The 55,280-nt window shown below is 62.7% G+C and carries 57 protein-coding genes (2 of these 57 only partly in view); 28 read left to right on the forward strand and 29 right to left on the reverse strand.

The features are described from left to right. Positions 1 to 69: the 5' portion of a DUF2975 domain-containing protein gene (locus DEJ54_RS04265; RefSeq protein ID WP_113153476.1), read on the reverse strand. It extends 477 nt beyond the left edge of the window; 69 of the gene's 546 nt are visible here — the first part of the coding sequence; its start codon is at positions 67 to 69; the stop codon falls past the left edge of the window. Positions 70 to 152: 83 nt separating this feature from the next. Between DEJ54_RS04265 and DEJ54_RS04270 the strand changes: the two genes are divergently transcribed. The 4 genes from DEJ54_RS04270 to DEJ54_RS04285 all read left to right on the forward strand — a co-directional run bounded on the left by DEJ54_RS04270 (position 153) and on the right by DEJ54_RS04285 (position 4,819). After that, entirely contained in the window at positions 153 to 770 is a 618-nt protein-coding gene (locus DEJ54_RS04270; RefSeq protein WP_113153477.1) for a hypothetical protein, read from the forward strand. Between the two features lie 223 nt (positions 771 to 993). Further along, complete coding sequence (locus DEJ54_RS04275; RefSeq protein WP_113156071.1) at positions 994 to 1,695, forward strand: gluconate 2-dehydrogenase subunit 3 family protein; 702 nt, start codon at positions 994 to 996, stop codon at positions 1,693 to 1,695. A 2-nt stretch (positions 1,696 to 1,697) separates the two neighbouring features. Next, positions 1,698 to 3,467 carry a GMC family oxidoreductase gene (locus DEJ54_RS04280; RefSeq protein ID WP_113153478.1) on the forward strand — a complete coding sequence of 590 codons (1,770 nt, stop codon included), beginning with the start codon at positions 1,698 to 1,700 and terminating at the stop codon, positions 3,465 to 3,467. Between the two features lie 11 nt (positions 3,468 to 3,478). Next, complete coding sequence (locus tag DEJ54_RS04285; RefSeq protein ID WP_113153479.1) at positions 3,479 to 4,819, forward strand: cytochrome c; 1,341 nt, start codon at positions 3,479 to 3,481, stop codon at positions 4,817 to 4,819. Positions 4,820 to 4,904: 85 nt separating this feature from the next. On the opposite strand, the gene leuC is transcribed toward DEJ54_RS04285, so the two are convergent. The 9 genes from leuC to DEJ54_RS04335 all read right to left on the reverse strand — a co-directional run bounded on the left by leuC (position 4,905) and on the right by DEJ54_RS04335 (position 11,669). Beyond that, a complete protein-coding gene (gene leuC / locus DEJ54_RS04290; protein ID WP_113153480.1) occupies positions 4,905 to 6,320 on the reverse strand; it encodes a 3-isopropylmalate dehydratase large subunit in 1,416 nt (471 codons plus the stop codon). 395 nt (positions 6,321 to 6,715) lie between these two features. Further along, positions 6,716 to 7,537, reverse strand: coding sequence for an amino acid ABC transporter permease (locus DEJ54_RS04300; RefSeq protein WP_113153482.1), 822 nt, complete (start codon positions 7,535 to 7,537; stop codon positions 6,716 to 6,718). A 62-nt stretch (positions 7,538 to 7,599) separates the two neighbouring features. Next, positions 7,600 to 8,406 (reverse strand): transporter substrate-binding domain-containing protein, encoded by an 807-nt coding sequence (locus DEJ54_RS04305; protein ID WP_113153483.1) that lies wholly within the window; start codon positions 8,404 to 8,406, stop codon positions 7,600 to 7,602. Between the two features lie 173 nt (positions 8,407 to 8,579). Further along, on the reverse strand, positions 8,580 to 9,104 hold the full coding sequence (gene rplS / locus DEJ54_RS04310) for a 50S ribosomal protein L19 (RefSeq protein WP_113153484.1): 525 nt from the start codon (positions 9,102 to 9,104) through the stop codon (positions 8,580 to 8,582). Between the two features lie 212 nt (positions 9,105 to 9,316). Beyond that, entirely contained in the window at positions 9,317 to 9,670 is a 354-nt protein-coding gene (locus DEJ54_RS04315) for a DUF4260 domain-containing protein (protein ID WP_113153485.1), read from the reverse strand. Then, positions 9,667 to 10,368 (reverse strand): tRNA (guanosine(37)-N1)-methyltransferase TrmD, encoded by a 702-nt coding sequence (trmD, locus tag DEJ54_RS04320; RefSeq protein WP_113153486.1) that lies wholly within the window; start codon positions 10,366 to 10,368, stop codon positions 9,667 to 9,669. The genes DEJ54_RS04315 and trmD overlap by 4 nt, the downstream gene beginning before the upstream one ends. Next, on the reverse strand, positions 10,365 to 10,973 hold the full coding sequence (gene rimM / locus DEJ54_RS04325; protein WP_113153487.1) for a ribosome maturation factor RimM: 609 nt from the start codon (positions 10,971 to 10,973) through the stop codon (positions 10,365 to 10,367). Before rimM ends, trmD begins: the two co-directional genes overlap by 4 nt. A 51-nt stretch (positions 10,974 to 11,024) precedes the next feature. Then, the gene (locus tag DEJ54_RS04330) at positions 11,025 to 11,387 is read right to left on the reverse strand and encodes a cell division protein ZapA (protein ID WP_113153488.1); all 363 of its coding nucleotides are present in this window, start codon (positions 11,385 to 11,387) and stop codon (positions 11,025 to 11,027) included. Positions 11,388 to 11,396: 9 nt separating this feature from the next. Beyond that, a complete protein-coding gene (locus DEJ54_RS04335) occupies positions 11,397 to 11,669 on the reverse strand; it encodes a DUF4164 domain-containing protein (RefSeq protein WP_113156072.1) in 273 nt (90 codons plus the stop codon). A gap of 444 nt (positions 11,670 to 12,113) precedes the next feature. Here DEJ54_RS04335 and tkt point away from each other — a divergent pair, with 444 nt between their 5' ends. The 5 genes from tkt to DEJ54_RS04360 all read left to right on the forward strand — a co-directional run bounded on the left by tkt (position 12,114) and on the right by DEJ54_RS04360 (position 19,731). Continuing rightward, positions 12,114 to 14,108, forward strand: a complete 1,995-nt coding sequence (gene tkt / locus DEJ54_RS04340) for a transketolase (protein WP_113153489.1) — start codon at positions 12,114 to 12,116, stop codon at positions 14,106 to 14,108. Positions 14,109 to 14,244: 136 nt separating this feature from the next. Beyond that, positions 14,245 to 15,252, forward strand: a complete 1,008-nt coding sequence (gene gap, locus DEJ54_RS04345) for a type I glyceraldehyde-3-phosphate dehydrogenase (protein WP_113153490.1) — start codon at positions 14,245 to 14,247, stop codon at positions 15,250 to 15,252. Between the two features lie 139 nt (positions 15,253 to 15,391). Next, positions 15,392 to 17,203 (forward strand): potassium/proton antiporter, encoded by a 1,812-nt coding sequence (locus tag DEJ54_RS04350; RefSeq protein ID WP_113153491.1) that lies wholly within the window; start codon positions 15,392 to 15,394, stop codon positions 17,201 to 17,203. Between the two features lie 135 nt (positions 17,204 to 17,338). Then, a complete protein-coding gene (gene pgk / locus DEJ54_RS04355) occupies positions 17,339 to 18,541 on the forward strand; it encodes a phosphoglycerate kinase (protein WP_113153492.1) in 1,203 nt (400 codons plus the stop codon). Positions 18,542 to 18,708: 167 nt separating this feature from the next. Next, positions 18,709 to 19,731 (forward strand): class I fructose-bisphosphate aldolase, encoded by a 1,023-nt coding sequence (locus tag DEJ54_RS04360; protein WP_113153493.1) that lies wholly within the window; start codon positions 18,709 to 18,711, stop codon positions 19,729 to 19,731. Positions 19,732 to 19,979: 248 nt separating this feature from the next. Here DEJ54_RS04360 and DEJ54_RS23325 read toward each other — a convergent pair whose 3' ends face one another. Then, positions 19,980 to 20,141, reverse strand: a complete 162-nt coding sequence (locus DEJ54_RS23325; protein WP_204360853.1) for a hypothetical protein — start codon at positions 20,139 to 20,141, stop codon at positions 19,980 to 19,982. 152 nt (positions 20,142 to 20,293) lie between these two features. On the opposite strand from DEJ54_RS23325, the gene DEJ54_RS04370 reads away from it, so the two are divergent. The 4 genes from DEJ54_RS04370 to DEJ54_RS04385 all read left to right on the forward strand — a co-directional run bounded on the left by DEJ54_RS04370 (position 20,294) and on the right by DEJ54_RS04385 (position 24,289). Continuing rightward, on the forward strand, positions 20,294 to 22,195 hold the full coding sequence (locus DEJ54_RS04370; RefSeq protein WP_113156073.1) for a propionyl-CoA synthetase: 1,902 nt from the start codon (positions 20,294 to 20,296) through the stop codon (positions 22,193 to 22,195). Between the two features lie 70 nt (positions 22,196 to 22,265). Next, a complete protein-coding gene (locus DEJ54_RS04375; RefSeq protein ID WP_113153494.1) occupies positions 22,266 to 23,060 on the forward strand; it encodes an SDR family NAD(P)-dependent oxidoreductase in 795 nt (264 codons plus the stop codon). 131 nt (positions 23,061 to 23,191) lie between these two features. Then, positions 23,192 to 23,566, forward strand: a complete 375-nt coding sequence (locus DEJ54_RS04380; RefSeq protein WP_113153495.1) for a VOC family protein — start codon at positions 23,192 to 23,194, stop codon at positions 23,564 to 23,566. 12 nt (positions 23,567 to 23,578) lie between these two features. Continuing rightward, positions 23,579 to 24,289, forward strand: coding sequence for a YafY family protein (locus DEJ54_RS04385; RefSeq protein WP_113153496.1), 711 nt, complete (start codon positions 23,579 to 23,581; stop codon positions 24,287 to 24,289). Between the two features lie 126 nt (positions 24,290 to 24,415). Here DEJ54_RS04385 and DEJ54_RS04390 read toward each other — a convergent pair whose 3' ends face one another. Beyond that, positions 24,416 to 25,123 carry a DUF1013 domain-containing protein gene (locus tag DEJ54_RS04390; protein WP_113153497.1) on the reverse strand — a complete coding sequence of 236 codons (708 nt, stop codon included), beginning with the start codon at positions 25,121 to 25,123 and terminating at the stop codon, positions 24,416 to 24,418. 227 nt (positions 25,124 to 25,350) lie between these two features. Between DEJ54_RS04390 and DEJ54_RS04395 the strand changes: the two genes are divergently transcribed. Continuing rightward, positions 25,351 to 27,549 carry an esterase-like activity of phytase family protein gene (locus tag DEJ54_RS04395; RefSeq protein ID WP_113156074.1) on the forward strand — a complete coding sequence of 733 codons (2,199 nt, stop codon included), beginning with the start codon at positions 25,351 to 25,353 and terminating at the stop codon, positions 27,547 to 27,549. 147 nt (positions 27,550 to 27,696) lie between these two features. On the opposite strand, the gene DEJ54_RS04400 is transcribed toward DEJ54_RS04395, so the two are convergent. Further along, positions 27,697 to 28,677, reverse strand: a complete 981-nt coding sequence (locus tag DEJ54_RS04400) for an NAD(P)H-quinone oxidoreductase (RefSeq protein WP_113156075.1) — start codon at positions 28,675 to 28,677, stop codon at positions 27,697 to 27,699. A gap of 149 nt (positions 28,678 to 28,826) precedes the next feature. On the opposite strand from DEJ54_RS04400, the gene DEJ54_RS04405 reads away from it, so the two are divergent. Together DEJ54_RS04405 and DEJ54_RS04410 are read left to right on the forward strand one after the other, a co-directional pair. After that, a complete protein-coding gene (locus DEJ54_RS04405; protein WP_113153498.1) occupies positions 28,827 to 29,021 on the forward strand; it encodes a DUF1192 domain-containing protein in 195 nt (64 codons plus the stop codon). Between the two features lie 214 nt (positions 29,022 to 29,235). Beyond that, the gene (locus DEJ54_RS04410) at positions 29,236 to 30,510 is read left to right on the forward strand and encodes an MFS transporter (protein ID WP_113153499.1); all 1,275 of its coding nucleotides are present in this window, start codon (positions 29,236 to 29,238) and stop codon (positions 30,508 to 30,510) included. Positions 30,511 to 30,882: 372 nt separating this feature from the next. On the opposite strand, the gene DEJ54_RS04415 is transcribed toward DEJ54_RS04410, so the two are convergent. After that, complete coding sequence (locus DEJ54_RS04415; protein ID WP_113153500.1) at positions 30,883 to 31,062, reverse strand: YdcH family protein; 180 nt, start codon at positions 31,060 to 31,062, stop codon at positions 30,883 to 30,885. 227 nt (positions 31,063 to 31,289) lie between these two features. Between DEJ54_RS04415 and DEJ54_RS04420 the strand changes: the two genes are divergently transcribed. The 3 genes from DEJ54_RS04420 to DEJ54_RS04430 all read left to right on the forward strand — a co-directional run bounded on the left by DEJ54_RS04420 (position 31,290) and on the right by DEJ54_RS04430 (position 33,198). Continuing rightward, positions 31,290 to 31,514: a YdcH family protein gene (locus DEJ54_RS04420; protein ID WP_222474041.1), complete on the forward strand. Its 225-nt coding sequence runs from the start codon at positions 31,290 to 31,292 to the stop codon at positions 31,512 to 31,514. Positions 31,515 to 31,624: 110 nt separating this feature from the next. After that, positions 31,625 to 32,116 (forward strand): 5-(carboxyamino)imidazole ribonucleotide mutase, encoded by a 492-nt coding sequence (purE, locus tag DEJ54_RS04425; RefSeq protein ID WP_113153501.1) that lies wholly within the window; start codon positions 31,625 to 31,627, stop codon positions 32,114 to 32,116. A 2-nt stretch (positions 32,117 to 32,118) separates the two neighbouring features. Beyond that, positions 32,119 to 33,198 (forward strand): 5-(carboxyamino)imidazole ribonucleotide synthase, encoded by a 1,080-nt coding sequence (locus DEJ54_RS04430; protein WP_113153502.1) that lies wholly within the window; start codon positions 32,119 to 32,121, stop codon positions 33,196 to 33,198. On the opposite strand, the gene DEJ54_RS04435 is transcribed toward DEJ54_RS04430, so the two are convergent. Beyond that, complete coding sequence (locus DEJ54_RS04435; protein ID WP_113156076.1) at positions 33,185 to 33,598, reverse strand: lysozyme inhibitor LprI family protein; 414 nt, start codon at positions 33,596 to 33,598, stop codon at positions 33,185 to 33,187. The genes DEJ54_RS04430 and DEJ54_RS04435 overlap by 14 nt on opposite strands. Positions 33,599 to 33,791: 193 nt before the next feature. On the opposite strand from DEJ54_RS04435, the gene ykgO reads away from it, so the two are divergent. Together ykgO and DEJ54_RS04445 are read left to right on the forward strand one after the other, a co-directional pair. After that, positions 33,792 to 33,917, forward strand: coding sequence for a type B 50S ribosomal protein L36 (gene ykgO / locus DEJ54_RS04440; RefSeq protein ID WP_007008283.1), 126 nt, complete (start codon positions 33,792 to 33,794; stop codon positions 33,915 to 33,917). A gap of 70 nt (positions 33,918 to 33,987) precedes the next feature. After that, positions 33,988 to 34,581 (forward strand): tetratricopeptide repeat protein, encoded by a 594-nt coding sequence (locus tag DEJ54_RS04445; protein ID WP_113153503.1) that lies wholly within the window; start codon positions 33,988 to 33,990, stop codon positions 34,579 to 34,581. A 222-nt stretch (positions 34,582 to 34,803) separates the two neighbouring features. Here DEJ54_RS04445 and pyk read toward each other — a convergent pair whose 3' ends face one another. Both pyk and DEJ54_RS04455 read right to left on the reverse strand, forming a co-directional pair. Next, complete coding sequence (gene pyk, locus DEJ54_RS04450) at positions 34,804 to 36,240, reverse strand: pyruvate kinase (RefSeq protein ID WP_113153504.1); 1,437 nt, start codon at positions 36,238 to 36,240, stop codon at positions 34,804 to 34,806. Then, positions 36,237 to 36,749, reverse strand: coding sequence for a DUF1036 domain-containing protein (locus tag DEJ54_RS04455; RefSeq protein ID WP_113156077.1), 513 nt, complete (start codon positions 36,747 to 36,749; stop codon positions 36,237 to 36,239). The genes pyk and DEJ54_RS04455 overlap by 4 nt, the downstream gene beginning before the upstream one ends. A 164-nt stretch (positions 36,750 to 36,913) precedes the next feature. Between DEJ54_RS04455 and DEJ54_RS04460 the strand changes: the two genes are divergently transcribed. From DEJ54_RS04460 to DEJ54_RS04470, 3 genes are all read left to right on the forward strand, one after another. Next, positions 36,914 to 37,723: an N-formylglutamate amidohydrolase gene (locus DEJ54_RS04460; protein ID WP_113156078.1), complete on the forward strand. Its 810-nt coding sequence runs from the start codon at positions 36,914 to 36,916 to the stop codon at positions 37,721 to 37,723. Between the two features lie 11 nt (positions 37,724 to 37,734). Beyond that, positions 37,735 to 38,043, forward strand: coding sequence for a DUF1244 domain-containing protein (locus DEJ54_RS04465; RefSeq protein WP_162742213.1), 309 nt, complete (start codon positions 37,735 to 37,737; stop codon positions 38,041 to 38,043). Positions 38,044 to 38,179: 136 nt separating this feature from the next. Then, positions 38,180 to 38,443: a DUF2312 domain-containing protein gene (locus DEJ54_RS04470; protein WP_113153506.1), complete on the forward strand. Its 264-nt coding sequence runs from the start codon at positions 38,180 to 38,182 to the stop codon at positions 38,441 to 38,443. A gap of 81 nt (positions 38,444 to 38,524) precedes the next feature. Here the strand turns inward: DEJ54_RS04470 and DEJ54_RS04475 are convergent, their stop codons facing one another. From DEJ54_RS04475 to DEJ54_RS04485, 3 genes are all read right to left on the reverse strand, one after another. Further along, entirely contained in the window at positions 38,525 to 40,039 is a 1,515-nt protein-coding gene (locus DEJ54_RS04475; protein WP_113153507.1) for an aldehyde dehydrogenase family protein, read from the reverse strand. A gap of 227 nt (positions 40,040 to 40,266) precedes the next feature. After that, positions 40,267 to 41,172 (reverse strand): LysR substrate-binding domain-containing protein, encoded by a 906-nt coding sequence (locus tag DEJ54_RS04480; protein ID WP_224873547.1) that lies wholly within the window; start codon positions 41,170 to 41,172, stop codon positions 40,267 to 40,269. A 274-nt stretch (positions 41,173 to 41,446) separates the two neighbouring features. After that, on the reverse strand, positions 41,447 to 42,406 hold the full coding sequence (locus DEJ54_RS04485; protein ID WP_224924899.1) for a sugar-binding transcriptional regulator: 960 nt from the start codon (positions 42,404 to 42,406) through the stop codon (positions 41,447 to 41,449). 215 nt (positions 42,407 to 42,621) lie between these two features. On the opposite strand from DEJ54_RS04485, the gene DEJ54_RS04490 reads away from it, so the two are divergent. After that, a complete protein-coding gene (locus tag DEJ54_RS04490) occupies positions 42,622 to 43,359 on the forward strand; it encodes a hypothetical protein (protein WP_113156080.1) in 738 nt (245 codons plus the stop codon). 149 nt (positions 43,360 to 43,508) lie between these two features. Here the strand turns inward: DEJ54_RS04490 and ptsP are convergent, their stop codons facing one another. The 5 genes from ptsP to DEJ54_RS04515 all read right to left on the reverse strand — a co-directional run bounded on the left by ptsP (position 43,509) and on the right by DEJ54_RS04515 (position 48,253). Next, complete coding sequence (ptsP, locus tag DEJ54_RS04495) at positions 43,509 to 45,491, reverse strand: phosphoenolpyruvate--protein phosphotransferase (RefSeq protein ID WP_113153509.1); 1,983 nt, start codon at positions 45,489 to 45,491, stop codon at positions 43,509 to 43,511. Between the two features lie 36 nt (positions 45,492 to 45,527). Continuing rightward, the gene (locus tag DEJ54_RS04500) at positions 45,528 to 45,908 is read right to left on the reverse strand and encodes a PTS glucitol/sorbitol transporter subunit IIA (RefSeq protein ID WP_113153510.1); all 381 of its coding nucleotides are present in this window, start codon (positions 45,906 to 45,908) and stop codon (positions 45,528 to 45,530) included. Between the two features lie 71 nt (positions 45,909 to 45,979). Continuing rightward, a complete protein-coding gene (locus tag DEJ54_RS04505; RefSeq protein ID WP_113153511.1) occupies positions 45,980 to 46,978 on the reverse strand; it encodes a PTS glucitol/sorbitol transporter subunit IIB in 999 nt (332 codons plus the stop codon). 14 nt (positions 46,979 to 46,992) lie between these two features. Next, positions 46,993 to 47,751 carry a PTS glucitol/sorbitol transporter subunit IIC gene (locus tag DEJ54_RS04510; protein ID WP_113153512.1) on the reverse strand — a complete coding sequence of 253 codons (759 nt, stop codon included), beginning with the start codon at positions 47,749 to 47,751 and terminating at the stop codon, positions 46,993 to 46,995. A gap of 64 nt (positions 47,752 to 47,815) precedes the next feature. Further along, on the reverse strand, positions 47,816 to 48,253 hold the full coding sequence (locus tag DEJ54_RS04515; RefSeq protein WP_113153513.1) for a transcriptional regulator GutM: 438 nt from the start codon (positions 48,251 to 48,253) through the stop codon (positions 47,816 to 47,818). Between the two features lie 185 nt (positions 48,254 to 48,438). Here DEJ54_RS04515 and DEJ54_RS04520 point away from each other — a divergent pair, with 185 nt between their 5' ends. Then, positions 48,439 to 49,086, forward strand: a complete 648-nt coding sequence (locus tag DEJ54_RS04520) for a hypothetical protein (protein ID WP_113153514.1) — start codon at positions 48,439 to 48,441, stop codon at positions 49,084 to 49,086. 115 nt (positions 49,087 to 49,201) lie between these two features. Then, the gene (locus DEJ54_RS04525) at positions 49,202 to 49,888 is read left to right on the forward strand and encodes an HAD family phosphatase (RefSeq protein ID WP_113153515.1); all 687 of its coding nucleotides are present in this window, start codon (positions 49,202 to 49,204) and stop codon (positions 49,886 to 49,888) included. Positions 49,889 to 50,099: 211 nt separating this feature from the next. Here DEJ54_RS04525 and DEJ54_RS04530 read toward each other — a convergent pair whose 3' ends face one another. From DEJ54_RS04530 to DEJ54_RS04545, 4 genes are all read right to left on the reverse strand, one after another. Further along, positions 50,100 to 51,416: a pyruvate dehydrogenase complex dihydrolipoamide acetyltransferase gene (locus DEJ54_RS04530; RefSeq protein WP_113153516.1), complete on the reverse strand. Its 1,317-nt coding sequence runs from the start codon at positions 51,414 to 51,416 to the stop codon at positions 50,100 to 50,102. A 1-nt stretch (position 51,417) separates the two neighbouring features. Then, entirely contained in the window at positions 51,418 to 52,428 is a 1,011-nt protein-coding gene (locus DEJ54_RS04535; protein WP_113153517.1) for an alpha-ketoacid dehydrogenase subunit beta, read from the reverse strand. Beyond that, complete coding sequence (locus DEJ54_RS04540; RefSeq protein WP_113153518.1) at positions 52,428 to 53,462, reverse strand: thiamine pyrophosphate-dependent dehydrogenase E1 component subunit alpha; 1,035 nt, start codon at positions 53,460 to 53,462, stop codon at positions 52,428 to 52,430. Before DEJ54_RS04540 ends, DEJ54_RS04535 begins: the two co-directional genes overlap by 1 nt. A 111-nt stretch (positions 53,463 to 53,573) precedes the next feature. After that, a complete protein-coding gene (locus DEJ54_RS04545) occupies positions 53,574 to 54,890 on the reverse strand; it encodes an NAD(P)H-dependent oxidoreductase (RefSeq protein WP_113153519.1) in 1,317 nt (438 codons plus the stop codon). 339 nt (positions 54,891 to 55,229) lie between these two features. On the opposite strand from DEJ54_RS04545, the gene DEJ54_RS04550 reads away from it, so the two are divergent. Continuing rightward, a protein-coding gene (locus DEJ54_RS04550) for a hypothetical protein (protein WP_113153520.1) crosses the window boundary here: on the forward strand, positions 55,230 to 55,280 show its beginning. It continues 195 nt past the right edge of the window; the window shows 51 of its 246 coding nt (coding positions 1-51); it begins with the start codon at positions 55,230 to 55,232; the stop codon falls past the right edge of the window.

Here is a 55,280-nt window from a genome sequence, read left to right on the forward strand (position 1 = left end):
AGCCCCGCACACCAGAACAATGCCCTGCATCAGCCGGCTGAGCCGCCGCAGGCGCGTCACGTCTTGCATACCAATCTCCGTTTGATTGAATTAATTAATGTATTACGATAATTAATTATCTCGATTCGTTTCTCATGAAAAGGGCCACACCGATGTTTTTTCGCAAACGCACCGTGACAAGCCTTGCCGGCGTCCTCTGCGCTGCCGCGCTTTCCGCCTGTGTTTCGGGCAATCCCCGCACGCTTTACGAACTGTCAAAGTTCGATCCGCTCAGCGCCGACCCGGCAGGCATCGCCGTGGCGGTCAAAACGGACAGGAAGCTTCATCTGAGGCAGGGAGACGTGATGCTGCGCATGGCACTCGCGAGCGAGGACAAGAACAGGGCTTTCGATGAACGCTTCGTGTTGACGGTGATCGAAGACAAGGAGCCTGCGGGCTTCGGTCAGGCGTTGAAGCCCAATGAGCATGTCCTCTCCGCCGCCATCGCGGCAGAAGACCGGCAGCGCTTCAGGGCTGCACAGGCCAGAGCCCGCGCGGCGCGGGCCGAAGATGCAACGGAAGGCAAGGGCTCGATCAGCGTCTCGATCAATGGCGGCTGCACAAGCGGCCCGCTGGACCTGAAGGAAACAACGGTGCGCAGCTATATGCGCACACAGGCCGGCGGGCGCTTCTTTCCGCTGACGGGAGAGATGAAAATCACAGAAGTTCTGGGAAATAAAAAATCGTCAGCGATTCGAATCCCCTCCTGCGAAATAAAATTATCGAAATAAAAAACAAAACAATCCTATGAAGAATAAAATTACGCCCACAACCAAGGATTTAAAAAACGAAGTTTAAATCGATACAATTCACTGAATGAAAAAACATTACGTCGCGTTATGTTTTCTGGAGCAATAAATTGAAGTTGTTTGTCGAGCGGGCTCGTCCTAGGAGAGGAACATGCTGCCTTTCCCAGGCAGATTGATGTTCAACCCGCTGGCAGGACACCTTCCCATGACTGACATTCCCGGTCTGCCCAGCCGCAGAAGCTTTCTCAAAGGCTCTGCAGCTGGCGTGGCCCTTTCCGCGCTCGCGACCAGTGCAAGCGCCGAGAAGGCCGAAGCCCCGGTTTCCCTCGAAGACTACAAGCGTGAATTTCTGAACGACGCCGAATGGGCGTTCGTGATGGCCGCGACCGCGCGGCTCATCCCGTCCGAAGGCGACGGTCCCGGCGCGATCGAGGCGCGCGTTCCCGTGTTCATCGACCGCCAGCTCGCAGGCGACTATGGCAGCGCCGAAGACTGGTACATGGAAGGCCCGCACGATGCGTCCGCTTCGCCTCAACTGGGCTGGCAGACGCCGCTGACGCCTGCCGAAGTCTACCGTCAGGCCATTCCAGCCTTCGACGCCTGGTGCTCAAAAACCCATGGCGACGTCTTCGCCGGGCTTGAAGCCAGCCAGCAGGACGAGGCGCTGACTGCGCTGCAGAACGGCGATGTGGAACTGCAGCCGGAGGTGCGCGACTTCTTCTCCATTCTGCTTGCCAACACGAAGGAAGGCTATTTCGCAGACCCGATGTATGGCGGCAATCACGGCATGCAGTCGTGGGTCTATATCGGCTTTCCCGGCGCGCGCGCCGCATTCCGCGAATGGCCCGAGCGCCACAACATCAAATATCCGCTCGGACCGGTTTCCATCAGCGGCGAGAGGGCTTGATCATGGCGCGTCAGGAAAAGAAGAAAGACGTCGTCATCGTCGGCCTGGGCTGGACCGGCGCCATCGCCGGCATCGAGCTGGCGCAGGACGGCCTTGAGATCGTCGCGCTGGAGCGCGGCCCGGACCAGTCGACCGTGCCGAACTTCAAGTATCCCAACCAGATTGATGAGCTGAAATACGGCGTGCGTCTGAAAATGATGCAGAAGCTGAGCCAGCAGACGGTGACGGTGCGTCGCAATGAAGACGAGACCGCCCGCCCCTACCGCAAGCTCGGCTCCTTCCTGCCGGGCAATGGCGTTGGCGGCGCAGGCACCCACTGGAACGGCCTCAACTGGCGTCCGATGCCGGAAGAGCTGAAGCTGAAATCCTACGTCATCGAAAACTGGGGCGAGGATATCATTGCCGAAGACATGACCATCGGCGACTACCCGGTGAGCTATGACGAACTCGAGCCGTATTTCACGCAGTTCGAGAAAGTGGCGGGCATTTCCGGCTATGCGGGCAATCTCAACGGCGAGATCCGCGAAGGCGGCAACCCGTTCGAGGGCTGGCGCTCCGAGGACTTCCCGATGCCGCCGCTGCCGCGCACATGGGACAGCCAGAAGTTCCACGATGCCTGTATCGCATCGGGCTACCATCCCTTCCCTGCGCCGGCGGGCATCGCCTCCACCGCCTATGTGAACCCCTATGGCATGCAGATGGGGCCGTGCAATTTCTGCGGCTTCTGCGAGCGCTATGGCTGTTACCAGTATTCGAAATCCTCGCCGCAGACGACGATCCTCGATGCGCTGAAGCGCAAGCCGAACTTCTCCTACCGCACCCATTGCGAGGTGCTGCGGGTGGAAATGGCCGAAGACGGCAAGACGGCGACGGGCGTGACCTATTTCGATGAGGAAGCGCAGGAAGAGGTGTTCCAGCCGGCGGATCTGGTGATCCTGTCGAGCTATCAGCTGAACAATGTGCACCTGATGCTCGTCTCCGGCATCGGCGAACCCTATGACCCGGCCACGGGCAAGGGCGTTACCGGCAAGAACTATGCCTACCAGATGAATGGCGGCATCTCGATGTTCTTCGAGGACGACAATTTCAACCCGTTCGTCGGGCATGGCGCCAACGGCACCTGCATCGACGATTTCGCGATCAACCAGATCGATTTCGGCGAAGAAGGCTTCATTGGCGGCGCTTACTGGCGCTCGGGCACGTTCAACGGCCAGCCGATCCGCAACATGCCGCTGCCCAAGGGCACGCCCGCATGGGGCGCAGGCTGGAAAGAGGGCATCGGGCGCTGGTACGGCCACGCCATGTCGATCGGCTCGCACGGCTCGAACCTTGCCTATGCGAACAACTATCTCGACCTCGATCCGAACTATACGGACCGTCATGGCCGTCCGCTGATGCGCATGACCTTCGACTGGCACGACAATGATCTGCGCATGAACCAGTTCATGAAGAGCAAAATGGAGCCGCTCGCCAAATCCATGAACCCGGACATCATGCAGGTCGGCTTCAAGGGACCGGGCGCGCATTATGACGTGCGCCCCTACCAGACGACGCACAACACCGGCGGCCACATCATGTCGGAAACCCCGCAGGAAGGTGTCGTCAACCGCTACTGCCAGGCCTGGGACAAGCACAATGTCTTCGTCATGGGCGCGGGCAATTTCGTGCAGAACACGCAGTACAACCCGACGGGCCTGCTTGGCGGCCTGGCCTACTGGACGGTTCAGGCGATCCGCACCCAGTATCTGCCCAATCCGCGTCCGCTGGTCTGAGGAGCATACAGATGAAAACCTTTCTCAGAATCCTCGCCGGGCTCGTTGTGGTGGGCGTCATCGCCCTTCTGGCATTCGTGTTCGTTCCGGTGAAACGCTCCGCCCCCACCCAGAACCTGGCGGCCGACTGGCAGCCGGAAGAGGGCCAGGGCCAGTATGTGATGTATGCGGGCGACTGCGTGGCCTGCCACACGGCGGAAGGCGGCGAACCGCTGGCCGGCGGCCGCCCCATCGAAAGCCCCATGGGCACGATCTGGTCCACCAACATCACGCCCGATCCGAAGACCGGTATCGGCGGCTGGTCGCTTGACGATTTCCGCGCGGCCATGGTCGACGGCCTGATGCCGGACGGCACGCATCTCTATCCGGCCATGCCGTATGAGAACTTCCGCTTCATGAGCGAGGCGGACATCCGCGCGCTGTACGACTATCTCATGAACGGTGTGGAGCCGGTGGAGAACCGGGTGCAGGCGACGCAACTCGCCTTCCCGTTCAACCAGCGCTGGGGCCTGCGCGCCTGGAACTGGATGGCGCTCTCGCATGAGGCCGGGTTCAAGCCGCTGGGCGCATCTGAGATGCAGGATCGCGGGCAGTATCTGGTGGAGGGTGCAGGCCATTGCGCCGCCTGCCACAGCCCGCGCAACGGGCTGATGATGCAGGACGGTGTGACGGCGAGCCAGAAGACATTCCTCGCCGGTGGCGTGATCGGCGGCTGGGAAGCGCCGGCACTTTATGGTCCCAATTCGACCATTGCGGGCTGGAGCGTTGAAGAGACGGCAAACTATCTGGCCACCGGCCGCAACGCGCATTCTGCCGCCAATGGCGAAATGGCGCTGGTGGTGGAGCATTCGCTCCAGCATCTGACCGACGCGGACAATCTCGCCATCGCCGCCTTCCTTAAGGGCAAGGATGCGGAGACCACCGAGGTGGCCGGCGTGATGAAGGCGATGCCGCAGCCAGAAGCGGATGCGGCAGGTGAAGAAACCGCAGCCATGCTGACGGAAGCCAGCCCCGACATGCCGCTCGGACCGCGCCTCTATCTCGACAATTGCTCGGGCTGTCACTTCGTGACCGGCAAGGGCGCGCCGGAGATCTTCCCGGAGCTCGAGAACAACCCGATGGTGGTGAGCGCCGAGGTTGGCCCGCTGATCTCCGTCATTCTGAATGGCGCAGAGGTTCCCTCGACCGAGAAGCGGCCGATGAAGCTCGTGATGCAGGGCTATGCAGAGCGTCTGGACGACGCGGAGATTGCCGAACTCGTCAACTTCCTGCGTTCCTCCTGGGGCAATGACGCAGCCGCCATCTCGGCGGAGGACGTGGCCAAGGTTCGCGCGGCGCAGTCGACGCACTAGAGCGGTTCATCGTTTCAAGACAGCAAAAGAAAAGGCCGGTCGCTGGGACCGGCCTTTTTTATTGGTGCGCGATGCGGTGCGCGGATCAGCCCTTCGGCCACTCGCGGATGTCGACGAAGTGACCGGCGATGGCGGCAGCGGCGGCCATGGACGGCGATACGAGATGCGTGCGGCCCTTGAAGCCCTGACGGCCCTCGAAGTTGCGGTTCGAGGTGGAAGCGCAGCGCTCGCCCGGCTTCAGGCGGTCGTCATTCATGGCAAGGCACATGGAGCAGCCCGGCTCACGCCAGTCAAAGCCGGCAGCCTTGAAGATCTTGTCGAGACCTTCGGCCTCGGCCTGCGCCTTCACGAGGCCGGAGCCCGGCACGATCATGGCGTTGACGCTGTCCTTGACCTTCTGGCCCTCGGCGACCTTCGCGGCTTCGCGCAGATCCTCGATGCGGCCATTGGTGCAGGAGCCGATGAAGACGCGGTCGACGGCGATGTCGGTGATCTTCGTGCCCGGCGTCAGACCCATATACTCAAGCGCGCGCTTCTTGGAGATACGCTTGGTCTCCTCGGCGATGTCGTCCGGGTTCGGCACGACGCCGGTGACGGAGATGACATCCTCGGGCGAGGAACCCCAGGTGACGATGGGCGGCAGGTTGGCGGCATCGAGACGAACGATGCGGTCATACTCCGCGCCCTCATCGGTGCGCAGCGAATCCCAGTAGGCAAGCGCCTTCTCCCATGCGTCGCCCTTCGGCGCGCGCGGGCGGTCCTTGATGTAGGCGTAGGTGGTCTCGTCCGGCGCGATGAGGCCGGCGCGTGCGCCGCCTTCGATCGACATGTTGCAGACGGTCATGCGGCCTTCCATGGAAAGCGCGCGGATCGCCTCGCCGGCATATTCCATGACGTGGCCGGTGCCACCGGCGGTGCCGATCTCGCCGATGATGGCAAGGATGATGTCCTTGGCGGTGACACCGGCGGGCAGCGCACCATCGACCTGGATCAGCATGTTCTTGGCGCGACGCTGGATGAGCGTCTGCGTGGCCAGAACGTGCTCGACCTCGGAGGTGCCGATGCCATGCGCCAGAGCGCCAAACGCGCCATGGGTGGAGGTGTGGCTGTCGCCGCACACGATGGTCATGCCCGGCAGGGTGAAGCCCTGCTCCGGACCGACGATGTGGACGATGCCCTGACGCTCGTCATTGGCGTCGTAATATTCGATGCCGAAATCGGCGGCGTTCTTTGCCAGCGCATCAACCTGGATGCGGCTTTCCTCGTTCTTGATGCCGAACTTGCGGTCGGGCGAGGTGGGCACGTTGTGGTCGACGACGGCGAGCGTCTTTTCCGGATGGCGCACATCGCGGCTGGCCATGCGGAGGCCCTCGAAGGCCTGCGGGCTCGTCACCTCGTGCACGAGGTGGCGGTCGATGTAGAGCAGGCAGGTGCCGTCGTCCTGCTGGTCAACCAGGTGGTCGTCGAAAATCTTGTCGTAGAGCGTGCGTGCTTTGGTCATTTTGTTCATCCCTAGCGGAGCGAAATGGAAGGCTGGCCGGCTAATCTCTTGTCTCGTTGCGTTCCCGCGGCGCGTTGCGGACGGGAAGGCCGAGCCGGTTGGCGTGTCCGCCTAAGGCAGTCGGCTCAGAAGCGAGCCGGAAACCCGCGCAAAGAAGCGGCCCGGCAGGCGCTTGACGTCCTGCAGAACAAAGCCCTTGTAGGCCGGATTTCCAAAAAGTGCTTCCATGAGAGGGCTAATACCAGCCTTTCCCGGGCTCGGCAATCTATCCGTGCCGGGCGTCTTCGGCAGAAGGCAAATGCCAGCCGCGATGCGCGCATGACGGCAGGAATTCCGCTACCGGGGCATGGGCGCGACAGCCGGCCCCGGTTGCGGTGGGCTCCAGGGTCAGGCCCCTAACGCTTTGCCTGGTTCTTGCGCAGGCGCTGTTCCAGCCCGCGCAGGGCCAGCGACAGGCCGATGGTCAGGATGAGATAGATATAGGCGACAATCGAGTAGGTTTCGAAGAAGCGAAACGAGCCCGAAGCGTAGATCTTGCCCATCTGGGTAATGTCGGCGACGCCGAGCACGGAGACCAGCGAGGAATCCTTGACCATCGCCACGAAATCATTGCCGAGCGGCGGCAGGATGGTGCGGATCGCCTGCGGAAGGACAATGAGGCGGAAGCGCTGGAAGCGCGACAGACCGAGCGCCTTGGCGGCTTCGATCTGGCCTTCGTCAACCGACTGGATGCCGGCGCGGAAAACCTCGGCGATGAAGGCCGAATAACCGATGGTGAGCGCGATGATGGCACGCCACAGAAGCGAAATGTCGCGCACCCGTAACTCGCCGAGAACGCCCGCCTCCTGCAAGGGCGCGGTGACCGCATTCCAGCCGGTCACGATGATCGGAACACCGGCAAAGGCGATCCAGAACAGGAGCACCAGAACGGGGACGCCGCGAATGATCTCCACGTAGAAACGGGCGATCTGGCGCAGCACCAGAGATCCGGACAGGCTCATCAGCGCCATGCCAAGGCCGACGGCCGTGGCCAGCGCAAAGCCCACCACCGTGACGAAAACGGTGATGCCGATGCCCTTGGAAACGATGGAGAAGACCTGCGCGTAGAGTTCGCTGGTGGCAATGAGGATTGCGACGCCGACGGCGATGACCCCGGCGGCAACAAGCCACCAGGGGAAATCGCGTTTGGCGGCGGGTCTGGAACCGGACACCGCCATGGGCTCTAGAGTTTCCTCAACGGGCGGCCGGTCAGGCCGGCAGGACGCGGGGCAACCACGTCCTATTCACCCATCTTGTATTCAAGGAACCATTTCTTGTTGAGGGCGTCGAGCGTGCCGTCGGCCTTCATGGCGGCGATGGCTGCGTTGACGGGTTCGACCAGATCGGAGCCCTTGGCGAAGATAAAGCCGAAATCCTCGGAGCCGAGGGCTTCGTCGAAGAGCTGGAGAGCGCCATCGGAGGCATCGACATAGCCCTGGCCGCCGGTGCTGTCGGTCAGCACCATGTCGACATCGCCGGAGCGCAGCGCCTGAACGGACGCGCCAAAGGTCTCGAATAGCTTGATGCGCGGATTGCCTTCGTTGCCGTCGAGCACTTCGTAGACGGCGGTGTAGAAGGGCGAGGTGCCGGGCTGCGCGCCCACCAGACCGTCTTCATAGGCCGCGAAGCTTTCCGCGTCGGAGAAATTGTCTTCGTCGCTGCGCACCAGCATGAACATTTCGGAGCGCAGATAGGGGGCGGAGAAATCCACCTTTTCCTTGCGGTCGTCACGAATGGTGATGCCGGTCATGCCGATGTCGTACTGACCGTCGGCAACCGACTGGATCATCGCGTCCCAGCTCGTGTTCTGGTAGGTGAGCGAGAAGTTGAGACGCTTGGCGATCTCGTTCATCGCATCGTATTCCCAGCCGATCTGCTCGCCCGACTTGGGGTCGATGAACTGAAGCGGCGGGTAGGCATTCTCCGTGACCACCACGACTTCACGACCCTCAAGGTCGGGCAGCGTATCGGCAGCGACGGCAAAACCGGAAAACATGAAAGCGGCAGCCGCGAAGGACGCAGCCTGAAGGGACGTACGCAACGTCATGGACCAATCTCCCTGTGGCGGACCGATGCTCGGCCGGGTGATGGTCTTTTCCTTAAAGCAGAGTGTTTCCCAGTAAAAGAGCCAGAATGGCGGCAAGCGCCGTAAAGGAAACCAATCAAAACAAAAAAGGCGCACCGAAGTGCGCCTTTCTTAAAAACCCAATGCCGGAGAGACTACTCGGCGTTGTTCTCTGCAGCAGCAGCTTCCTGCGCCTTGGCGGCTTCTTCAGCTGCCTTCTCGGCGGCCAGCGCCTCGGCGGCAGCGCGCTTCTCAGCTTCGATACGCGCCTTTTCTTCGGCAGCAGCCTGACGGACGGAATCGTTGAGACGACGGGCGCGGACGCTGGTGTTCTCGGTGATGCGTGCGGACTTACCGCGACGGTCGCGCAGGTAGTAGAGCTTCGCGCGGCGAACCTTACCGCGGCGGACCACCTCTACGCCCTCGACGAGCGGGGAGTAGATCGGGAACACGCGCTCGACGCCTTCGCCGTAGGAAATCTTGCGAACGGTGAAGTTCTCGTGGATGCCGGCGCCGGAGCGGGCAATGCAGACACCTTCATAGGCCTGCACGCGGGTGCGGGTGCCTTCGGTGATGCGAACCAGAACGCGAACCGTGTCGCCGGGCTGGAATTCGGGAATCTTGCGCTGAGCTTCGATTTTCTCGGCCTGCTCGGCCTCAAGCTGACGGATAATGTCCATCTCACTGTCCTCTTGTTCTTCTCGAACCGTCAGAGCGCTCATCCCAATGGCAGTTGTGCACCGCCTGAAGAGTGCCCTCCCAAAGGAGGAACAGGAGCGAATTCACGTGTTCTTTGGTTAGATCCAAACCGGCCGGAGCCGTTACGTTGGGTGCGCATACACGACATTGCGGGGAGAATCAATATGGAACGACGGCTGCCGCGCCCGAAATCTCAGTCCGAACCGATCCGCCCCAGATGCGTATCACGAAACCCGCTCTCATGTTTCAGCCCGTAGCCAAGCGCGCGGTCTGCGCCGATATGGGCGGCGAGAATGAGCGCCAGATGCGTGGCGAGCGGCGCGTCCAGCACCAGTCCGACGAGATAGACGAAAACCGGAGCAGGCCATGCATGGACGAGATTGTAGCACCATGCGCCGACGCGCGGGCCTGCGAGATAGCCCAGCATAGCGAGATCCGGCGCAAACAGAAGCATGGCGAACAGCCACCAATTGCCGCCGGAAAGCTGATAGAGAATGAGGGCGAGAAGCGCCAGGGCCGCGCCCTCGAGCCGCAGAAGGCGTTTCACTTTCCGCTTTCCCTATAGGCCGCCCAGAGATCGGGACGGCGCTCGCGCGTCAGCCTTTCGGCCTCTTCGCGCCGCCAGGCGGCGATTTTCGCATGATTGCCCGACAACAGGATCTCCGGGATCGGACGATCCTCGAAGAGCTGCGGGCGCGTGTATTGCGGGTGCTCCAGAAGCCCCCCCTCGAAGCTCTCTTCTTCGCCGGACGCATCATTGCCCATGACGCCGGGCAGAAGCCGGATCACTGCATCGAGCAGAACCAGCGCTGCCGGCTCGCCGCCGGAGAGCACGTAATCGCCGATGGAAACCTCTTCGAGACCGCGCGCCTCGATCAGGCGCTGGTCAACACCCTCGAAACGGCCGCACAGGATGACTGCGCCCGGACCGGCCGCCAGCTCACGCACGCGCTGCTGGTCGAGCGGGCGGCCACGCGGGCTCATCAGTAGGCGGGGACGCGGATCATCGGCCGGCGCGGCGTCATCGATGGCGCGCGCCAGAACGTCGGCGCGCATGACCATGCCTGCGCCGCCGCCAGCCGGCGTGTCATCGACATTGCGGTGCTTGCTCGTGGCGTAATCGCGGATCTGGACCGTTTCCAGAGACCAGCGACCGGCCTCGCGCGCCTTTCCGGCAAGCGAGAGGTCAAGCGAACCGGGAAACATTTCGGGATAGAGAGTGAGGATCGTTGCGCGAAAACTCACGGCGCATCCCCATCGCCCGGCATGTCCGGCCCGCCCGCATCGTCAAGACCATCGGCATCGTCCAGATCGTCGGCGTCCTCATCATCGACAAGGCCGGCAGCGACGCGGTCGATCTCGACGAGCCCCTCGGAGACGCGCACCTGCGGCACGGCAGCCTGCGTGAAGGGAACCATTGCCATTCCGCCCACGGCCAGCGCGACTTCCATGATGTCGCCGCCGCCGAAATCATGCAGCGCCTGAACCCTGCCGACACGCTCGCCCTCGCCGTCGATGACGGAAAGGCCGATCAGGTCGGCATGATAGAATTCGTCTTCCTCAAGATCGGCGGGCAGTGCGGCGCGCTCGACAAAGAGAGCCGTGCCGTTCAACGCCTCGGCGGCGGTGCGGTCGCCCACCTCGGCGAAGCGGGCCACCACCACATTCTTGGCGGGGCGCACATTCAGAACTGTCAGGGTGCGGCCATCCCCGGTGGAGAGCGGACCGTAATCGCCAATGGCCAGGGGATCGCCGGTGAATGTCTTCACCCGCACTTCGCCACGCAGTCCCTGTGGAGCGCCGATGACGGCGAGCTGGACGCGGGTATCGTTCTTGCTTGGTTTCTTCATGTGCCTGACTTGCCATTGCCCAAATCGGGGAAAACGGGCTTATGCGTCGTTTTACGGCTTGCCGGCAAGCTTGCCGGCGAGAGTTTCCATGCGTGTGGCAAGATCGCCCAGCATGCCGGTGACGGCGGAATCGTTCCGGTCAGCCTGGCTGACCGCCTCGTCGCGCGTCTTGCGGAGCGTGTTGATCTCGCCCTCCATGCCGCGCGTCTTCTTCTGCAGTTCCACCAGCTCGTCCATGACCATGATGCCGGCCATGACCGCAAGGCGATGATCGCCGATCTCACCGAACGCGTCTTTCAGATGCGTGATGTAGCGGTCGAAACGCTGCGCAAGATTGACGAGATGATCTTCCTGCCCCTCATCGCAGGCCATACGATAGGACTTGCCGTCAATGGTGACCGTAACCTGTGCCATCGCTTCGCCCTACCGATCCAGCACGGCACGGATCGTTTCCATGGCCGTGACCAAACGCCGCGAAACCTCGCGGTTCACATCTTCGAGCCGCTGGGCCCGCGCTTCGGACTTGTCTATTTCCTGGGCCAGTCGCGCGCGGTCGGCATTCATGCGCTGCACTTCGGCATCGGAATCGACAAATTCCCGATCCCGCTCCAGCCGGGCGTCAACCGCATCCTCAAGCGAGGACATGGCCTTGTCCAGCCGACCGATCACCTCCTTGAGCGTGTTGTCACCACTCATGGCCGCCAACCCCAGTCCTGCATTTCCGGAAGGCGCCCGCCGCATATGCGACGCCGGCACGGTTTGTCCGAAAATGTTTTGACACAGGCAATCTTGCTTACTCTCTCTCGCCAAACTGCGCGATGCGCCCGCCTCCCCCACGCAAACGCCACTGGCTGCCTGCCGGGACGATGAACGCGAATCGCTGGCGTTACTATACAGTTACGCCCAAAAGATTAGGCGCCGGGTGAAGCCCCCGTCAACAAAACACGTCGGCTAATCCCCCAAATTGGTGTAACAAGGTTGATACATAACGCTCCTCCCCCAGCGGCAGACAATCTGGTGAAAACGGCCCCTTTGTTGACTTCAAGGCCGCAAATGCTATGTGTCGCCTGCTTTTTCCAAGGGGTCAGCGCTGCCCAGGCAGCGCCCCGATAACTGCCTTATGCGGACCAGCGAGCAATCATGATCTCACGCGACAAACACGACCGGATGGCCAATGCGATCCGCTTCCTTTCCATGGATGCGGTAGAGAAAGCCAAATCGGGCCATCCCGGACTGCCCATGGGCGCAGCCGATATCGCCACTGTGCTTTTCACCCGCTTCATGAAGCATGACCCGAAAAACCCGAACTGGGCCGACCGCGACCGGTTCGTTCTTTCGGCCGGTCATGGGTCGATGCTGCTCTATTCGCTGCTCTACCTGCTGGGCTACGAAGACATCACGATCGATGAGATCAAGAATTTCCGCCAGCTCGGCTCGCGCACGGCCGGCCACCCGGAATTCGGCCACGCAGCCGGCATCGAGACGACGACCGGCCCGCTCGGCCAGGGTTTTGCGAACTCCGTCGGCATGGCGATTGCCGAGCGCGTTCTGAACGCCCGCTTCGGCAATGATCTGGTTGACCACTACACCTATGCGCTGGCCGGCGACGGCTGCCTGATGGAAGGCATCAGCCAGGAGGCGCTGACGCTGGCGGGCCACCTGAAGCTCAACAAGCTGATCGTGCTGTTCGACGACAACAACATCTCCATCGACGGCGAGATCTCGCTGACCGATTCCACCGACCAGTGCGCCCGTTTCGAGGCCTCCGGCTGGAACACGATCCGCTGCGACGGCCATGACCCGGAAGCGATTGCTGCCTCGATCGAAGCCGCGAAGGCTTCCGACAAGCCGACCCTGATCGCCTGCCGCACGACCATCGGCTTCGGCGCTCCGACCAAATCGGGCACCGCGAAGGTTCACGGCGCGCCGCTGGGTGCGGAAGAGATCGCCGGCGCGCGCAAGGCGCTTGGCTGGGACGCAGAGCCCTTCACGATCCCCTCCGACATTCTCGACGACTGGCGCCTGGCCGGCCTGCATTCGGCAAAGGACCGCAAGGCCTGGGAAGACCGCCTTGCAGCAGCCGACGCCGAGACGCGCGGCGAGTTTGAGCGCCGCATGCGTGGCGACCTGCCGGAGAACTTCGACGCGGCCATGGTCGAGTACAAGGAGAAGCTTGCTGCCGAGCCACCGAAAGTGGCCAGCCGCAAGGCCTCCGAAATGGCGCTGGAAGCAATCAACGCCGTGCTGCCGGAAACCATTGGCGGCTCCGCCGACCTGACCGGCTCCAACAACACCAAGACGAGCCAGACCGGCCCGATCAGCGCCGAGGACTTCTCCGGTCGCTACGTGCATTACGGCATCCGCGAGCATGCGATGGCCGCGGCCATGAACGGCATGACGCTGCATGGCGGCATCATCCCCTATGGCGGCACGTTCATGACGTTCTCGGACTATGCCCGTCCGGCCATGCGTCTGGCCTCGCTGATGCAGATCCGCTCCATCTTCGTGATGACGCATGATTCCATCGGCCTTGGCGAAGACGGCCCGACCCACCAGCCGGTGGAGCATCTGGCCGCGCTGCGCGCGATCCCGAACCATTTCGTGTTCCGTCCGGCCGATGCGGTGGAGACCGCCGAGTGCTGGCAGGTGGCCGTTGAAAGCCGCAAGACGCCTTCGACGCTCGCCCTGTCGCGCCAGAACCTGACGCCCGTGCGCACCAGCCACGAAGCGGACAATCTGAGCGCCCGCGGCGCATACGAGCTGGCCGGTTCGGAAGACGACGCCAAGGTGACGCTTTTCGCCACCGGCTCGGAAGTGGAAATCGCCATGGACGCCAAGGCGCTTCTGGATGCCGCCGGCCTTCCGGCGCGCGTCGTCTCGGTGCCGTGCTTCGAGCTGTTCGAGCAGCAGAGCGAAGACTACCGCAAGGCCGTGACCGGCAATGCGCCGGTGAAGATCGCCATCGAGGCCGGCATTCGCCAGGGCTGGGATGCGATCATCGGTTCCGACGGCGTGTTCATCGGCATGACCGGCTTTGGCGCAAGCGCGCCCGCACCGGAGCTCTACAAGCATTTCGGCATCACCGCCGAGGCCGCTGCCAGCGCCGCGCAGAAGCGGCTCGCAGAGCTCGGTTGAGGCCGATAGCGGCCTTATCAGGGTTCGGGGCGGGCGAATGCCTGCCCCGCCATCTGGATTCTTGCCTCTTGCGCCGCTATGAAGCGGCGTCTCTTTCCGTGCCAGCGCACGGCCACCCACCTGCCGGAGGAAGTTCATGACCGTCAAAGTAGCCATCAACGGATTTGGCCGCATCGGCCGCAATATCGTACGCGCGATCTACGAGTCGGGCCGCAAGGACATCGACATTGTCGCGATCAACGATCTCGGCCCCGTCGAGACCAACGCTCACCTGCTGCGCTATGACAGCGTGCATGGCCGCTTCCCTTCCGAGGTGAAGGTCGACGGCGACACGATCAGCATCGGCTCCGATTCCTTCAAGGTGTTTGCCGAGCGCGACCCGTCCAAGCTGCCGTGGGGCGAGCTGGGCGTTGACATCGTGATGGAGTGCACCGGCATCTTCACCTCCAAGGAGAAGGCTTCGCTGCACCTGCAGGCCGGCGCAAAGCGCGTTCTGGTTTCGGCTCCGGCCTCCGGCGCAGACCTGACGGTCGTTTACGGCGTCAACCATGACAAGCTCTCCAGCGAGCACCTGATCGTCTCCAACGCTTCCTGCACCACCAACTGCCTGGCTCCGGTGGCCAAGGTCCTGAACGACGCCTTCGGCATCGAGAAGGGCTTCATGACGACGATCCACGCCTATACGGGCGACCAGCCGACCCTCGACACCATGCACAAGGACCTCTACCGCGCCCGCGCGGCAGCCATGTCCATGATCCCGACCTCGACCGGCGCGGCCAAGGCCGTTGGCCTCGTCCTGCCGGAGCTCAATGGCAAGCTGGACGGCGTCTCCGTGCGCGTGCCGACCCCGAATGTCTCGGTCATCGACTTCAAGTTCGTGCCGAGCAAGAAGGTCACCGTCGAAGAGATCAACAACGCGCTCGTGGCGGCTGCCGACGGCCAGCTGAAGGGCATTCTCGCCTACACCAACGAGCCGCTGGTCTCCATCGACCTGAACCACAACCCGGCCTCCTCTACCTTCGCGCTCGACCAGACGAAGGTGATCGACGGCGACCTGGTTCGCGTCATGTCCTGGTACGACAATGAATGGGGCTTCTCCAACCGCATGGCCGACACGGCGGTTGCGTTCGGAAAGACCATCTAACTCCATTCTCACGCCTTTTCAGAACGCCCGGCCATCGCGCCGGGCGTTTTTCTTTTGTCCATGCCCTTGCATCTCACTTCCGCCGCATCCTTTATGAAAAAGAACAGCAACTTGCGACGAAGTGGATGAAGAGAGGCGGATGGATCAGGGCATTTACGTCATAACGCTGGTGGGCACGGCCCTTGTGCTGTTTGCCGCGTTCTCGAGCCTGATCGCCTTTCGCTTCGGCGCACCGCTGCTTCTCATCTTTCTCGGCATTGGTCTGGCCGCCGGAACGGACGGGCTGGGCCTCGATTTCGACAATGCAGCCGTCGCCTATTTCATCGGCTCGCTGGCACTGGCGGTGATCCTGTTCGATTCGGGCTTCGGCACATCGGTGGCCGCCTTCCGACAGGCCGCCGCCCCTGCGCTCGTGCTGGCGACAATCGGCGTCTTGATGACCGCGGGGCTGGTCGGCGTCGCCGCCTATTACGTGACCGGGTTTGGCTGGCTGGAATCCCTCCTGCTCGGCGCGACCGTGGCCTCGACAGACGCAGCGGCGGTGTTCTTTCTGCTGCGGGTGGGCAACATCTCCGTGCGCGAGCGGGTGCGCTCCACGCTGGAAGTGGAGTCGGGATCGAACGACCCGATCGCCATCTTCCTCACGCTTTCGCTTGTCGGGCTGATCGCCAGCGGCGAGGCGATGCAGGCGGACACGCTGGCCGCCGATGTCGCCATCGGCTTTCTGCAGCAGATGGGCATCGGCCTGATGGCCGGGCTTGTTGGCGGCTGGAGCATCGTGCGGCTGGTGGTGAAGCTCAAGCTGGAACAGGGGCTGCTGCCGATTTTCGTGCTGGCGCTGTCGCTTCTGGTGTTTGCGCTGGCCGGCGCGATGGGCGGATCGGGCTTCCTCGCCGTGTATGTGGCGGGTCTGATCGCCGGCAATGCGAAACTGCGCTCGACCGCAATGCTGAAGCGCTTTCAGGACGGCGTGACCTGGCTGGCGCAGATCATCATGTTTCTCGTGCTCGGCCTGTTTGCCACGCCGTCGCAGTTCGCCGACATCATTTTGCCGGCGCTTTTCATCGGCCTGTTCCTGATCTTCGTCGCCCGGCCGCTGGCCGTGACACTGTGCCTTGCGCCGTTCCGGTTCTCGCCCGCCGAGAGCGCCTTCGTCTCGTGGGTGGGCCTGCGCGGGGCCGTGTCGATCCTGCTGGCGATCACGCCGCTGATCGATGAGCTGCCGAACGGACGGGCGCTGTTCAACATCGTCTTCATCATCGTGCTGGTGTCGCTGATCGTGCAGGGCTGGACGGTGGGACCGCTGGCGCGCCGGCTGGGACTGACGCTGCCGCCGCGCATGGGGCCGCTGAACAAGGTGGAGCTGGAACTGCCCGGCTCCGCCCGCCACGAGCTTCTGGCCTATCGCGTGGTGGCGGGAAGCCCGGTGGAGCGTGGCCAGCGCATTCCACGCTGGGCCAAGCCCTCGCTCGTGGTGCGCGACGGGCGCTCCATGACCTATCAGTATGCGGGGCGCCTTTCCGCCGGAGACCATGTCTACATCTTCGTGCCGGATCGCTATCCGCGCCTGCTCGACCGGCTGTTTGCAAGCCCGGTGGAAATGGACCCGGAGGATGCCGACTTCTTCGGCGCGTTCTCGGTCGATCCCGAACGCCCGGCCTCGGACATCGAGGCGGCTTATGCGCCGGGGCTGAGCGAGGACGAGCAGAAGAAGACCATTGCCGAACTGATGCGCGAGCGGCTTGGCGGGCGCGCTGAATATGGCGACCGCGCAACACTTGGCGAGATCGAGTTGATCGTGCGCGATGTGGACGAGGACGGGCGCGTCATCGCCGCCGGACTTTCGGTGGAGCCGCAGGCCCCCGAGGTGCGCGTGCCGCTTCTGCTCAGCCCGCGCGACCTGATGCGCCGGATTTTCCGCAGGAAGCCCCGCCCCGACGCCGGCTCATAATCACTGCGCCATCTTGCGCCCGGCGCGCGGCGCTGTATGGTCGCCAGCGAATTTACACCACCGTTCCACCAGCGGTTCCGGCGGCTGCGAGATAATGCACCGTTTCAGAACCCACACAGGAGACAGCGACGCGCCATGCCGGACTTCAAGACCCTTGACGACCTCAACGACATTGCAGGCAAGCGCGTGCTGGTGCGCGTCGATCTGAACGTTCCGGTGAAGGACGGCAAGGTTAGCGACACCACCCGCATCGAACGCGTGATGCCGACCATCACGGAACTGTCTGGCAAGGGCGCGAAGGTCATCCTGATGGCGCATTTCGGCCGCCCGAAGGGCAAGGCCGATCCGGCTGCCTCGCTGGAGCCCATCGCCTATGCCGTGGAGAGCGTGCTCGACCACCGCGTTCATTTCGCCAAGGACTGCATTGGCGCACCGGCGGCTGAGGCCATTGCCGAGATGGCCAATGGCGACATTCTGCTTCTGGAGAACACGCGCTTTCATGCCGGCGAAGAACAGAACGATGCCGAATTCGCCCGGGCGCTGGCGGAGAATGGCGACCTCTATGTGAACGACGCCTTTTCGGCTGCACACCGCGCCCATGCCTCGACCGAGGGCCTCGCCCACCTGCTGCCGGCCTATGCGGGCCGCACCATGCAGGCAGAGCTCGAAGCGCTTGAGAAGGGCCTTGGCCAGCCGGCGCGGCCGGTTCTGGCCATTGTCGGCGGTGCAAAGGTTTCCACCAAGATCGACCTCCTGATGAACCTGGTGAAGAAGGTGGACGCGCTGGTGATCGGCGGCGGCATGGCCAACACATTCCTCGCCGCGCGCGGCACGGAAGTGGGCAAATCGCTGTGCGAGCACGACCTGGCGAAAACGGCCAAGCAGATCATGATCGAGGCTGCGGAAGCCGGCTGCGCGCTGATCCTGCCGGTGGACGCCGTGGTGGCGCGCGAGTTCAAGGCCGGCGCGGAAAGCGAAGTGGTGGCCATCGACAACGTTCCGGCGGACGCCATGATCCTCGATGTGGGCCCGAAGAGCGTCGAGAAGGTCAATGAGTGGCTGGACCGCGCCGACACGGTGGTCTGGAACGGCCCGCTGGGCGCATTCGAGATCGAGCCGTTCGATGCGGCAACCGTTGCTGCTGCAAAGCACGCAGCACACCGCACCGGCGAAGGACTGCTCGTTTCGGTGGCCGGTGGCGGCGACACGGTGGCAGCGCTCAACCATGCCGGTGTGGCCGATGCATTCTCCTACGTCTCGACCGCTGGCGGCGCGTTTCTGGAGTGGATGGAAGGCAAGGCGCTGCCCGGCGTCGTTGCGCTTTCGAAATCCGCTTAGATCGATTGAATTCGCTTCGTTTCACAGGTCAGGAGCCACTTTTCACCCCTGCGTTAAGCAAAGTGTGAATAGTCTGTCATTTCAATCGATTAGGGATTGAGAGGGCGCATTCCGTTTGCCGGGCGCATCTGCTATGCGCCCGGGTATGAACAGACAGGAGACCTGAAATGAGCGAACGGCTTGAGGATATTGCAGCCGCCATGGTGACCCCGGGACAGGGGATTCTGGCGGCGGACGAAAGCTCCGGCACCATCAAGAAGCGCTTCGACACGATCGGCCTCGAGTCGACGGAAGAGAACCGTCGCGACTATCGCGAGATGATGTTCCGCGCCGACGATGCGATGAAGAACTGCATCTCCGGCGTCATCCTCTACGACGAGACGATCCGCCAGAAGGCAGCCGACGGCACGCCGCTGGTCGATCTCATCAAGGCCTCCGGCGCAGTGCCGGGCATCAAGGTCGATGGCGGCGCGAAGCCGCTGGCCGGCTTTGAAGGTGAAACCATCACCGAGGGCCTCGACGGCCTGCGCGACCGCCTCAACGAGTATTACGGCCTTGGCGCGCGCTTCGCCAAATGGCGCGGCGTGATCTCGATCTCCAACGACCTGCCGCGCTGGGGCGCGGTGAAGCAGAACGCACAGGCGCTCGCGCGCTATGCAGCGCTCTGCCAGGAAGCCGGCATCGTGCCGATCGTCGAGCCGGAAGTGCTGATGGACGGCAAGCCGGGCGATCACTCCATCGACCGCTGCTATGAAGTGACCGAGTGGGTTCTGAAGACCGTCTTCGACGAGCTCTACGACGCGCGCGTTTCGCTTGAGGGCATGGTGCTGAAGCCGAACATGGTCATCGACGGCAAGAACGCCCGCAAGGCGAGCCGCGAAGAAGTGGCCGAGAAGACCGTGCGCTGCCTGAAGTCGACCGTTCCGGCGGCCGTGCCGGGCATCGCCTTCCTCTCCGGCGGCCAGTCGGACGAAGAAGCGACGGCGCATCTCTCGCTCATGAATGCCGGCTTCGACATGCCGTGGGCGCTGACCTTCTCCTACGGTCGTGCGCTGCAGGCCGCCGGCCTGAAGGCATGGGGCGGCAAGAAGGAAAACGTTGCTGCCGCGCAGCAGGCCTTCGGCCACCGCGCGAAGATGAACAGCCTCGCCGCCACCGGCAAGTGGGAGCCTGGCCTCGAAGCCGCCTGATCAGGAGGCATCGAGAAAGCATTGGAACGGCCCGTCGGCGACTGTCGGCGGGCCGTTTTCTTTTGGGTGCATTGCTGGGTGCTTGGGGTGAATGTTGGGGCTGCCGCTTAGAGCAGTTCATCGTTTCATGGAAACGCTGCTCCGCTCTACTTGCCTGTTTCGCCGCATTTATGCGGACGTCAGGTGATTCCACCTGACTGCAAAATGCTCCAGAGCCGGCTCAGTGTTTCACGGGAATCACCTGCGCCCTACTCGCCGCCTCGTAAAAGAATGGTGAGCGAGACCGCGCCGAGCGCGATCAGGGCGAGCTTCCAGAAGTCGGCGCGGCGCTTCAGGCCCGGAAGGCCGAGCGGCCGGATGATGTGCACGATCATCATCGCCAGAATGAGCAGCAGCAGGATCTTGGTCATGACGGTCCGATTCGGGAAACCATCGCCCCTTGTGCCCGCTGCCGGCCCCACCTGTCAAAACCATCGCCTTCACCGCAAGTCTGATTTACCTTTCCGCCAACGATCCGCTATCGTCGGGCGAGATCAGGCTCAAACCGCAGGGAGGAGGCGGGGTGATGTCGCGCTATCACGAAGTTTACCGGAGCTGGCAGCAGGATCCGGAGCGTTTCTGGGCGGAGGCTGCCGCCGAAATCGACTGGTACAGCCCCTGGGACAGGGTTTTCGACGCGGAGGCCGGCGTTTACGGGCGCTGGTTCCCCGGCGCGACCTGCAACACGTGTTTCAATGCGGTGGACCGGCATGTCGAGGGCGGGCGAAAGGACCAGCCCGCCCTCGTTTATGACAGCCCGATCAGTGGCCGCAAGAAGAGCTTCACCTATGGCGAGCTGAAGGACGAGGTAACGGCGCTGGCCGCCGTGCTGAGGGATTTCGGCGTCGGCAAGGGCGACCGCGTGGTCATCTACATGCCCATGGTGCCGGAAGCGGTGTTCGCCATGCTGGCCTGCGCGCGCATCGGGGCTGTTCATTCGGTCGTGTTTGGCGGGTTCGCCGCCCGCGAGCTTGCCGCGCGCATCGATGATGCGGCTCCGCGCGCGATCATCTCGGCCTCGTGCGGGCTGGAGCCCGGCCGCATCGTGCCCTACAAGCCGCTGCTCGACGAAGCGATCCGCCTCTCCTCCGCCAAGCCCGAGAACTGCCTGATCCTGCAGCGCGAGGAACAGGGCTGCGACCTGGTGCAGGGACGCGACCATGATTATGCGCGGATGGTGCAGGCGGCGCGTGCTGCCGGTCTTGTCGTGCCGTGCGAGCCGGTGCTCGCGACCGATCCGCTCTACATTCTCTACACGTCTGGAACGACGGGACGCCCCAAGGGCGTTGTGCGCGACAATGGCGGGCACATGGTGCGGCTCAAATGGTCGATGTACAACGAGTTCGGCATCGAGCCGGGCGAGACGTTCTGGGCGGCGTCGGATGTGGGCTGGGTGGTGGGCCATTCCTACATCGTCTATGCGCCTCTGTTACACGGTTGCACGACGGTTCTGTTCGAGGGCAAGCCGGTGGGCACGCCCGATGCCGGCGTGTTCTGGCGGGTGATCGCCGAACACGGCGTGGCCGCACTCTTTACCGCGCCGACGGCGTTTCGCGCGATCCGCACGGCGGACCCGGATGCGGAGATGATGGCCGGGCACGACCTCTCCCGCTTCCGCACGCTCTTTCTGGCCGGTGAACGGGCTGACCCCGACACGGTGAAATGGGCGGAGAAGACGCTGGGCGTTCCCGTGATCGACCACTGGTGGCAGACGGAGACGGGTGCGCCAATCAGTCAGGACCCCGTCGGGCTTGGCATGCTTCCGGTGAAATACGGTTCACCGGGCGTACCGATGCCGGGCTATGACGTTCAGGTTCTGGACGATGCGGGACACCCCGTGCCGGCGGGCACGCTCGGCAATGTGGTGGTGAAGCTGCCGCTGCCGCCCGGCGCACTGCCGACGCTTTGGAACGACGACAGGCGGTTTCGCGAGGCCTATCTCAGCGAGTTTCCGGGCTACTACAAGACGGCGGACGCCGGCATGCTGGATGAGGATGGGTATCTCTTCATCATGGCGCGCACGGACGACATCATCAATGTGGCGGGACACCGGCTTTCGACCGGCGGCATGGAGGAAGTGGTGGCCGAGCACCCCGCCGTTGCCGAATGCGCGGTGATCGGCATTGCCGACCAGCTCAAGGGTCAGGTGCCCTGCGGCTTCGTGGTGCTGCACGGCAGGGCCGGGGCGGACATGAGCACGGTGGAACGCGAGCTGGTGGCGATGGTGCGCGAGCGGATCGGGCCGGTTGCCGCGTTCAAGAAGGTGGTGCCGGTGAAACGGCTGCCCAAGACACGCTCGGGCAAGATCCTGCGCGCCACCATGCAGAAGATCGCCGACCATCAGGAATGGGCGATGCCGGCCACTATCGACGATCCGGCGATCCTCGATGAAATCAGCGAGGCGCTGGACAAGTCCGGGAAGTGACGGGCGCTGCCCTTGACCTTGCCGTGCCCCCGGCGCAGGGTCCGGCCGATTTTTGGCATAAGGATTCATCATGGCACTGGACGGCAAGACAGCAATCGTAACGGGCGGCGCGAGCGGCATTGGCTATGCAATCGCCGAGCGGTTTCTGCGCCACGGCGTCAAGGTCGTGATCGCCGATGTGGATGGCGAAAAGGGCGCGCAGGCGCTTTCCGATCTGGAGAAACTGGGCGATGCGCGCTTCGTGAAGGCGGATGTGAGCAAGCGGCTGGACGTGCACAACATGCTGGCGGAAACCATCGACGCCTTCGGCGACGTCGACATTCTCGTCAACAATGCCGGCATCGTGCATGCGTCGGACTTTCTCGACCTGAGCGAAGAGGATTTCAGCCGCGTTCTCGACATCAATCTGAAGGGTTCCTTCCTCGCGGGGCAGGCCGTGGCCCGCTTCATGGTCGAGAAAGTGCAGAATGGCGGTGCGCCGGGCACGATCATCAATATGTCGTCGATCAACGCCGTTCTCGCGATCCCCGAGCAGATCGCCTATTCGGTTTCCAAGGGTGGCGTGAACCAGCTCACCCGCGTGATGGCGCTGGCGCTCGCGCCCTATGGCATTCGCGTCAACGCGATCGGGCCGGGCTCGATCATGACCGAGATGCTGGCCAAGGTGAACAGCGACCAGGCGGCGCGCAACCGCATGCTCTCGCGCACGCCGCTCGGCCGCGCCGGCGAGCCAGGCGAGATCGCCTCGGTGGCAACCTTCCTGGCCGATGACGATGCAAGCTATGTGACGGGACAGACGATCTACGCCGATGGCGGACGCCTGCCGCTGAACTACACGGTGGAAGTGAAGCCGGATATCTCCTGACAAAACGGCGTCAGCACCGGTCGGCGATGATGCCCTGCCCTTTTTTCTGCGCAGCGTAACGGCCCTCCTGACAGTGTGTTGTCAGGAGGGCTGTGTCATTCTGCAGGCATTGAAAATGGAGGGTTACCCAAGTGTCTGCCACTTTGCCGTTGCATGCTGTCGTCTGGGCGGAAATTCCGGTCACCGACATGGACCGGGCGCGCGCTTTTTATGGCGCTGTCGTTGAAAATGAACTGGCGCTGCAGGAAGACGGGCCGAACCCGTTTGCCGTGTTCGCCTCGAAAGACCCGCAGGAATCCATCTCGGGGCACATATACCCCGGCAAGCCGGCTCCCGAAGGCACCGGGCCGACCATTCATCTCGCAGTCGCAGCGCCGCTTGAAGACGCCATGAAGCGCGTGACGGACAATGGCGGCAAAGTGGTGTCGCCCATCGTCACTATTCCTGCCGGTCGTTTCGTGTATTGTCTCGATCCCGACGGAAACAGCTTCGGAATTTTTGCGTGAGGAGAACAACGCATGCGCCGTGCTGACCGACTTTTTCAGATCGTCCAGCATTTGCGGGGCGGGCGCCTGGTTACGGCGCGTTTGTTGAGCGAGCGTCTCGAAGTCTCGGAACGCACGATCTATCGCGATATCGCCGACCTGCAATCGACCGGGGTTCCCATCGATGGCGAGGCGGGCGTGGGCTATCTGATGCGGGAGGGGTTCGAGCTCCCCCCGCTCATGTTCACCCGCGACGAGATCGTGGCCCTGGTGGCCGGGGCGCGCATGGTGCGCGCCTTCGGCGGCGCAGCGATGGCGCGGGCCGCCGAAGAAGCGCTCATCAAGATCGGAACCGTGCTGCCGGAACCGGAGCGCGACCGGATTGCAAAAACCGAAATTCACACCCCGCGCTGGGTGGTGAGCGACATGGACCGCCAGACCATCGATGCGCTGGAGCGCGCGGTGGAAACGCGCGACGTGCTTGCCCTCGACTACCGCGACGAGGCAGGCCGGACATCGGAGCGCGATGTGCGGCCTCTGGGCCTGTGGTTCTGGGGAAAGGTCTGGACGCTGGTGGCCTGGTGCGAGCTGCGCGGAGATTTCCGCACCTTTCGCATCGACCGCATTGCGGCGATCAAGCCGGCAGGGCGCGGGTTCCGGCCAGAGCGCGGCAAGCAGCTTGCCGACTTCTACCGCCGTATGGAAATTCATGAAGCCATGATCGGCAGGGCACAGGCCTGCTGAACCGGAAGCTCTCCTGCAACAGGACTTTCTGCCGCCATCACCCAATACGAAAACAGCCTGATACGAGATCAGGCTGCTCTAATTTCTCCCCCCGAACTGCCGGGGGAGATTATCAGGTATCGCGAATCAGGACTGATCGTCCTCATCATCGTCATTGTTTTCGGTGGAACGCATCGACGAGAGCTTTGCGAAGACGGCTTCTGCGTCGAGTTCCTTCTCTTCCGAGGAGGACGAATCCTGCTCGCCGAGCGGCAGATGCTCGGTCTCGGATGCCGGCAGAAGCGTTTCGCCGGTGCTCTCCTGCGGCGGCAGGTAACGGGCAGCGCGCTGCACTTCCAGATCGAGATCGATCTGCGAGCACAGGCCCAGCGTCACCGGGTCCATCGGCACGAGATTGGGCGAGTTCCAGTGTGTGCGCTCGCGAATGGCCTCAATGGTCGACTTGGTGGTGCCGACGAGACGCGAAATCTGCGCGTCCTTGAGCTCCGGATGATTGCGCACCAGCCAGAGAATGGCGTTGGGCCGGTCCTGACGCTTGGAGAGCGGCGTGTAACGCGGCCCCTTGCGCTTGGTCTCCGGCACCCGCACCTTCGGCTCGGAAAGCCGCAGCCTGTGGTTCGAATTGCGCTCGCCCATGGCGATTTCTTCGCGGGTGAGCTGGCCGGTCATGACCGGGTCCATGCCCTTGATGCCCTGAGCGGCGTCGCCATCGGCAATGGCACCAACCTCAAGCGGATGCAGCTTGCAGAACTCTGCAATCTGATCGAACGTCAGCGCCGTGTTGTCGACCAGCCACACGGCGGTGGCCTTGGGCATGAGAAGCGTGTTGGCCATAGTTCAAGAATCCTCTTCCTTCGCCCGCGTCCCTACCGCGGGCGGTGGTTATAACCACCGATGTTGGGAAATTTCGTCCGCTTTATAAACTGAAACACCCCCCTTACGCAACAAATTGCGCAGCACCCCGGAACGGGGGCGTCACCGAACCGTCATTGATCCGTCATCGGCGTGAAACCAAGCCCTCCGATTGTGCCGCTCCTACGGGACTTGAGGGAGTTTTGAACATGCAACGCAACGCGATCATTCTTGCTCTGCTGGCCAGCACGGCTGTCATCTTACCGGCTCAGGCAGAGATGAATTTCAACCGCATCGCCACTTTTGCAGTGGCCGAGAACCTGCCGGCCGATACCGACAAGGCGACGGAGACCTCTTCCGAAATCATCGCCCGCAGCGCGGACGGCAAGACGCTGATCTATTCCGACAGCCCGCTGGGCGGCGTCGGCTTCGTCGACATCAGCGATGCAGCCGCGCCGAAAGCCGGCGGCGCTGTGATGCTGGACGGCGAACCCACCTCCGTGGGCGTGGTCGGCCAGAAGGCGATTGCCGCAGTGAACACCTCGAAGAGCTTTACCGAGCCTTCCGGCAATCTGGTGGTGATCGACATGGCGGCGAAAACCGCCGAAGCCTCCTGCGCGCTGGGCGGGCAGTCGGATTCGGTCGCGATCAGCGCCGATGGACGCTTTCTGGCCGTCGCCATCGAGAATGAGCGCGATGAAGACCTGAATGACGGCGTGATTCCGCAGATGCCTGCCGGCGACCTCAAAGTGTTCACGCTCACCGACAGCATGCCCGACTGCGACAGCATGAAAACCGTCTCGCTCGCCGGTCTCGCCGAGATCGCGCCGAGCGACCCGGAGCCGGAATTCGTGGATTTCAACGACGCGGGCGAAATTGTCGTCACGCTTCAGGAAAACAACCACATCGCGGTGGTTTCGGCTGAAAGCGGCGCGGTGGTGAACCATTTTGCCGCCGGCAGTATCGACCTCGAACAGATCGACACGCTGGACAATGGCGCAATCGACTTCGATCAGGCGGCAGCCAATGTGAAACGCGAGCCGGACGCCGTGAAGTGGCTCGACAATGACCGCTTCGTGACCGCCAATGAGGGCGATTATGAAGGCGGATCGCGCAGCTTCACCATCTTCAACAAGACGGGCGAGGTTCTGTTCGACAGCGGCAATGATCTGGAATTCCGCGCCGCAGCCGCCGGCCACTACCCGGACAAGCGCTCCGACGCCAAGGGCACCGAGCCCGAGGGCCTCGAAGTCGCGACCTTCGGCGATCAGCGGTACATCTTCGTTGCGCTGGAGCGTGCTTCGCTCATCGCGGTCTACCGCGACACGGGCGGCGCACCGGAATTCGTGCAGGTGCTGCCGTCGGGCATCGGACCGGAGGGTCTGGTCGCCATTCCCGAGCGCAACCTCCTGGTGACGGCCAATGAGGCGGACCTGATCGAAGACGGCGGCGCACGCTCGCATGTGATGGTCTACGAACTTTCCGAGGGCAAGGCCGCCTACCCGACCATCGAATCCGCCATGGACGAGAACGGCGCACCGTTTGGCTGGGGCGCTCTTTCGGGCCTCGTGGCTGATCCGGAAAAGCCCGGCACGCTCTACGCCGTTTCGGATTCGTTCTACGGCAACCAGCCCGCGATCTTCACCATCGACGCGACGCAGACGCCGGCCCGGATCACGAAAAAGACGGTCGTGACCCGCAATGGCGCGGCTGCCCAGAAGCTCGACCTCGAAGGCATCGCCAATGATGGCAAGGGTGGCTTCTGGCTCGCTTCGGAAGGCCGCACCGACCGCCTGACGCCGCACGCGCTGTTCCGCGTCGATGCAAAGGGCGAGATCAAGCAGGAGATCGCACTTCCCGCCGAACTGCTCGCCGTGGAGCAGCGCTTCGGCATGGAAGGCGTGACCGTGGTCGGCGAAGGCGACGACCAGATGCTGGTGATGGCGATCCAGCGCGAATGGAAAGACGACCCGAAGGGCCAGGTGAAGCTGGTGAGCTACAAGCCTGCCTCCAAGGAATGGGCTGCCGTTCGCTATCCGCTGGATGCGGCGGAAAAGGGCTGGGTCGGCCTTTCCGAAATCACCGCGCATGACGGCAAGCTCTACATCGTGGAGCGCGACAACCAGATCGGCTCGTCGGCGAAGATCAAGAAACTCTACAGCGTGTCGCTGGACGGTTTCGCACCGGCTGCGCTGGATGCGGACCTGCCGCTGGTGGAAAAGACGCTGGAGCGTGACCTGCTGCCGGAGATGAAAGCCGCGACGAATGGTTATGTGGTCGACAAGATCGAGGGCTTCGCCATCGACGCGGACGGCACCGCCTATTTCGTGACCGACAATGACGGGGTGGACGATTCGTCCGGCGAGACCATCTTCGTCAATATGGGCAAGCTCAGCGCGACCCACTGACCTGGATCGTTGTTGCGCAATTCCGGACGGGTAACCGGCTTCAGTTTTTCCCGGAATTGCTCTCGCAAACAAAGCCTCCCAGGGCTGAAGGCCCCGGCATCATCGCCGGGGCCTTCCTGTTTTTGGGAAAGGCGTTTTCGCCGGTGATCAGGACACTTCCAGCACGATCTTGCCGATATGCGATCCCTCTTCCATGCGCTCATGCGCACGCCAGGCCTCGGCCAGCGGGAAGGTCATGTCCATGACCGGGGCGATGCGGCGAGCGGCCAGAAGCGGCCAGACATGCGCTTCCAGCTCTGTTGCGATGATGCCCTTGAAGGCGACAGAACGGGGCCGAAGCGTGGAACCGGTGTGGCTGAGGCGCTTGCGCATGATCTGCGAGAAATCGACCTCTGCCCGCGCCCCCTTGAGGAAGGCGATCTGCACGATGCGTCCATCCATGGCCGCGGCGGTGTAATTGCGCTCGATATAGTCACCACCGATCATGTCGAGGATGACATCCGCGCCATGACCGCCTGTCTCTTCCTTCACGGCCTCGACGAAGTCCTCGTCACGGTAATTGACCGTGCGCACCGCGCCCAGCGACGCGCAGGCGGCGCATTTTTCCGCCGAGCCCGCCGTGGCGATGACCTTCGAGCCAAGGGCTGTCGCCACCTGAATGGCGGTGGTGCCGATGCCGGAGGAGCCGCCATGCACGAGCAGGGTCTCGCCCTCTTTCAGGCCGCCGCGCTGGAACACATTGTGCCAGACAGTGAAGAAGGTTTCGGGGATGGCCGCAGCCTCGGTGAAGCTGAAACCATGGGGCACCGGCAGCGCGTTGGTTTCATGCGTCAGGCAGTATTCGGCATAGCCGCCACCGGGTGTCAGCGCCGTGACACGGTCGCCCACCTGCCAGCGTTTCACCCCCTCGCCCAGCGCGACAACCTCACCGGCGGCCTCGAGGCCCGGCAGATCGGAAGCGCCGGGCGGCGCGGGATAGAGCCCCTTGCGCTGAAACACGTCGGGCCGGTTGATGCCGGCGGCGCGCACCCTGATGAGAATTTCCCCCTCGCCCGGCTTCGGCACATCGCGTTGTTCCGGTTTCAGCACTTTCGGCTCGCCCGGCTCGCTGATCGCCACTGCCGTCATCTTCTCTGGAAGCGCCATATGATTCGTCATGCCCCTGTTGATTTGAAGAACGTCCGACAACACAATCGGCGAGTGATGCACGCGGATCAAGGGCGCGCCTGCCAGCATAGCGCATCACCTTGCGGATGGAGGCGATGGGAGAACGCGCAATGGGCATTTTCGACGAGGACGACAAGAAACAGGCGGCCGGCCACCGGATCGGTGAGGACCTGTCGCTGCTCTCCGTAGAGGAACTCAACAAACGGATTGCGCAACTGAAGGAGGAGATCGTGCGGCTCGAACGGGACATTGAAAGCAAGGGTGCAACCAAGAACGCCGCAGAGGCATTGTTCCGACGGGATTAGCCTGGCGCGAAAGGGTCTTCGGATACCGCAATCGTCGCCCTGAACGACGGTTTTGCGATGGCGGCGACGCCATTATTCGCGCATAGTGTCAAACGCGTGTCTCGAAGACGCCGCCAGTCTCTTCCCCGGCCTTGCTGACGCCATGATTCGATGGCGAAGGCGCGGTTGAACGATAACCGGCCAATTCGAACGCTACCCCCTTCGGAACCCGTACATGCTGTCACCTCTCGGCTCTATCATTGCGCTTCTTCTGGGCACCGCATTCCTGCTCACGGGATCGGGCCTTCATGGACTTCTGCTGCCCCTTCGCGGGCAGATGGAAGGCTTCCCGACGGCCTCTCTGGGCGCCTTGGGCGCTGCCTGGGCGGCGGGCTTTGTCGCCGGCTGCTTCATCGCGCCGCGCATCGTGCGCCGCGCCGGCCATGTGCGGGCCTTTGGCGCGTTTGCGGCCTCGGGCGCGATCATTGCGCTTTTGACCGGCATGTGGGTGGACCCGACCGGCTGGGTCATCCTGCGCATCTTCACCGGCTTCACCATGGCCGGCGCATTCATGGTGATCGAAAGCTGGCTGAACGAGAAATCCACCAATGAAAACCGGGGCACCGTTTTCGGCGTCTACATGATGCTGACCTATGCGTCGCTGACCGCCGGACAGATGACGGTGGCGTTCGGCGATGTGTCGAACACGCTCCTGTTCATGACGACCGGCATCCTGTTCTGCATGGCGCTCATTCCCACCTCCGTTTCCAAGGCGGTGAGCCCGCAGCCGCTGGCGCAGGTCACGCTCGACCTCAAGGGGCTTTTCATGAACTCGCCGGTGGCATTTGTCGGCTGCCTTCTTGTGGGCACGGCCAATGGCGCGTGGGGCACGATGGGCGCGGTCTATGGCGGCGAGATTGGTATCTCAACGCTTCAGATCGCCACGATGATGAGCATCGCCGTTCTGGCCGGGGCCGCACTGCAGCTGCCGGCCGGCCGGCTGTCGGACCGGATCGACCGCCGCTTCGTGATCGCGGGACTGTCGTTCGGTGCGAGCCTTGTGGGGTTCACGATTTTCCTCACCGCACCACGCGACGGCGCCTATGTGATCGCGATGACGGCGGTCTATGGCGCTTTTGCCTACACGCTTTATTCGATCATCGTCGCCCATGCGAACGACCACGCTTCGCCGGAAGACTTCGTGAAAGTGGCAAGCGGACTTCTGTTTCTTTATGGTGGCGGAACCATGCTCGGCCCGCTGGTTGGCGGCGTGCTGATGGAAAGCCTGCGCCCGGAAAGCCTGTTCCTGATCACCGCGCTTTCCCATTTCAGCCTTGCTGGCTATGCGCTGCTGCGCATCACGCGGCGTGCCCCGGTGCCGGTGGACGAGCGCGAAGCGTTCAACGCCCTGCCTTCCGAACGCGCCGTGACGCCGCAGGCTGCGGTGCTCGACCCGCGCAGCGACACGGAGGATGTCGAGGACAGCGAGGCGGAGGCCGCTGTCAAATAGGCGTCATGAAACCCGGTATAGGGTGAGCGCATCGGCATTCATGTTGCGAATGCCGGATTGCGGTTTCCAGAATGACGAAGCCCCCGCACCCGGATGACCCGAGACGGAGGCTGAAGGCCCGCAATTGGGCCGCATTATCAAGATCACGAATCAGGCGCGAAACGCGCCTGACCGGCATTCGCTTTTCGGATTGTTCCGGTTTGGGATTGGTCCGGTGCTCCATCAATGGATCAGACCGCCCCTTGCGCATCCGGGTGGACGCGCGGCGATCTAGAGCCTTCCCAGTTTTCGTTGGATCGCAAGAACGCTCTCATTCATTGTTTTTGCGCAATTCCGGACGGAAAACCGGTTCCCACTTTTCCTGGGTTTGCTCTAATGACGGGTCGCACCTGCCATGATCTTTTCCATCTCGTCCTTGATGGCCAGCTTGCGCCGTTTGAGTTGAGCAATGTCGAGCTCATCGACTGAAGGATGGAGCTTGGCGCTGTCGAGCTCCCGCTCCAGTTCGCCGTGTTTACGCTTCAACTCTGCAAGATGGGATTCAAGAGACATGATTGGGTTCTCCTTTGTTTCCTCGAGAACTCACCGGCCCCTCACCCGCCCGCGGGAACCGGCGATCCAGACATTGTGCCACCTGAAATGTGGCTTGTCGAACACAGTCTGGTAGCATTTCCTGTAATGCTGAAATGTGCTATAAGCGCGGCCGCTGACGGGCCTGCCTCGACAGCTTTGATCGGCTGCAGATCCGCCCGCCGGATTCAGGCCAGAATCTTGCATATGTGGATCAGCTGACTGTGGTGACATCAGAACAGGAACAGGCGGAAATTCGTCTCGAATTCGCCCGCCTCAAACAGGATCACGCGGATTTCGACGCCGCGATCAACGCAATGATCGCTACGGGCTGCGACCCGCTTCGCATTCAGCGCATGAAAAAGAAAAAGCTGGCGCTCAAGGACCGGCTTCAGGAACTGGAAGACAACATCATCCCTGACATCATTGCGTGACTTGCCTGAATTGCCTGATTTCCTGTCGAATTCGACATCAGGCGGGCGCACGAGGTTGCGGGGAGAGACAGTTTTGACTACAGGCTGTTTTTTGATTGCGAGGGGGCTTGATGGCTGAGCGGACCGCCCGAGTGGCGATAATCATGGGAAGCCAATCCGACTGGGCGACAATGCGCCACGCCGCAGACACGCTGGATGCGCTGGGTGTGGAATATGAAGCGCGGATCGTTTCCGCCCACCGCACGCCTGAACGTCTCTACGACTTTGCCAGGAATGCCCGCGACGAGGGCTTTCAGACCATCATCGCCGGCGCCGGCGGCGCGGCCCATCTGCCGGGCATGACGGCCGCCATGACGCCGCTGCCCGTTTTCGGCGTGCCGGTGGAATCCAAGGCGCTTTCGGGGCAGGATTCGCTTCTCTCCATCGTACAGATGCCCGCCGGCGTGCCGGTTGGAACGCTGGCCATCGGACGCGCCGGCGCGATCAACGCCGCGCTTCTTTCGGCCTCGGTTCTCGCGCTCTCCGACGAAGACCTTGCCGACCGTCTCGATGACTGGCGCGCAGCACAGACGGCACAGGTGGCCGAATATCCGGTAGATTGATCATGAAGGCTCCACTTCCCCAGGGCGCAACCATCGGGATTCTCGGTGGCGGGCAGCTTGGCCGCATGCTTGCCATGGCGGCAGCGAAGCTCGGCTACCGCACCATCATTCTCGACCCCGCCGAAAACAGCCCTGCGGCACAGGTGGCCAACGCCTTCATTCCTGCGCCCTATGACGACGCCAGCGCCCTGCGCAGGCTCTGCGCGCAATGCGACGTCATCACCTATGAATTCGAGAACGTGCCGGTGGCGACTGCCGCCTCGCTGAGCGAGGAGCTGTCGGTCTTCCCGCCGCCCGAAGCGCTCGAAACGGCGCAGGACCGCCTCGCGGAGAAGATTTTCCTGAACGCGGCAGGCATCTCGACGGCTCCGTTCGTTTCCGTGGACAGCGATGAGGACCTGGCGCGGGGGCTTGAGGGCTTTTCCGGCAGCGGCGTGCTCAAAACACGGCGTCTGGGCTATGACGGCAAGGGACAGCGCGTGTTTCGCGACGCCACGGCCGCAGATTGCGAAGGCGTGTTTGCCGAGATGGGCGGCGTTCCGCTGATCCTCGAAGCGCTGATCCCCTTCCAGCAGGAAATCTCGGTGATCGCGGCGCGTTCGGTGGACGGGCATATCGCCACCTATGAGCCGGCCCACAACGAACATCGCGACGGCATTCTGCACCGCTCTACTGTCCCGGCCGAAATCGCCCCTCAGACGCGGGCGGCCGCCACGCAGGCAGCCACGGACATTCTCACCTCCCTGCAATATGTGGGGGTTCTGGGCGTCGAGTTCTTCGTGCTCGACAATGGCAAGGTGCTGGTCAACGAGATCGCGCCGCGCGTGCATAATTCGGGACACTGGACCGAGGCGGCCTGCACGGTTTCGCAGTTTGAACAGCACATTCGCGCCGTAGCGGGCCTGCCGCTGGGCGACCCGAGGCACCACTCGGACTGCGTGATGGAGAACCTGATCGGTGACGAGGTTCTGCGCGCAACGGAACTGCTCGCAGAACCCGATTTGATGCTCCACCTCTATGGCAAGACGGACATAAGGCCCGGCCGCAAGATGGGGCACTTCACGCGCCTTACAGGCAGCTGAGATCGCCTTCCTGACAGTCCACCAGATCTTCCAGCTGATCTGAACGGTCTTCGGTCAGGTCTTCAAGACACTGGGCGCGGATCATCGGCTCGATGGACCCGCCGCGCACGCCGAGCGTGACCAGATCGCATTCAGCATCGCGAAACGCGATCCAAGCCCGCTGCGCATCGCGCAGAAGCGTGCGCGCTTCCTCATTGTTCTCGTAACGCTTCATGGCGTCGCCATAGCGCGCATTGAGCTTCTTGTCGGCGGCTTGATAGGACTTGCCTGCGCACTGGGTCATGTCGGCCTGCGTCTGCGCATCGTCGCAGTCGAGTTCATCTGCATGAAGGGGAGCGGACGAGGCAAAGAGCAAAATTGCGAATGCTGCAAACGGATACCGGAAATTGCGATATGACATATGAATCTCCATAAAGCTGTGGTCATCAAAAAATCGGGCTGCCTGCAACGTGGAATCGCCGGATTCACCCTCGACAACCCGCCGAAAGGTTGACACAGGCAAGCTTCGTCGTCTATGAGCCCATCGACTTGTGGCGCGCCGGGACAGCGCGCCTTCTCATTTCGGGCCCAACGGCCAACCACGGACAAGAACGATGAAGATCAAAAATTCGCTCAAAGCGCTGAAGACCCGTCACCGCGAAAACCGCATGGTCCGTCGCAAGGGACGCATTTACATCATCAACAAGTCCAACCCGCGCTTCAAGGCACGGCAGGGCTGATCCGCCTGTTCGGGCGGTCTTCACGCGAAATTCAGTTTTCCTTTGGCTGTGCCGCGCCTATGATTGCGGCATGGTCCGATTCACTGTAGCCATTGCCGCCATTTTCATGATGGGTCTGCCGCCTCTTCAGGCGGCCGATGGCAATGAGCCTGTGACCGGCGTTGAAGCGCCGGCGACAGACAGGCAGACGCGACTCAACGCGCTTTTCTCCGACCTCAAAAAAGAAACGAACGAACGGGCCGCACGCCGGATTGCCCTGCGCATTGGCGAAGCCTGGAACGATTCGGGCAGCGATACCGCCAACCTGCTGATGCAGTGGGCGAATGACGCCGTCAAAGCGCAGGATTTCTCCGTTGCGCTGGATTTTCTCGATCAGGTGACCGTGCTCTTTCCCGATTATGCGGAGGGCTGGAACCGGCGCGCGACGGTGCATTACATGATGAACGACTATGCCCGCTCCATGACGGACATATCGCAGGCGCTGGAGCTTGAGCCCCGCCATTTCGGCGCGCTGGCCGGCATGGCGCGCATTCTGCAGGCCACGGGACACGAGCAGCAGGCGCTGACGGCCTATGAGCAGGTTCTGGACGTCTACCCCATGCTGAGAAGCGCACAGAACGCCGTGGCGGAGATTTCCGACGAGCTGGACGGCCAGGGCATCTGACGCGCTCTGTGGCGCCCCCTCGCCCCGTATAACAGCCCCTACGTTTTTCTACCGGCGCATAAAAAAGCCCGACGGGGAAACCCGCCGGGCCATATTCTTAGTGCCAAGGAGCTGAGCGGGTCAGAGCGTTTTCGCTTTTCGTTGAAACGCGAAAACGCCCTAACTCAATATTTCTACGCAATTCCGGACGGAAAACCGGTTCCCACTTTTCCTGGAATTGCTTTAGATCCCGCCCAGACCGTCCGAGCCGATATAGGCAATACGCAGCATGTTGGTGGCGCCGGGGGTTCCCAGCGGCACACCGGCCGTGACAATCACGCGGTTGCCGGGCTTTGCAAAACCTTCCTCATACGCGATGCGGCAGGCGCGGTTGACCATGTCGTCCAGATCCGCCGCATCCTCGGTGACCACGCAATGCGTGCCCCAGACGAGCGACAGACGGCGCGCCGTCTGCACAACCGGGGAAAGCGCGATGATCGGCACCTGCGGGCGCTCGCGCGCAGCGCGCAGGCCCGTGGTGCCCGACGAGGTGTAGGAGATGATCGCCGAGAGATTGAGCGTTTCGGCGATCTGGCGTGCGGCCATGGAAATGGCGTCTGCGCCCGTGGGCTCCGGCTCGCTGCGCTGACCGTTGATGATGGTCGGATAGGTCGGGTCCTGCTCCACCTTGGTCGCGATGGAGCTCATGGTCGAAACGGCTTCGACCGGATAGTCACCGGCGGCCGATTCTGCCGAAAGCATGACCGCATCCGCGCCCTCGAACACCGCCGTGGCGACGTCGGAGACTTCCGCGCGGGTGGGCACGGGAGCGGAGATCATCGATTCGAGCATCTGGGTGGCGACAACCACCGGCTTGCCGGCACGGCGACAGGCGCGGGTGATCTGCTTCTGGATGCCGGGAACGGCCTCCAGCGGCATTTCCACGCCCAGATCGCCACGCGCCACCATGAGCGCGTCGGACAGCTCGATGATCTCGGCCAGACGCTTGACGGCCTGCGGCTTCTCGATCTTGGCAAGCAGGGAGGCCCGGCCGCGCGCGACCTTGCGCACCTCGGCCAGATCCTCCGGACGCTGGATGAAGGAGAGCGCGATCCAGTCGACATCGGCGGAGAGCACCGCGTCGAGATCCTTGCGGTCCTTGTCGGTCAGTGCGCCCATGGGCAGATCGGTGTCGGGCAGGCTGACGCCCTTGCGATCGGAAATCTTGTTGCCGGCGACCACTTCACAGGTGATCGACTTGCCGTCGTTTTTCAGCGCCTTGAGCTGAAGACGGCCATCGTCGATCAGCAGGCGATGGCCCGGCTCCACCGATTTCAGGATTTCGGGGTGCGGAAGGTGCGCCCGCTTTTCGTCACCCGGCTCGGGATTGTCATCGAGCGTGAATTTCTGCCCGACGGAAAGCTCGACGCTCTTGTTGGCGAATGTGCCAACGCGCAGCTTGGGGCCCTGCAGATCGGCCAGAATGCCGATCGGATGACCGACCTTCTTCTCCACTGCGCGAATGCGCCCGACAAGGGTGCGCATCAGCTCGTGGCTGGCATGGCTCATATTGATGCGGAAGACATCCGCACCGGCTTCAAACAAACGCTGGATCGTCTCCTCTTCGGAAGAGGACGGACCGAGCGTTGCGAGAATCTTGACCTTGCGCTCGCGTCTCATCGGGAAGCACCGGTGTTCGTCAGCGTGTTGTTTTCGGCTGGGCCGTCAGTCAAATCCACCATCCAGTTTTCCTGCTCACGCGTGTCGTACTCCTGGAAACCGGCACGCTGGAAGCCCCGCGCAAAACAATCATTGGTGCCGGCTATCTTGAACTCGGTCAGTGCAACGCACATCTGGACCGATCCCTCCCAGCGGCCACCGCTCGCGGCGTCCTCTGCGTAGAGATAGTAATAGCGCGACTCCAGGGGCCCCTCGATCAGGGTTTTGCAGCTCGATTTCTCGATCCGCCACCAACCCTCGCTCACCCAGCCCGAGCCGGTGCGATAGCCAATGGCCACGCCAACGAGGTTTTGTGTGGAGTTGCAAACACGGAAGTCCGCAAATGCCGGTGTGGGCGCAAGGAATGCGCCTCCCAGTCCGGCAGCGGCGACCAGCAGAAAAGCCCCCCGGCGTTTCGCGCGCGACGCCCGTCGAAGCATTTTTGGTAACCTTGAATTCGACTTGAGCATATTTTCCTTTTCGGCAATGTCCGTGCGCCTGTCAACGCGGCAATGTCTGCCGCGCGTGTTTTCCGTCACAGCCATTGCAGAACGCAGCACATCATGAAAGGAGAAGTCTAGACTGCGATAAGCGCACATTTATGACCTCTCCGCATGTCTTCGGGAACGAATCCATGACTGCCAGCACTTATACATCTCCTTTCGAGATCATTCGTGGCGATTCGGCCCCGGGAGAGAGCATGGGGCTCGTTCTGGTTGCGGATCATGCCAAACGGGACTTGCCCGAGCGTTACGACGCGCTCGGCCTGCCGGAGACGGAATTCGAACGCCACATCGCCTATGACATCGGCGTTGAGGCGGTAACCCGCGCGCTGGCCCGGATCACCGGTGCGCCCGCCGTTCTGTGTGGCTTTTCCAGACTGCTGATCGACCCGAACCGGGGCATCAACGACCCGACACTGATTCGCCAACTCTATGACGGCACGATCATTCCCGGCAATTATCCGCTGAGCCCGGAAGAACGGCGCGACAGGCTCGAACGCTATTACCTGCCCTATCACGATGCGGTGGCAAAGACCGTGGAACAGGCGGCGGACGCGTTTCAGGCGGCCCCGCTGATCATTTCCATGCATTCGTTCACGCCCTTCATGAAGGGGCGTCGGCGACCGTGGGAGGTGGGGCTTCTGTGGGACCGCGACGACCGCGCCACGATCCCGCTGATGGAGGCGCTGAAAGCCGGCGGCGACCTGACCGTGGGCGACAATGAGCCCTATGACGGCGCATATCCCGGCGACACGATGCACCGTCACGCCACGGAGCGGGGCTTTGCCCATGCGCTGATCGAGATCCGGCAGGACCTGATCGGCGATGAGGCAGGCGCAAACGCCTGGGCGGAACGGCTCGCCCCATTGCTTCTAGAGATCAACGCACGGCCCGAGATGCACGAGGTGAAGCATTTCGGATCGCGCTCGGACCATTCGTGAAGGAGAACGCCATGACCACGCTGAGCGAGGAGAAAAAGCGCGACCTGGAGGCAGCCGCATTCCGTCGCCTGCTCGACCATCTGCGCACCCGCACCGACGTGCAGAACATCGACATGATGAACCTGGCCGGTTTCTGCCGCAATTGCCTGTCCAACTGGTATCGGGACGCCGCCGAGGCGGAGGGCATTGTGCTCTCGAAGGAAGAATCGCGCGAGATCGTCTACGGCATGCCCTATGAGGAGTGGCGTTCGAAATATCAGACCGAGGCGACCGCAGAGCAAAAGGCCGCCTTTGAAGAGAACCGCCCGAAGGACCACTGAGCGGCGCAACACCATGGCAGGAGCGGCGCGGGCCGCAACGCAAATGCCTTGACCACCGGGCGTAGCTGGGGCATCGAACCTGCCACGCCTCAATGCCCCGAGTCGCGGGCTTTAGTACAATCGACCGGAGTTTCGCATGTCCGACGACATCACCACCGAAACCGCAGATACCGTTGCCGCTGGCCAGCTTCGCGCCTTTATAGAGCGTGTCGAGCGCCTCGAAGAAGACAAGAAGACGGTTTCGGAAGACATCAAGGAAGTCTACGCCGAGATGAAGGCCAATGGTTTCGACACCAAGGCCGTGCGCAGCATAGTGCGCCTGCGCAAGAAGGATCAGGCGGAGCGCCAGGAAGAAGAGGCGATGATCGACCTCTACAAGGCCGCGCTCGGCATGGAATGATTTCGGCCACAGGCCGGACATGAAAAAGGGCGGCTCCGGGCCGCCCTTTCTTTTTGCCTGCAGTTATCTGCGGCAGATGCCCTATTCGATGTCGAAGGAGACACCCTGCGCGAGCGGCAGCTCCTTGGAGTAGTTCACCGTGTTGGTGGCGCGGCGCATATAAGCCTTCCACGCATCGGAACCGGATTCACGGCCACCGCCGGTTTCCTTTTCGCCGCCGAACGCGCCGCCGATCTCCGCACCGGAAGTGCCGATATTGACGTTGGCGATGCCGCAGTCGGAACCGCGTGCGCTGAGGAATTCCTCGGCCTCGCGCATATCGGTGGTGAACACGCAGGACGACAGGCCCGCACCAACCGCATTGTGAAGCTCGAGCGCGTCATCGAAGTCGCTGTACTTCATCACGTAGAGGATCGGGGCGAAGGTTTCTTCCAGAACGACGCCGGCCTGCTCCGGCATCTCGACCAGGGCCGGATGCGCGTAATAGGCGTCTGCATCGCCACTGTCGAAACGCTGGCCGCCGACGACCTTGCCGCCGAGCTTCTTCGCTTCTTCAATCGCGTTCTGCATGTTGTCGAAAGCGCCCTTGTCGACCAGCGGGCCAACCAGTGCATCCGTGGTGAGCGGGCTGCCGACGGAGACCGATTCGTAGGCCTTGCGCAGGCGCGGCAGCAGTTCGTCATAAACGGATTCATGCACGAACAGGCGGCGCAGCGTGGTGCAGCGCTGACCGGCGGTGCCCATGGCACCGAAGGCGATGGCGCGCAGCGCCATGTCGAGATCGGCCGAGGGGCAGACAATGCCGGCATTGTTGCCGCCGAGTTCCAGAACCGCGCGGGCAAAACGCTTCGCCAGACGCGGGCCGACTTCGCGGCCCATGCGGGTGGAGCCGGTGGCGGAGACCAGCGGCACTTTCGGATGGTCGACCATGACCTCGCCAACGGCGCGGTCGCCGATGATGACGGTGAGCAGGTCCGCCGGCGCGTCATCGCCAAAGCGGGCAACGGCGCGCTTGAAGATCGCCTCGCAGGCGAGCGCCGTCAGCGGCGTTTTCTCGGAGGGTTTCCACACAACGCTGTCGCCGCAGACCAGCGCCAGCGCCGAGTTCCACGACCAGACGGCGACGGGGAAGTTGAAAGCGGAGATGACGCCGACAACGCCGAGCGGGTGCCAAGTTTCCATCATGCGGTGGCCGGGGCGCTCGGTGGCGATGGTGAGGCCATAGAGCTGGCGCGAGAGACCGACGGCGAAATCGCAGATGTCGATCATCTCCTGAACTTCGCCGAGACCCTCGGAGCGGATCTTGCCGACCTCGATGGAGACGAGGCGACCGAGATCGTCCTTGGAGGCGCGCAGCTCTTCGCCAAGCAGGCGCACGAGTTCGCCACGGCGCGGACCCGGCACGTTGCGCCAGGCCTTGAAAGCGGCATGCGCGCGCTCGATGGCTGCTCCGGTATCAGCAGCCGAGATGGACGTGACGGCGGCGATTTCCTCGCCCGTGACCGGCGTGCGCACGGTCAGGTCGCCACCGGCAATCGCCTTCTCATCGACGCCGAGGCGCTTGAGGAGTTCGGTTGTTTCGTTCTTGACGTTCATGGGTGCTTCGCTCCCTCGATTATCTTTCTGTATTCATGCGGGCGTCAGGCGATGCCACCTGACTGCAAAATGCTCTGAAAGCCGCGCGGCCGGACGAGCCTCTGGCGGGAATGTAGGAAGACCGGGCGGTCATTGGAAATGGAAATTCGGACTGTATTCATGATGGACGGTCATGCTTTCCCTGCCAATCGGTGCCGGAAAAGCACAAGAACCAATCCACGGCAGGTTCAGACCTGCGCGACGATCCACGCCACGAACGCGTCTGCCGAGGGGTTTTCGACGCCGAGCGGCTGAACCAGAAAATAGGCGTTCTGGGTGGCGAGCGACGTATCTCCGATCTGCACAAGAACGCCGGAGCGCAGCTCCTCCTCGATCAGATAGGCAGGCACCAGACCGGCGCCGAGCCCGGCGGTTGCGCCTGCAATGACCATGGTAAACTGGTCGAACTGCTTTCCCGGAAGCGCCGGCACATCGCCGACACCGGCCTCGCGCATCCAGTCAGCCCACGCGCCTGGGCGGCTCTGGAGATGAAGGAGCGGGGCGTCGAGCAGGTTCTCGGGAGCCTTGACGCCGTGTTTCTCAACAAAGGCCGGCGATGCGACGGCGATCATCGCCTCGTCGCACAGCTTGGTGAGGCGGGCGTCCGGCCAGTTGTCGCGGCCGAAATGGATCGCCACGTCGAAACGCTCATGGGCGAGATCGAACGGATTGATGCGCGCCATGAGATTGATGCCGATGCCCGGATGCGCCTTTTCGAATTCCGGCAGGCGCGGGATCAGCCAGCGGCTGGCGAAGGTGGGCAGGCTGGCGACATTGAGCGTTGCGCCCGCCATGCCCGCAGCGATGGCGCGGTGCAGGGTCTGCGTGATGCGGTGCAGATCGTCTTCCAGCGCATCGGCAAGGTTCTTGCCGGCCGGGGTGAGCACGACGCGCCGGCCCACACGCCGGAACAGGCTGAAACCGAGCGCCGATTCCATGTCGCGGATGTGGCGGCTGACGGCGCTCTGCGTGAGGTTGAGCTCTTCGGCGGCCAGCGTGAAACTCTGGTGCCGCGCGGCAGACGCAAAGCTGCGCAAAACGGAGAAGGAAGGCAGAAAACGCCGCGCGAACCTGTCCACCATCGTCGAAAGCATGCCTCCCCTTTGCGCCCTGCACGCGACCCTGTGGTCACAAGGCCCGCACTTGCCGGTGCGTGGCCATTCTGCTCCGGTTCCCCGGAACACGTCAGCTTCTTATAGACGCCTGCCGGGCGAAATCACATAGACGATGCGCATTTCGCACATGCCGGCTAAAGGAGCCGGTGACGAGAGCGTTCCCGCTTATCGTGGAATTGCGAAAACGCTCCTATTCATTGTTTTCTAAGCAATTCCGGACGGAAAACCGGTTCCCACTTTTCCTGGAATTGCTTTAGGCCATGGCCAGGATGCTGCGCGCACTCTCTTCATCAGTGATGAAGACCGTCGGCTCAACCAGCTTCATTGCGCCGATCAGCGCGTCGATCTTGTCTTCACCGCCGGAGGTTAAGATGCGCATGGGCGCGCGGCGCAGACGATCGACATCGACGGACATGACCCGGTCATTGATCGGGTGGTCCACCAGCTGACCGTCGAGATCGTAGAAGTGGTAGAGAATGTCGCCCACCGCGCCCTTGGCTTCGAGATCAGAGCGCACCTCTTCCGTGAGATAGCCACCGCGATAGAAGGTGGTGGCCGATGCAAGACCACCAACGGACACGATGACGGCATCAAGCGTGTCGGCGAGCGCCAGAATTTCGTTGAGGCCGCAGCGCTCGATCAGCGCCGTCTTGGTTTCGACGCTGTCGACAACGGCGGGTGCGGGAATGAGATAGCCATCCCCCTGGAAAGCGCGCGCAAAGCGCCAGGCGAATTCAGCCGGGTTGAAGCGACGGGCGACGCCGACACCGCCGAGAAGCGAGATCACTTTGAAGTCGGCCAGCGGCCGGGCGCGAATGAACGGGAGCGAGCCGAACAGCGTGCGCCCCCAGCCGACGCCCACCGACATGCCGGCGGCCATGACGTCGGACACATAGCTGCCGGTCGCGGCGCTGACGGCGGGAATGGGATCCGCCTCGGGATCGGAGAGCGGCGCGACCACGGCGCGCTCGAGGCCGAAGCGCTGTTCCAGCGCACGTTCGATCCGGGTGATCTCGGCCAGATCGCCCTCAATGGTGATTTTCACCTCATTGCGGGCGCGCGCATCGGCCAGCATGCGCACGACGCTGACACGCCCGATGCCGAGAATCTCGGCGATCTCGTTCTGCGTCTTCTGCTCGACGAAATACATCCAGGCGGCGCGGACACGCAGCCGGTCGGTTTTGCTGGTTACACCTCCCTTGCGGGAAGTCATTGCAATTTCTCCAGAACTGGTCGTACCGGCGGGCTGATTGTGTACCTTCGCCTTGCTCATATGGCCTTCCTGCGTATTTCCCCGGGGCGGTCACAAGCATGTCGCTTGATTTCCAGAGAGACCAAAACAATGATGTCGCCATCCGGTCAATGGCCGGCGGCAGAAAACTAATTACTTGAGGATAGCATTTTATGCTTCGTGACGCCTCGGAAGACATGGCGATTCATCTTAAGGACCGCCTGCGTGATATCCGCGATTTCCTGCGTGCGCATCGCCACGAAAGGCAGGGCGCAGCTTCGGAAAAGCGCGGTTTTACGGACATCGAGAAGCTTCTGGGGCGGGCCGTCAGCATGGTCGACGACACGCTGACACTGGCCGAAACCGCCTCCCGCACCGTGCTGCCCGGCGGGCAACAGCCCGAACTGGTCATAAGACCGCTGGTCGATTATTTCGGCACCGACCCGATGGAAGGCGAGCGCGCGTTCCGGCGCCACATGTATCGCGCGGCAAAGGCGCTGGCGGCCACGCTGGACGACCGCGAGCCCCCGGCCATGCGCGAGACGACCTTCACCGGAGCGCATGAGACGCTCCGCCAGCGGCAGGGCCATGTGCTGCTGGCGCTGAAGAACGCGAAGACGCCCGAAGCCATAAGGCCGCTTCTGGCGGGCCTGCTCGCGCATCTGCTTCAGGAAATCTGCCGCAACGCGCTGAGCGACCCGGCAATGCCTGCCGCAGCGCAGAACGCCGAGACCTGCATCATCGTGTTTGCGCCGGGACTTCTCGCCTCGGGACTGGCGCTGTTCGACGAAAGCCTTTCCGCTTCGGACCTGCTGGACATCGCCACGCTGGCGGTTGCCGCACGCCGGGAGCGGATGGCGCGCAGCCTTGAGGCCGATCAGCCGATTGCCGACCTGACGGCAATCTTCGAAAGCCTGCTCACGCATCTGCCTTAGAGCGCTTCCGCTTTTCGTTGAAGCGCGAAAGCGCTCTCATTCATTGTTCTTACGCAATGCCAAATGGCAAAAGACCGGCCAACCGCATCCGCGGCAGCCGGTCTTCAAGTCTTCGATGGTCAGGGGAAGCACACCTGACCGGAGCGCTGCTAGACTGCCTTTTCGAACAGCTCGGAAAGCTGCTTCTTGGTGGCCTGCACCGAAGCCGGGCTCATGCTGAGCTCGGTCAGCCCCATGCGAATGAACTCGGGGATCAGGTCGGTGCGCGCGGCGGCCTCGCCACACATGCCGATCTCGATGCCCGCCGCGACCGCTGCCCTGGCGGCCTGATCGACCGCAGCCATGACGGCTGGATGGGCGGCGTCGTTCAGATTGGCAACCGACGGGTTCAGGCGGTCCGCCGCCATCACATACTGCGTCAGATCGTTGGTGCCGATGGAAAAGAACGCGACCTCCTTCGCCAGCGCTTCCGCGCCGAAGACGGCAGCCGGCGTCTCGATCATCACGCCCAGCGGGAATTCGCCATGGGCAACGCCCTCGGCCTTCAGCTCGGCGGCGCATTCATCGATCAGAACACGGGTGCGGCGCACCTCTTCAACGGTCGAGACCATGGGCAGCATCACGCGCAGATTGCCATGAACGGCAGCGCGCAGCAGCGCCCGGAGCTGAACCTTGAAGATGTCGGTGCGGTCGAGGCACATGCGGATGCCGCGCCAGCCGAGGAAGGGGTTTTCCTCTTCCGGGAACTCGACGCCGGAGATCGGCTTGTCGCCGCCAATGTCGAGCGTGCGCACGATGACCGGGTGGTCCGGGAAAGCGCGGGCAAGCTCGGCATAGGTCTCGGCCTGCATGTCCTCGGACGGCAGATGCATATGTCGCATGAAAAGAAGCTCGGTGCGGAACAGGCCAACGCCCATTGCGCCGGCTTCCTGAGCGGCCTCGACCTCTTCGAGCGAGCCGAGATTGGCCGCCACCTGAATGACCGCGCCATCGGCGCGGCGCGGCACCACATCCTTGTAGACCCTGAGCGCTTCCCGCTCGCGGGCGGCAGCGCCGATCATCTCTTCAAAGCGCGCACGGGTGGCAGCGTCGGGTTCGACAACGACCTGTCCCGTGTGACCATCAATGGCGGCTTGCTTCGCGTCGCGCAGTACGTTGACGGCCCCGCCAAGGCCGAGCACTGCGGGAATGCCATGGGTGCGGGCGATGATGGCCACATGCGACGTCGCGCCGCCATGGCCACAGACCACGCCGCCAAGACGCTTGAGCGGCGCACGCGCCAGATCCCATGCGCCAATATCCTCGGCGACGAGAATGGCCCCTTCGGGAATGTCGTCGAGGCGCGCATCTTCCTGACCGAGAAGCGTGAGACAGATCTGGCGGGCAATGGCCTCCATATCCTCGGCGCGCGCGGCCATATAGGCGTCGTCCAGCTTGCGGAAATCATCGGCCAGGCGGGAGGATGCGGCGATGACGGCGGATACGGCGTCGAGACCGCCATCGATGGCGGCAAGCGTTTCGTCGCGCAGCGCATCATCGGAGGCGATGTCGCGCAGCGCCGCGACGATGCCGCGATCGCTTTCCTGCATGCCATCGGATGCAAGCGAACGGTCGAGTTTTTCCTGAAGACGCTGGATCGCTTCCGCGAAGCGCTGCTTTTCCGGCTCGATTTCGCCAGCGGAAAGCGTCGTGTTGTTGGGAACGATCTGCTGCGGAAAATGCGCGAAGACAGGACCGAGGCCAAGCCCGGCGCTGGCGGCAACACCATGAAGGCCGCCATCGGCGACCAGAGGCGCACCCGGTGCGGCAGGCGCTGCGGGCGCAGGCGTCTCGGCGGCGGGCGCCTTTGCGGGCTCGCCCACGCCTTCCTCGACACCCGACATGGGGTTTTCAAGATAGGCGATGAGGGCATCGACGGCCTCAATGGCGTCGGCGCCATCGGCGCGAATGGAAACTTCGTCGTTTTCCTTCACACCAAGCAGCATCAGCTTCACCGAGCTCTTGGCGCTGACAGCCTTTTCGCCCTTGATGATTTCCACATCGCTTTCGAACCCCTTGGCGAGGCGCACGAAGCGTGTGGCGGGACGGGCATGCAGGCCATCCTGCACTCTGACGATGGTCGAGCGTTCCATAACGGTCTCGTATCTGTTGTTCAGTTCGTTACGGCGTTATGCGCCGATGGTGATGACTGCATCCGTCTTCAGGGCCGCAACAAGCGTTGCCGGCTCGACGACGGAGGCGCAGATCTCGCCCGGACGCTCCACGGCGGGCGCGCCGTTGAAGTTCACAACCACATGGCCGATCTCGCGCACCTTGTTCCAGGCGGCTTCGCCCATGGCGGTGATTTCGGCGGTCACATCGCCCACGGTAACGCGGGCGCCAGCGGCCGGCGCGGCATCGGACGGACCTTCCTGCACCGCATGCAGAACGGAAACCTCGGCAAGTTCCTCCGGCGCGCCGTCAGCGAAAAGAATCAGGACACCGCCTTCCGCCAGATCCGCGACTTCGGGACCGACTGCAGTAATACGCGTTTTGAGAAACACCGACATTCAAATAACTCCATGCAAACATTCGTTTCGGGAAGGGCGGCCGCCCAAACGACGACCGCCACCCCGTTGTTTTAAAGAACCAGCAGGCTGACGCCCCAGGCAATGGCCACGGAAACCGGGCCCATGACCTGACGGCTCAGAAGCACCGCAGGGACACCGATCTCAATGGTCTTGGGTTTCGCTTCGCCGAGGGCCAGGCCCACCGGAACGAAGTCACAGCCTACCTGCGTGTTGTAAGCGAACAGCGCAGGCAACGCCATGGCCGGTGAGATCGTGCCGTTGGCAATCTGCGGTCCGATGATCGCCACGCCGATCACCTGCGCAATGACCGCGCCTGGCCCGAGAATGGGCGACAGGAACGGCAGGCCGCAGATGGCCGAGATGATGAGCAGGCCGACAATGTTGTTGGCCAGCGGTCCCATCGGCTCGGCGAGAATGTCACCGATGCCCGTGTAGAGGATCAGACCGATCAGCATGGTCACGAAGGCCATGAAGGGCAGCACGTTGCGCACCACCTGGTCGATGGTGCGGCGACCGGCGTTGAAGAACACGCCAACCACATTGCCCATCACGCGGCCAACGCTGCTGATGAGGCCGACAAGGCCGCCTTCCTCGGTGGCCGGCGCCGCAGCCGGAGCACTCTCCGGCTCTGAAGACGCGGCCGCGCCGCCAGCGACAGCGGCCGCTTCCGTGCCATCGGCCATCTCGATGTTCTCCGGCGAAACGCCCGAGACATAGATGTCCTCGGTGATGAACTGGGCAAGCGGGCCTGCCTGGCCGACCGGGGTCAGGTTGACGGTGGGAATGCGCTTGCGCGGGTAGACGCCGCAGCGGGCGGTGCCGCCGCAATCGACGACCACGACAGCCATCTCGCCTTCAACGGGCGGGCTCTTGAAACCGTCAACGGCTTCACCGCCCGTCATCTCTGCGATGCGCTTTGCGACGGGGTGGATGCCGCCGCCGGTGACCGACACGATCTTGTTGCGCTGGTCCGTCGGTTCGATCACGAGCGGACCGCCCCAACCAGACGAGCCCCTGGAGATCTTTACTGCTTTGTATGTTTTAGCCATGTCCTGCGCCTCCCCTAGAGCTCAACGCCCTGGCGGCGCGCCAGGATGGCCGTGATCCGCTCGGTCAGCATGCCCTTGAGCAGGATGACGAGGAGACCGACCAGCGCGTACCAGATGGCCACGGTGATGTGATAGCCGATGGGCACGACGCCCTGGCTCTCAAGCTCGAGCAGAGCGACGAGAATGCCGCCCCAGACGAAGTACTCACCCGGGTTGATGTGCGGGAACAGGCCGAGCGGCGGGTGCACATAGGACACAGCGGCGTCGTAGAATGCCGGCTTGTGCTTTTCCTCAAGGAACGAGCCGAAGGTGTAGGCCATCGGGTTCGTGAGGAAGAAGACGGCGAGAACCGGAAGCACCGTGTAGCGCGTGAGCGCGATGCGGCCGGCGCTCTGGGCAAGGCCGTGAACGCGCTTCTCGCCCACCAGTTCGGTGATGGCGTAGAAGGCGGTCATCAGCACGACCAGCGTCGGGATGATGCCGGTGACGAAGCCAGCAAAGACCTCGCCGCCCTTCTGGAAGATGCCGATGAAGTACTTGCCGGCGGCGGTGAGCCATCCGAGCTGTTCTTCCTGGGCAACCGAGTCCAGCTTCTGCCGGAACTCTTCGACCGAAAGGTCGGTGCCTGCCTGAGCAAGCACGACCAGATCATTTGTCGCCGCCTTGGCGGCGAGTTTGCCGTGCAGCGCGGCATCACCCGCCACTGCGCCAGCCATATGCAGCCCCTGCATCGCCGTATCGGCGTGCTGGGCCATCATGGAAATGACAGACATAGTCCTCCCTCTCTCTTCTGCTCACCCCGGTAATTGAGCCCCGGTGAGCGCGCAGTCCCGTATGTCATGCTTTTGAAGCGGCCAGAGATTCCCGAAGCGGCGGCTCCTCGCCTGCCCGCGTACGGTCTATCTGAGCAACCGCCTGCGTAATTGCCGCGGTCAGCCCCGGCTGCTTTTCTCCGAAAAGCGCCGGTTCGGCCCGCAACTGATCAAGGGTCATGCCCTCGAACTGCTCATGTCGCTTGAATTTTGCGAAGACGGAGCGGCCACTCATGGTCAGGATCCGGCGCACGGCGAGATCCGGCGAAACCACGACGATGGCAATTGCACCGCGTTTCAGGAAACGGCCGTGAAATGCGCCCGTGCCGACGAAACCATCCGCATATTTCTGCGTGATGCCTTTAAAGACGTCGGAATAGTGACGCATCTGCAGCCACACGCCGTAGGACTGTAGCGCCCATACGACTGCGAGGAGCAAAAGCCCCCATTGCCATAGTGCCATCAGGCATTACCTCCCGAAACGCTCTTCCCAAGCGTACGCACGTCAACACACTTAATAATCCTGAAATTAAGAACATTTGTTTTTTGAAATGTCAAATTGTATATTCCTTCAAATACGTGGATCACGGCTTATTTGATTGGAACCGACATGCCGCATGTTATGGTTCCGGCTAAGGAGTTCACCCGTTGGATCTGGATTTCAAGAACGAACTTGCAGTCATGCCCGATTTACGCCACCGGCTGCGCCAGTTGCGCTGGTTTCGCACGACCTTTCGCGGCAATGCGAAGGCTGTGACGCAGCATTACGGTGTCGTGTTCGAGGTGGACGAGGAGAAGCTCACCCGCGTCTTTCTCGACTGGGTGGAGATGGTCGATGCGCAGAAGGCCTATGCCCAGCTCGACCGTGGCGACTTCATCATCTATGCCGCCGGCCTCGCGCTGAAGGAGATGATCCGCCATGCGCCGGTCACGGTGACGCCGGAAAGCACGGTGACGGGCGACGCGGAGAATGCGGAGATCGTCAAATTCTGGCCGGAGGGCTTTCTCTACACGAACTACTGCGTGTGCGCGATTGCCGCCATCTTCGAGCAGGAATTCGGCGAAGCGCCGCGTCTGGCCCGCTGTGCCGACGATCTGCGGACCTGGTGGTCCTACCGCGAGAACACGCGCGAGATGCCGGCCTCCGCCGTCGCCTTCCTCGACCGTTTCCTTGGTGCGGAGCCCAACTGGGTTGCGCCCGATCTCGTGGAAGGGCGGATCGCCATGCGCAACGCCATCGAAGCCGGGCGCAAGAGCATCGAAGCGCCCTCGATCTTCCCTGACCCGGCGAGCTAGGAACATCGCGCAACACCGGGTGTTTTCAAGTGACGGAAAAATGCCCTAAAGGGCGGCATTCATTCGCCACGTTGAAACGCAGCCTCCCCCTCAGCCCCGAAAGTCCGGAGTTTTCATGACTACCCCCCTGATCATATTCGATTGCGACGGTGTTCTCGTCGACAGTGAACCGCTTGCCGCAATCGCCTATGAGCGCGTTTACAACAAGCATGGTCTGGCGCTGAAGCGCGAGATCGTCGGCCAGTGCATCGGCATGAAACAGGCCGACATCATCACCCGCATCGAAGAGTTGACCGGCTTTGCCTTCCCCGCCCATGCGGATGGCGACATCTGGCTGGAGACGAAGGCGCTGCTGGAAGAAGAACTTCAGCCGACGCGCGGCATCGTGCCTTTCCTGAGCAATCTGAAGACGCCGCGCTGCGTCGCTTCCTCATCCTCCATGGAGCGGATTGAGCTCAGCCTCGGGGTCTCCGGCATTGCCGATTTCTTCGGCGACGACGTGTTCAGCACCTCGATGGTGAAGAACGGCAAGCCGGCACCGGACATCTTCCTGTTCGCTGCAGAGAAGCTAGGCGGCGCGCCGGCCTCCTCCGTGGTGATCGAGGACTCGCCCTTCGGCGTGCAGGGCGCGGTGGCGGCCGGCATGACGGCCATCGGCTTCACCGGTGGCAGCCACACATTCGACGGCCATGGCGAGAAGCTCAGCGGTGCCGGCGCACACGCGGTCTGCGCAAGCTGGGATGAGATCGAAGCGGAACTCCGGCAGCGCGGCTTCATCGGCGAAGCGGTGGCGGGCGCTTAAAACCTCTCCACGTTTCCGGAACGACTTCCGCGCAAAAGAAAAGGCGCTGCCTGTGATGATGGCAGGCAGCGCCAGACGCGGTCAAAGTCGTTTTCGGTATTCTTCAGGCGGTGCGCCGTTTCATGAGAACGGCGGTCCGCCTTTCTTTTTGGTGGGCTTCCCCGGTGGCGAGCCCCCAAGCCGACCGGGAAAGCCTGTCCGGAAATTCCGGTCAGACGAGCATCGCCATCGGGTTTTCGATGACCTGCTTGAAGGCGGCGAGGAGTTCTGCGCCAAGCGCACCGTCCACCGCACGGTGATCGGTCGAAAGCGTGACCGACATCACGGTCGCAACCTTCACTTCGCCATCCTTCACCACGGCCCGCTGCTCGCCCGCACCGACCGCGAGGATCGTCGCATGCGGCGGGTTGATGACGGCGGCGAAGTCCTTGATGCCGAACATGCCCAGATTGGACACGGCCGTGTTGCCGCCCTGGAACTCTTCCGTCTTCAGCTTGCGCGAACGCGCCCGCGCGGCCAGATCCTTCATCTCGTTGGAGATGGCAGACAGCGTCTTCTCGTCGGCGCGGCGCACGATCGGCGTGATCAGACCGCCGGGGATCGACACGGCAACGCCCACATCGGCGTTTTTGTGCTTCACCATGGCGTTCTCGGTCCACGACACATTTGCGTCCGGCACCATGGCCAGCGCCCTGGCGTGGGCCTTGATGACCATGTCGTTGACCGACAGCTTGTAAGCCGGCTTCTCGCCATCCCCGGTCTTCACCTTCGGCGCGGCATCATTGAGCTGCTTGCGCAGCGCCAGAAGCGCGTCGATCTCGCAATCGAGCGTCAGGTAGAAATGCGGGATGGTGGACTTGGCCTCGACCAGACGACGGGCGATGGTCTTGCGCATGCTGTCATGCGGGATGAGCTCGTAGGAGCCTTCCTCGAACAGTTTCAGCACCTGATCGTCGGACATGGCCTGCGGCGCGGACGCAGCGGCGGAAGCTGCTTCCGCCGGTGCGGCTGCCTTCGCACCGCCATCCTTGCCGGCGGCTTCCACATCGGCCTTGACGATCCGGCCCTTCGGACCCGAACCGGTGATGGCGGACAGGTCGAGACCGGCTTCCTTCGCCAGACGGCGGGCAAGCGGAGAAGCGCGGACGCCGGAGGATGCTTCCGCAGTCGCTGCCGGAGCAGCGGCGACGGGTGCCGCGGCCTCAACGGGGGCCGGCGCCTCCGCCTTTGCGGGCGCTTCGGCTGCGGCTTCGGCGGGCGCAGAAGCCGGTGCATCGGCCACGGCCTCGCCTTCTTCATAGATCCACGCCACAACCTGACCGACCGGAATGTCGATGCCTTCCTTGCCGGTGATGTTGCGCACGATGCCGGCGGCAGGAGAATCGATCTCCATGGCCGCCTTGTCGGTCTCGATCTCGAACAGGAGATCGCCCTTTTTCACGGTCGCGCCTTCCTCGACAAGCCAGGAAGAAATGCGGCCGGTCGACATGTCCATGTCGACCTTGGGCAGGATGACTTCAACAGCCATGTCAGCGCGCTCCCGTAACCAGATCGCGGGCCGCCTTGACGATGCCGTCGACCTGCGGAACCGTCGCCTTTTCCAGCTCCGGATTGTAGGGGATCGGCGTTTCCGCGCCGCCCAGACGGACGACCGGTGCGTCGAGATAGTCGAAGGCCTCGCTCTCGGCGATCATCGCCGAAATCTCTGCGCCGACGCCGAGCGTCTTAACGCCCTCATAGACGCACATCAGGCGGGACGTCTTGCACACGCTGTCGATGATCGTCTGGCGATCCATCGGGCGGATGCTGCGCAGGTCGATGACCTCGACGTCGATGCCTTCTTCGGCAAGCTGCTTTGCAGCGTCCAGCGACTTGTGCACCATGATCGACGTGGCGACGATGGTGAGATCAGCGCCCTCGCGACGAACGGCAGCCTTGCCGATCGGCACGGTGTAATAGCCTTCCGGCACTTCGCCCTTCATCTTGTAGAGGAGCTTGTGCTCGTAGATCATCACCGGATCGGGATCCTCGATGGCCGCAAGCAGCATGCCCTTCACATCGTGCGGGGTGGACGGCTGGATGACCTTCAGGCCGGGCACATGGCCGAGCCATGCTTCGAGGCTCTGGCTGTGCTGCGCGGCAGCGCCCGTGCCGGAACCGGCCGGGAAACGCATGACGACCGGCACCGAAACGGCGCCGCCCAGCATGTAGCGCATCTTGGCAGCCTGGTTGACGATCTGCTCCATGGCGAGCGTCGCGAAATCTGAGAACTGGAACTCGAAGATCGGACGCATGCCGGTCACGGCTGCACCGACTGCGACGCCAGCGCCGCCCAGCTCCGAGATCGGCGTGTCCATGACGCGCTCGGGGCCGAAGCGTTCCACCAGATCGCCGGTGACCTGGAATGCGCCACCATAGACGCCGATGTCCTCGCCCATGAGGAACACGCGCTCATCGCGCTCCATGGCAATGGCCATGGCTTCCTGGATGGCCTGCGCGTAGCTCAGTTCACGCGTGGCTGTCTCGACTTGCGCGTCCATCAGGCCTGCTCCGTGTAGACGTATTTCTCAAGATTGGCGACTTCGGGCATCGGGCTTTCCTTAGCGAACTCGATGCCTGCTTCGATTTCCTTGCGAACCCCTTCGCGGATCGCTTCGATACCGGCGGCGTCGATGACGCCGAACTCGACGAGCTCTGCCTCGAACGCCTCGATGGGATCACGCTCGGTCATCCACTCTTCGATCTCTTCCTTGGTGCGGTAGCGATTGCGGTCGCTCTTGGAGTGGCCGCGATAGCGATAGGTCTTGCACTCGATGAGCGTCGGTCCCTCGCCATTGCGTGCACGCTCGGTCGCCTCGTGCATGGCCTCGGCCACATCCGACACGACATTGCCATTCACGATCACGCCCGGCATCGCATAGGCGGCGGCGCGGTCGGCGATGTTGGGAACCGCCGTTGCGCGGGCAACGGAGGTGGACATGCCGTAGCCATTGTTCTCGCAGACGAAGACGACCGGGAGCTTCCAGATGGCGGCCATGTTGAGCGCCTCGTGGAACGCGCCCTCATTGTTTGCGCCGTCGCCGAAGAAGCAGACAACGACATTGCCGGTCTTCATCTTCTTGGCGGTCAGGGCAGCGCCAACGGCGATCGGCAGACCGCCGCCAACAATGCCGTTTGCGCCGAGATTGCCCGTCGACACATCGGCGATGTGCATGGAGCCGCCACGGCCACGGCAATAGCCGGTGGTCTTGCCGAAGAACTCCGCGAACATGCGCGAGACGTCCGCACCCTTGGCGATGCAGTGGCCGTGGCCACGGTGCGTGGAGGTGATCTGGTCTTCATCAGAAAGGCCGAGGCAGATGCCGACAGCGCTTGCTTCCTGTCCGATGGACAGATGCATCGTGCCGTGGATCAGGCCACGCATGTAGCTTTCTTCTGCGCCTTCCTCGAACTGGCGGATCAGATACATCTTGCGCAGCGCATCGCGCAGCTTTTCCTGATCGAACTGCCTGTAGATGAAAGGCTGGTTGGCGCCATCGGTTTTCGAGGCGCTCTTTTTGGCCGTGGCCGACATTTTTACGCTCCTGTCTAGAGCATCGAACCGAAAAGCGGGAACCGGCTTCCGGTCCGATGTTCCATCAATAAATCAGATCGTCCGTGTGCGCCCGAACGGGCGCATGGCGATCTAGCCGTAAACGAGCTTGTCCTGACGCGCGCGCAGCTCGGCGATCTTGGAACCGGCCGGCGGGGCAGCATTGTCGGACGTGATCAGTTCACCCTTCTTGATGGGCTTGGTGACCGTGCCGCCCTGAAGCAGACCGCAGGGGATGGCCCTGGAGGCGCGAGCCTCGGGCACCGTCATGATCCATGCGCGGTAGCAGTATTCACCGATTGCATCGAGCGTCTCACCCGGCTGCATGTCCTTCTTGGCGACGGCGCAGACTTCCGCAACCGGCTTGTCCAGCGGCACCATGTCCGGCTTGCCGTAGAGAACGACGCGGGCGCAGGTGAGCGGCACTTCAAGCGAGGTGAGGTGATAGGGGCGATGGAAGGTGAAGTAAGGGCCCTTGCCCATCTTCAGGTCTTCCATGCGCTCCGAAATGCGCGGATGCGACATGTCGGCGACAACGAAGACGCCGGGCGCCACGCCCTTGCCGATGGAGTAATCCACCACGCCAACGCGCGACAGCACACCGCCATCCTTTTCCGGCACCAGTACGGAGGACAGCTCGTCCAGCGTCGCCTTGGGGCCATGCATGCCCGGCTTGTCCGGCACGAGACCGGTGGCGTTGGCGATGGCCGCCATCTCGACCATGGTCTTGGAGCCGTCGACGAACTCGACCAGCATGCGCACGTTCATGTTGCGGCGCGCTGCTTCCTCGGCATAGTCGTCCGGGATCGCATCGATGTTGAGCGGGTTGTTCTTGCCCTTGCCGGCGGCGACGATGGGATGCCCCATGGCCGAAACAAACTCGATCAGCTCCATGCAGGAGGACGGCTCGTCGCCAGCGCCCAGCGAATAGGTAACGCCCAGGCGGTCGGCTTCGCTCTTCAGATAAGCGCCGATGGTGACGTCAGCCTCGACATTCATCATGACGAGATGCTTGCCGTGCTCCATGGCCCGAAGACCGATTTCAGCACCGACAGCGGGAACACCGGTCGCATCGATCACGACGTCGATGAGATCGTTCTCGAGAAGAAGATCGGCATTGTTGGTGACGGCAACTTTGCCGGCTTCCATCGCCGCGGTCATGGCGGACTGCGTGTCCGCTTCCTTGGCGTGCCCTTCTTCCTGATAGGCGATATCCACGGCGCGGCTTGCCGCAGGCAGGTTCAGCTCCGAAATGGCGCCGATTTCAATGCCGGGCATATGTGCGACGCGGGTGACGATATCGGTACCCATTTCGCCCGACCCCACAAGGCCGATACGGATCGGCTTGCCGGATTTGGCCCGATCCTCGAGATCCCGGGCAAGGCCGGTAAGCGCAACGTTGGCAGACATTTCTGACCACTCTCCCAGATGGCGTTTCCTCAGATTGAGGCTTATTGAACATATGTTTAGGTGTCAATACGAATGTCCATTGGCGCGACAACAACGCCCTGCTCTCCCCAGAACCGTCAGCAGCAAAAGCCCGCACAGCAGACATGACGCTGGGGAAAGAGAAAATCGTAACATTCCAGCTTTTGTGAACGCTCTGTTTCAGTTTTCCGATCTGAACGAACGCAAATGGGCTTCCTAAATGAAGAACCAGCCAGGGAAGACGCCTCGGCTTCGAAGTAATAACACACTTCCCTGACGGAAATGTGAAACGCTTGTTGATAGCTAACTGGAGTACTGAAAATGAAAACTGCTCTCTCCGCTCTCGTTATTTCCACCTTTATTGCAGCTCCG

Source organism: Nitratireductor sp. OM-1 (assembly GCF_003296175.1).
Lineage (GTDB): Bacteria > Pseudomonadota > Alphaproteobacteria > Rhizobiales > Rhizobiaceae > Nitratireductor > Nitratireductor aquimarinus.

Bases quoted from the DNA above. Each gene is read 5' to 3' on its own strand.
- DEJ54_RS04270 (WP_113153477.1), top strand. From the start codon at position 153: ATGTTTTTTCGCAAACGCACCGTGACAAGCCTTGCCGGCGTCCTCTGC.
- DEJ54_RS04275 (WP_113156071.1), top strand. From the start codon at position 994: ATGACTGACATTCCCGGTCTGCCCAGCCGCAGAAGCTTTCTCAAAGGC.
- DEJ54_RS04280 (WP_113153478.1), top strand. From the start codon at position 1,698: ATGGCGCGTCAGGAAAAGAAGAAAGACGTCGTCATCGTCGGCCTGGGC.
- DEJ54_RS04285 (WP_113153479.1), top strand. From the start codon at position 3,479: ATGAAAACCTTTCTCAGAATCCTCGCCGGGCTCGTTGTGGTGGGCGTC.
- leuC (WP_113153480.1), bottom strand. From the start codon at position 6,320: ATGACCAAAGCACGCACGCTCTACGACAAGATTTTCGACGACCACCTG.
- DEJ54_RS04300 (WP_113153482.1), bottom strand. From the start codon at position 7,537: ATGGCGGTGTCCGGTTCCAGACCCGCCGCCAAACGCGATTTCCCCTGG.
- DEJ54_RS04305 (WP_113153483.1), bottom strand. From the start codon at position 8,406: ATGACGTTGCGTACGTCCCTTCAGGCTGCGTCCTTCGCGGCTGCCGCT.
- rplS (WP_113153484.1), bottom strand. From the start codon at position 9,104: ATGGACATTATCCGTCAGCTTGAGGCCGAGCAGGCCGAGAAAATCGAA.
- rimM (WP_113153487.1), bottom strand. From the start codon at position 10,973: ATGAAGAAACCAAGCAAGAACGATACCCGCGTCCAGCTCGCCGTCATC.
- DEJ54_RS04330 (WP_113153488.1), bottom strand. From the start codon at position 11,387: ATGGCACAGGTTACGGTCACCATTGACGGCAAGTCCTATCGTATGGCC.
- DEJ54_RS04335 (WP_113156072.1), bottom strand. From the start codon at position 11,669: ATGAGTGGTGACAACACGCTCAAGGAGGTGATCGGTCGGCTGGACAAG.
- tkt (WP_113153489.1), top strand. From the start codon at position 12,114: ATGATCTCACGCGACAAACACGACCGGATGGCCAATGCGATCCGCTTC.
- gap (WP_113153490.1), top strand. From the start codon at position 14,245: ATGACCGTCAAAGTAGCCATCAACGGATTTGGCCGCATCGGCCGCAAT.
- DEJ54_RS04350 (WP_113153491.1), top strand. From the start codon at position 15,392: ATGGATCAGGGCATTTACGTCATAACGCTGGTGGGCACGGCCCTTGTG.
- pgk (WP_113153492.1), top strand. From the start codon at position 17,339: ATGCCGGACTTCAAGACCCTTGACGACCTCAACGACATTGCAGGCAAG.
- DEJ54_RS04360 (WP_113153493.1), top strand. From the start codon at position 18,709: ATGAGCGAACGGCTTGAGGATATTGCAGCCGCCATGGTGACCCCGGGA.
- DEJ54_RS23325 (WP_204360853.1), bottom strand. From the start codon at position 20,141: ATGACCAAGATCCTGCTGCTGCTCATTCTGGCGATGATGATCGTGCAC.
- DEJ54_RS04375 (WP_113153494.1), top strand. From the start codon at position 22,266: ATGGCACTGGACGGCAAGACAGCAATCGTAACGGGCGGCGCGAGCGGC.
- DEJ54_RS04385 (WP_113153496.1), top strand. From the start codon at position 23,579: ATGCGCCGTGCTGACCGACTTTTTCAGATCGTCCAGCATTTGCGGGGC.
- DEJ54_RS04390 (WP_113153497.1), bottom strand. From the start codon at position 25,123: ATGGCCAACACGCTTCTCATGCCCAAGGCCACCGCCGTGTGGCTGGTC.
- DEJ54_RS04395 (WP_113156074.1), top strand. From the start codon at position 25,351: ATGCAACGCAACGCGATCATTCTTGCTCTGCTGGCCAGCACGGCTGTC.
- DEJ54_RS04400 (WP_113156075.1), bottom strand. From the start codon at position 28,677: ATGACGGCAGTGGCGATCAGCGAGCCGGGCGAGCCGAAAGTGCTGAAA.
- DEJ54_RS04405 (WP_113153498.1), top strand. From the start codon at position 28,827: ATGGGCATTTTCGACGAGGACGACAAGAAACAGGCGGCCGGCCACCGG.
- DEJ54_RS04410 (WP_113153499.1), top strand. From the start codon at position 29,236: ATGCTGTCACCTCTCGGCTCTATCATTGCGCTTCTTCTGGGCACCGCA.
- DEJ54_RS04415 (WP_113153500.1), bottom strand. From the start codon at position 31,062: ATGTCTCTTGAATCCCATCTTGCAGAGTTGAAGCGTAAACACGGCGAA.
- purE (WP_113153501.1), top strand. From the start codon at position 31,625: ATGGCTGAGCGGACCGCCCGAGTGGCGATAATCATGGGAAGCCAATCC.
- DEJ54_RS04430 (WP_113153502.1), top strand. From the start codon at position 32,119: ATGAAGGCTCCACTTCCCCAGGGCGCAACCATCGGGATTCTCGGTGGC.
- DEJ54_RS04435 (WP_113156076.1), bottom strand. From the start codon at position 33,598: ATGTCATATCGCAATTTCCGGTATCCGTTTGCAGCATTCGCAATTTTG.
- ykgO (WP_007008283.1), top strand. From the start codon at position 33,792: ATGAAGATCAAAAATTCGCTCAAAGCGCTGAAGACCCGTCACCGCGAA.
- DEJ54_RS04445 (WP_113153503.1), top strand. From the start codon at position 33,988: ATGGTCCGATTCACTGTAGCCATTGCCGCCATTTTCATGATGGGTCTG.
- pyk (WP_113153504.1), bottom strand. From the start codon at position 36,240: ATGAGACGCGAGCGCAAGGTCAAGATTCTCGCAACGCTCGGTCCGTCC.
- DEJ54_RS04455 (WP_113156077.1), bottom strand. From the start codon at position 36,749: ATGCTCAAGTCGAATTCAAGGTTACCAAAAATGCTTCGACGGGCGTCG.
- DEJ54_RS04460 (WP_113156078.1), top strand. From the start codon at position 36,914: ATGACTGCCAGCACTTATACATCTCCTTTCGAGATCATTCGTGGCGAT.
- DEJ54_RS04465 (WP_162742213.1), top strand. From the start codon at position 37,735: ATGACCACGCTGAGCGAGGAGAAAAAGCGCGACCTGGAGGCAGCCGCA.
- DEJ54_RS04470 (WP_113153506.1), top strand. From the start codon at position 38,180: ATGTCCGACGACATCACCACCGAAACCGCAGATACCGTTGCCGCTGGC.
- DEJ54_RS04475 (WP_113153507.1), bottom strand. From the start codon at position 40,039: ATGAACGTCAAGAACGAAACAACCGAACTCCTCAAGCGCCTCGGCGTC.
- DEJ54_RS04480 (WP_224873547.1), bottom strand. From the start codon at position 41,172: ATGCTTTCGACGATGGTGGACAGGTTCGCGCGGCGTTTTCTGCCTTCC.
- DEJ54_RS04485 (WP_224924899.1), bottom strand. From the start codon at position 42,406: ATGACTTCCCGCAAGGGAGGTGTAACCAGCAAAACCGACCGGCTGCGT.
- DEJ54_RS04490 (WP_113156080.1), top strand. From the start codon at position 42,622: ATGGCGATTCATCTTAAGGACCGCCTGCGTGATATCCGCGATTTCCTG.
- ptsP (WP_113153509.1), bottom strand. From the start codon at position 45,491: ATGGAACGCTCGACCATCGTCAGAGTGCAGGATGGCCTGCATGCCCGT.
- DEJ54_RS04500 (WP_113153510.1), bottom strand. From the start codon at position 45,908: ATGTCGGTGTTTCTCAAAACGCGTATTACTGCAGTCGGTCCCGAAGTC.
- DEJ54_RS04505 (WP_113153511.1), bottom strand. From the start codon at position 46,978: ATGGCTAAAACATACAAAGCAGTAAAGATCTCCAGGGGCTCGTCTGGT.
- DEJ54_RS04510 (WP_113153512.1), bottom strand. From the start codon at position 47,751: ATGTCTGTCATTTCCATGATGGCCCAGCACGCCGATACGGCGATGCAG.
- DEJ54_RS04515 (WP_113153513.1), bottom strand. From the start codon at position 48,253: ATGGCACTATGGCAATGGGGGCTTTTGCTCCTCGCAGTCGTATGGGCG.
- DEJ54_RS04525 (WP_113153515.1), top strand. From the start codon at position 49,202: ATGACTACCCCCCTGATCATATTCGATTGCGACGGTGTTCTCGTCGAC.
- DEJ54_RS04530 (WP_113153516.1), bottom strand. From the start codon at position 51,416: ATGGCTGTTGAAGTCATCCTGCCCAAGGTCGACATGGACATGTCGACC.
- DEJ54_RS04535 (WP_113153517.1), bottom strand. From the start codon at position 52,428: ATGGACGCGCAAGTCGAGACAGCCACGCGTGAACTGAGCTACGCGCAG.
- DEJ54_RS04540 (WP_113153518.1), bottom strand. From the start codon at position 53,462: ATGTCGGCCACGGCCAAAAAGAGCGCCTCGAAAACCGATGGCGCCAAC.
- DEJ54_RS04545 (WP_113153519.1), bottom strand. From the start codon at position 54,890: ATGTCTGCCAACGTTGCGCTTACCGGCCTTGCCCGGGATCTCGAGGAT.